This window comes from Arsenicibacter sp. R0_47, assembly GCF_057652235.1.
In genome coordinates this window covers 288,357-346,027 of the sequence record NZ_JBYFCJ010000003.1, presented here as the reverse complement: position 1 = coordinate 346,027, position 57,671 = coordinate 288,357, and the positions used below count along the sequence as shown (strand labels likewise).

Sequence of the window (57,671 nt, the reverse complement as noted above, 5' to 3'; positions counted from 1 at the left end):
GGGAGCCGGAAAATTGGCGGGTTTAGTCCAGGTGTAGGGTGTCGTCTGTACGGGCTTCACCGGATCGGGGCCAGGGTCCTCTCCCCCACCCGGATTACCCGGCTTGCAGGAAACAACAATGTACCCCCAGAACCCAACGGCTGCCATTAAACCGATCCACTGCCAGCGACTCATATCCTGTTAATTTGACTGTAAGTTAACAAAGCGGAACATCTGGCTGTAATTATTGGCAATGATCGCAGAAAAATCGGAGACCATCACGTCCGGATGTTGCGCGATACTAATCTTCGTGGAACCATCAAAAATGGTTACCACATCCGTCCGGAGCTGTACGGCAGGCGTCAGGTTCTGACCAACCACGGCTTTATTAGTATTGAACGATACCCGAACGGTACGGAGGTTATTGAGGGTTTTGGCCTGATAGCCGCCAAACAGTCCGATGTGGTACATAAACGTCCCTGCCGTTTCAACCGCCTGCGGTGAACTGCCCTCCAGTTTCAGAAAAATATAGCCGGAATTCCAGTCCCAGTACATGCCACCGCTGTGTCCGCCTGCCGGATCCAGCACACCGGTACGCTTGCTGACATCCATCGTGTTCCGGAGGCTATCAACACCAACCATAAACTCCATACCAGTATATTCACCGTAGGGGATTTGTCCGACCGAAATGGTCTGGGTTGCCGGCTGGCTTTCACGAATCAGGAAATAGCTGCTGTCCTGCGGAACCGTAAATGAGGTCCCGTCTGCTTTCAGCAGTTTAATATTACTGACGTAGTAATTGAATAACGATACGGAGAAAGTCTCTTTGCTGCCATTGGTATAAGTACCGGAATTTAAGACAAGGTCTTTATCGCCTACCACATTGTCAAACGTAACCCGCATCCGGCCGGTTGGTGCTGTTTCAGGATCGTGCTGACATCCCCACAAAAGCATAGTACTTACTATACCAATCAGTGTATATATTCTCGTCATGGCACTCTTAGTCTTAAAAGGTAAGTTCTGTATGATATAACGCCCTGTATACGGTAAGCGTTGCGCGGCTCCGGCCTTTTATTTTAGCGAATCCGGCAAATTTCATAAATCAGTAATGGCCGGAGCCGGCGATGACAGCCGTTTTGTTTCTTTCTTTACCGTTATGATGAAGCAATCTATCCTCCTCCGGTTTCTCCTCATCTGGAGTATTCTGTCTGTGCATAGCGCCGCCGCGCAACCGGCACAAAATATTGTCCTGATTACACTTGACGGCGTTCGCTGGCAGGAAGTGTTTACCGGTGCCGACTCAACCTTATTGTTTGATCCGGTATTCTCGCCTGATACCGCTACCGCCCGTAAACTGTTCTGGTCTCCTGTAGCTGCCGAACGCCGGCAGAAGTTACTCCCCTTCTGGTGGAATGTCATTGCCGGACAAGGACAACTCTACGGCAACCGGCTAAAAAACAGCAAGGTGAATACGGCTAATCCCTATTGGTTCAGTTATCCGGGCTACAACGAAATTCTGTCGGGTTTTGCCGACGAGCGTATCAGTTCCAACGACAAAAAAGACAACCCGAATACAACCGTACTCGAATTCCTGAATCAGCAACCAGGCTTTAAAGACCGCATTGCCGTGTTTTCGTCATGGAATGTCATTGAGGCTGCTGTTAATGAAAACCGCAGCGGTATCTATGCCAACTCGGCGAATGAACGGATCATTAATCCGCGCACCGGCTCCGACTCACTGCTCAATGACATGATGCGGCTGCTTCCTTCTCAGTTCGGCGACGGCGTCCGGCAGGATTTCCTGACCTACTTCATGGCCAAAAACTACCTGAAGCAAAAACAGCCGCGCGTACTTTTTATTTCCTTCGACGAGACCGATGATCTGGCCCATGCCGGCAAGTACGCCGACCATTTACAGATGCTCCATTCTATCGACGGTATGCTGAATGACCTCTGGCAAACCATGCAGACCATGCCGCAGTATGCCGGTAAAACCACCTTTATGCTTACAACCGATCACGGCCGGGGCCACACGCCGAAAGTCCGCTGGAAAGATCACGGCACCAAAACCGCCGACTCCTACCAAATGTGGTTTGGGGTCGCGGGAGCAGGGGTCGCGCCGACCGGCGAACAGCAGGGCGGACCGGTACTTTTCCAGAATCAGCTGGCCGCTACCATTGCCCGTCTGCTGGGCGTTGACTATAAAGCTGAACATCCGGTCGGGGCGCCTGTCTTATCCGTACTGAAATAAAGCACCGGGTTACAGGTTCGTCACCAGCCGGGAAACAATAACCGGATTACCGCCCGTGGCCTGCTGTTGTTCATAGGCAAGCAACAAGCCGTTTTTGGTAGCCATCACAGCGGGATAGGTCGCATGCTGATTGTCATCGGTCAGGAACGTCAGTGGTTTCACCGAATTGCCCGTCACCAGCTGCATACAAATACGCTGTGTATATTCCGGGAAGCCATCTTCGGATACGTTTCCTTTTTTCGGAAATGCCTCATCCCATACCCATACCAGCTGACCGTGATAACCGGTCAGCTGCGGGTGTCTGGCGCGGTCTGACAGCCGGCTGGCTACCAGAGCAGGGCTTCCCAGCTTAGCCAGACGCAGGCCCACGGCATTTTCCTTACCCGAAAACCAGGTGGCATAGATACCATTGCCGGTCTGCTCCACATCCGGCCCGGCATGGGGACAGGCGTTGACCCGCCAGTCATCTGCGTAAACCGTCGCCGGTTTACTGAACGTCCGGCCACCGTCGGCCGACACCACATGGCTGATGTCCCGCGCACCCGGATTCGTATCTGTCGACTGCTCGTCCATGTCCCGGTACATGAGGTGGATTTGCCCCTGCTGATCAACGAATACATTGGTCCGGCAGCATTGACATGCGTTGGCATCCACAATCAGTTCTCCGGTAAAACCGCCTTCCGGCAGGGTCTGTACAAACCGGACACTGCGCCCCGGCTTACCCGGCATCTTATCATCCAGCCAGACAATGCCGATCTGTCCGTTCGGCAAGCGGGTGAGGTCGCTGAACGAGTGACTTTTGCCGGGCGTCGTATCGCGGTGAAGTGCTTTGGCAGGGGTCCAGGTTTTGCCGCCGTCGGCTGAGGTCGTAAACAGCAAATCACCGGCAAAGCGTGACGCGGCTGCCGGACGCGGCACCTCAAACAGGGCCAGTATCGTGCCGTCGGCTTTAAATCCCAGCTTTGGCATGCCTTCGGCGTGAACCGACACGTCGGCCGGAGCAGCGACCTGCACTTTCGGGCCAAAGGTCTGCCCGCCATCCGTTGACACGGAGAAAAAGAATTTTGCCGATTTTTCATCCACCCGCTCGGCCCAGCTCAGGACCGGATTACCGTGCTGGTCGGTTGAAAAACGGGGTGTCAGGCCGGTAGCGGCCGGATCTGATAAACGTATGCCGGTGGCTGGTTTCGGTACTGGTTTCAGTGCCAGCAGACCAAACAGACAAATCAGGGAAATGAGGACTTTCATAAGGCTAAAGGCCTCCCGAAGTAATACCTTGGGGAGGCCGGTTAGTGACACTAATTTTTACCGGTGAAATTGTATTGAATACCCGCTACAAATGTCCGTGGGGCGGCAGGGGTAAACGTAGTACGGTCCGTGGCGGCATTGCCGCGTGTTGCGTTGGTTGCATACAGCGCATTGGTCAGGTTCAGCACATTGCCGAATACTTCAATACCTTTCCACTGGTAGCCAATCCGGAAATTCATGATGTCGTAGCCTGGATAGGTGATTGTATTTACCTGATTCTGGTACCACGACGATACATGCTGCCACTCCACTGAAGTCCGGAATTTAGGCAGCCAGGCCGGATAGTAGCTCAGCTCCGTGTTCCAGAGCCAGCGCGGCGCCGACGGCATATCCTTGCCATTTACGTCTTTTACAGCATCCGACGACCGCTGACTCAACGTAAAGGCCACAAATCGGTGGATGGCATTTGTACCGCCAAAGCGGAAGAATACCTGTTTCGACGGTTTGCAGGTCAGCCCGAATTCAACGCCGCGGTGCAGGGTTTTCCCGACCGACTGGTAATCGGTTGAGTTGTCCGGTTGCCGGATGTTCAGCAGTTCATTGGTACCGTTCATCTGGTAATAGGCCAGATCAACGTATACCTTATTTTTGAAGAGCGACGCCCAGCCGCCGACTTCCATGTTATTGAACAGCGCCGGCGTGATGTTATAGTAGAACAAATCGCCGTTGGCTGCTGCGGCAGGGCGTTTCCGGAAAATGGCGGTTAACGCCGGCGGCGAGAAGCCTTTCGAATAACTGGCATAGAGCCCTTTGCCCTTGCCCAGATCATAGGTCAAGCCCAGCTTCGGGGTGGCCTGACTATATTCTTTTGTCCCGCCAACGGCCAGACCGGTTGTTTTGTCCAGATCAAGGTTATTCACGTAATCGAACGACATACGGTCGTACCGGACACCAGCCGATAACCGCAGCCGCGACACCGGCTCGAACTCAACCTGTGCATAAAGACCCGTATTAAAAATGTCGGCGTTGTAATTGGCCAGCTGAACGTCCGGACGCTCCTTCGCGATGGTATACTTCTCCACTGATTTTTTGTCGGCCCGCAGCTGTGCATTCAAATCGACCTGATAGGCCCAATACGTGTTCGGCGACAGATCGACCGTAGCGCCGGCAATGACCTTTGCGTTCAGGAACGGGAGCTTCTGGGTATGCTGTGCAATAACACCTTTACTTTTAAAGTCATTGGAGTTGATCTGCCCCGTAGCAGTCGAGGCACCGGAACGCCAGATAATGCTGTACGATGGATTCTGCCCGTGCTTGTTATCCCGCAGAAAAGCCGTTATGAACGACTGAGAGCCGTTTTTCCACTCATGTTCCAGCGTCAGCCGGGTACGCAGCGAGTACGATTTCCGGTACGTAAAATCCGTCGTGCTGACGTACTGGCGGCTATAAAACGCCACACTATCGACGCTGCCGCTGGTCTGCGAGTCGTAGTTATTATAAGATAACGCACCCGTCAGCCGCGTTTTAGGGGTAAAACTGTATTCGACCCGCGCATTAACGGCGGCCTTGTCGTAGTCTGAGCTGGTCATCCAGGCACTACGCTGACGGGCGACAAAACCACCGACATACACACCAAGCTTACCCACGGTAGCACCGGCCCCGTATTGTACCCGTTTGTAGCCCCACTGATCGGCCTGCACACCGATCTTCGCCGTCGGTAACACGGTCGGGCGCTGGGTAATAAAGTTAATTGCCCCGCCAACGGCTTCAGCACCGTAAATAGACGATACAGGGCCTTTTACCACCTCAACCGAACTGATTGCGAACTGGTTGAATTCCAGAATGGAGTTATGGTTGAAGACCCCCATCGGCCGGATCGGGATACCATCTTCCAGATACAGGAAGTAGGCATTGGTGGTCATCGGCTGGCGGATCGCCATCATGTGCTGTTCGTTGTTGAGGTTCACCATCATCACGCCCGGCACCTTATTCACGATTTCGTACAGGGCGGTTGGCTTTGTTTCGTCGATGATCCGGGGCGATAATCGGGAAATGGCAACCGGCGTTTCGGTCCGCAGCGTAGCCTCCCGGTTGCCGGTCACAACAATTGTCTGCAAATCTTCGACACTTGGTTCGAGCGCAATGCCTCTGCCGATCCCGGAGGCCTTTATCTCCTGTGTACCGTACCCTACCGAGGAAATAATCAGGCGGGCATTGTCAGGTACCGGCTTTAGGGCAAAGCGGCCGTTGACATCGGTTGTGGTACCGGCCTGGCCCTGTACCACACGAACGGTAGCGCCAATGACCGGTTCTTTGGTTTGGGCATCAAAAATGCACCCTGTTATGGTTTGGGCAAATGCCTTACTGCTAAGCAGTAAAACTGCCAGGGCAACTATTAATTTAAGTTTCATGAGAATGTCTGTACTGATAAACTAAACGATATGCTTCGTTTGGTGCGGAAGCCAGTCAGTACGACAAAGCGGGCGGACGGAATACACCGGACAGATAGCCGGTCCGTGTGATTGTGCAGGAAAAAGCCGGGAAGCGTTGGTTGATGAACGCGGTCAGGGGGAGCGTTGAGGCCACATACCGAAGCACCGTATCCTGGTAATAAACTGCTTTCAGCAGCCGGTTTACGACCTCCTCGGTCTTCGATTGTTCTTCCCGTTCCTGAGCCGCTCTGAGGCGTTTTGCCAGATAGCATTTTCCGTCGCAGTGCAGCGCAGGCCGGTTTTTATTTTCGCAGAAATTACTGATGATATACGCTTTCCGAACCTCAAAATCCAGTAAAATACACGGCACAATCAGCACTTTGGCGCAAAGTGTGATCAGCAGAAAAAGCGCTATGTATCTCCGGAACAGCAAAGAAAAACGTTGGTTAAGCCGTGTTGTTAATGATTAGTGTTCACACTTTTCCATAACTTCATGGAAGCGGTCATGCAGCGCCGTAATTGCCTTTTTAATGTCAGCCTCCGGCTTTTTCTGCTGTACCAGTTTATCCAGCGCGGCTGATTCTTTTGCCAGCAGATCAATCGACTGTTTGACGCCTTCTTTCCGGTAATCGGCCGGGATGGCTGCTTTCTGTAAGGCAACGGCTTTCGCCACCAGTTCGCCGGAACGGGTCATTACCGGCTTCAGATCACCTTCTTCGGCCGGATGGAATGTCTTCGCCATGACAGAATGGTATTCGTCCAGCTCTTTCCAGGCCTTTTTCTGGCCGAACGACAATAAGCTAACCAGCATAAACAGGCCGGTTACCAGGGCAGTTTGTGTAATTTTCATGGTTTAGTTGTGTTAGTTAATCGTTTTTGTATTCGTCGCGAAGGCGTTTAATGTCGGCGATGAGCTTATTCGTCCCCTCTTCAGTCGTGCCATCATACTGACCACGGACATGCTTTTCCTTATCAATCAGCACAAAGGCACCGCTGTGGATATACCCGCCGGGAGCGGTCGAGTCTGCACCCGCCGTGACGAGATAATGATTTTCGCCGATGTCATAAATTTTCTCCCTGTCGCCCGTGACAAACTGCCACATTGAACCCGACACACCGAGATCGTTCGCATACTGCTTCAGCACCGCCGGCGTATCATGATTCGGGTCAATGGTATGCGACAGAATCCGTATATCATCTGCCCCCTTAAACGCCTCGTACACCTTCAGCATGTTTTTCTTCATGACGGGGCATATCGTCGGGCAGGTAACGAAGAAAAAGTCTGCCACGTAGATTTTACCGTCGAAGTTTTTCTCCGTAACCGGCACACTATCCTGACTGGTAAACTGAAAGGCCGGAATGGCTGGATAAACCAGTTCTTCCACCGGTTTTCCGTCTACCACCTTCTTAATCGTTTCCGGTTCGCCCAGGTAAGGCAGTTTTTCTGCCTCCCACCGGCAACCATGCAAGGCCAGGACGGCCAGCAGGCCCAGCGCTCCGGTAAACAGTGTTCGTTTCATGATCAGGGGTGCACATAGGCTTTAGCGTGACCGATACTTACCTGCATTAGCTGGCTCATATCTTTTACTTTACCGTGCTGATCTCTGAGGTAAGTCATGGCCTGTGCCGGCTGCAGCTTTTTCAGGGTATCACCGTTATATTGGTTCATCCAGCTCATCATGGCCTCATCGGCCTGCTCCAGCTCACTGCTAACCGCCAGTCCTTCTTTCCTGCCTTCTTCGTCTTTAGCCGCTTCAATTTGGGCAGAAACGGCTTTTTTGAGCCGCATCAGCTCACTCATCTGCGGCATGATGCTGTCATGAATGGCCAGAATTTGCTGCTCCAGCCGTCCTACAGAGTCGGTTTCTGCCACGGCCTCCGCAGCATTTCCGTGGTGATGCTGATGCTCTTCCGTTTTTGACTGACAGGCGGTAAAGGCCAGCAGCATGTATAGCAAATGATAGTATTTCATCTCTGTTTCGTTTGTAAAGGCTATAACATTAACGTGATGTGAACCGTCGCCCGGCTGCGGGCTTTCAGCTCGCCGTCGGCCAGTTGCTGCGCCATCGGGTGCTGGTAGGTTGCTCCCACTGAAAACCGCTTTGTATATAGTTCCATGCCCAGATTAGCCATCGTAACATACCCGCCGGTCTGCGTATTGACGACACCATTCCGGTGATCCTGTGCCGCAACTTCAGCATAGACACCTGCATTCGGCATCAGCGTAACCGACGACAGTTCTTTCGCGTAAAAAACAAGACTGTTGGCTGTCAACCGGTTACCGAAGCGGTATTGCTGTGCATTGGTTGTGTTGAGTTTATAGGTAAGATCGGTATTCCAGCCCCACGAACCGGCCCGCATTGAATACAATGCACTGAGCAAGGCATCAATGCTACCCGTCCCCAGCTGAAAATTCGGATTGTTTACCTCACTCAGGTCCGTCTGATCATACCGGAAACGGCCGGTTGGCAGCTTCGCACCGGCGCCCAGCAACAGACTGTGGTTAACGCGGTGTACACGGGTAGAATCCCAGAACGTGTTAAAGATATTGTAGTTGGCCAGCGCCGTAACATCGCCGATGCCTTGCAGCCGGCGAATCGCTCCGGAGCTAACCTCCTCCTGCTGATTGACATAATACGGCGCAAAGGCCATTACCTGTAGCCGCCGGGCCGGATAAAAACGCGCCCACACCTCCGTGGCCCGGAACGTTTCCTTCGTCCGTAAATACTGGCTGTTCAGGTGGGAATCATACGAAGACAGGCGATAGCGTACCCCGACAAACGGCCGGCCAACCTGCGGCATGATCCCGAAATAGGCCCCGCCGTTCGAACACCCGCAAATATCACAGGCAGAACTAACCAGCGGCCACAGTGCCAACGTGAAAATCAATAGTTTTTTCATTTCTGTATGAATTGCGGATTCTTCAGGAACTCCTCGTCCGTAAGCGTTTTGAGAAAAGCAATGATGCTGGCTTTTTCGCCGGCGGTCATCGGAATCCCTAACCGCCCGTTCTGTTTCAGCAGCGGATCGAGGTTCGGGGTTTCGGTAACGCCCTCCGCATAGTGATCCAGTACTGCCTCCAGCGTACGGAAACGGCCGTCGTGCATGTATGGGTATGATACCCCGACATTACGCAGGCTCGGGACTTTAAACGTGTAATTGTCCTGCGGCGCTTCGGTAATCCGGCCCCGGCCTAAATCAGTGCCGAATGCCAGGCTCAGCCCGTTGTTGCGGAACTTATTGTCGGTAAACAACTCGCCGGCGTGGCAGTTCACGCAGCCTTTCTGTACAAACAACTGCTTACCGGCCAGTTCATCGGCGCTCAGGGTGCCGCCTTCATTCCGGACATACTTATCATACCGCGAATTGGCCGAAACCAGCGTCAGCATGTACTGTGACAGCGCCTGAAGAAAACGGGCGGTCGTCACCTCCTCCGTTCCGAATGCCGCTTTGAATTTTTTCGGATACGTACTGTCTTTCCGGAGTTTTTCCAGCACATTATACAGCGTCTCATCCATTTCAAGCGGGTTCTCAATGGGTGCAACCGGCACCAGATCGAGATCAAGTACTCCGCCGTCCCAGAAGAAACTTGTACTCCACGCCAGATTCTGAATCGGCAGCGAATTGCGCGTTCCCACACGGTTGTCGATACCGTGGCTCACATCATGGCCATGATGCGTAAAGGCATTCGGCTGGCTGTGGCACTCGGCGCAGGAGATTGACTTATCACGGGACAATTTAGGGTCGAAAAACAACGTCCGGCCCAATTCGACGCCGGCTGAGGTAATCCGGTTGCGGTCCAGCGCGTAAGCCGGTGCCGGAAAGTTTTTCGGCACGGTAAACGTCGGGGTATCCAGTGAGACCTCAGCTTCTCCGGTGCAACTGCTGATACCGGCCAGCAACGCGCAGACCATCAATCCACGTACTACCTTACCAAGCTTCCCTGTTGTGTGTAGTTTTCCCATACCACATAAAGGGTCCGGAAGACGCCGCGCCTTCCGGACACCTGAGCTGGATTTAGTCGTTATGTACGTGATCGACCACGAACATATTCACGTAATTATCAACAATTGGCTTAGCCAGTGCCGGGCTGTGTACCGTTGGTGTCGCCGCAAAACTAATGGTATTCGTACCGCCCAGTGCTCTGGCGGCATCCACAATCAGATGCACGGTTGGCGTCGTGGTGGTTCGCACCTTAGCGCTTGTGGTGCCCAGCGGCAGCGTAATCTTACGCAGGTTATTTGCCGTTTTGGCGGCCCCCTGAAAACCACCGCCATAACCACCGATATGATACTGGAACGCTTTACTGGAAAGCGTTGACGCGGGCGAGATGCCCTCCAGCTTCATGAAAATATAGCCTGAGTTCCACGACCAGTACATGTTATCCGTCCCGTAGCTACCGGTGTCCAGCCCTCCGGTACGCTCTGTCACCGGTGCCTGGCTTTTCAGGCTGTCAACGCCGACGGTAAAGGCAACTTTTGCATAATTCGCCTGCGGAATACCGGTTAGGGATACATTCAGCGATTTAGGGTCGGCTTCCCGTACCAGATAATAGCTGTTCGGTACTTTCACGACCGTTCCGTCTTCTTTCGTAAGCTCAATATTGCTCACAAAGTAGTTGAAGGTAGTGACCGTAAACGACTCACCGGCCGTGTTTTTATATTGCGCCGTACCGAGGGCCATGTTTGTTCCCCCGACATAGTTGTCGAATTCAAGGGTCAGCCCACCGGTACCGTTCGGGTCAATGCTGTCGACTTCGGTTTTTGAACAGGAAAAAATGGTGACGGCTAATACAGCCGCAACGACAAATGAAAGAATCGATTTCATGGAAATAATTGTCTCCTCCCCTAAGGGGAAATAAAATAAATTACTCATGCTCAGCAGCTAAGCATGAATTATGGATACGTAAAAGGATGATACCGCCGGAATACTGCGGTCATAAAGCACCAAGCAACAGCAGGCTGTTACCGGCTAAACGGGAGACAATTAATAACGGGGAGGCTGAAAGAGATTCAGTAAAGGAGCTGAGTAGCGTTTAAGCAGGTAGAGGACCAGCCAGCTCTTCTGCGTAGTTACGACTGGCGGGGTAAAGGCATCAAACGTAACCGGTGCCTCCCAGAAAAGCTGGAGCCCGGGCAGGTTCTGCACCCGCTCGCTGGTTTCCTTGTCCTGTTTGTCCTGCTGTGCTTTCAGTCGTTTGGCCAGATAGCACTGACCGTTACAATTCATTTGCGGCCGGTCGCGGTTTTCGCACAGCACACGGGCAATGTAGTCCCGGTTTAGCTGAAAACAGGCAATGGTTCCCCACGGACTAACCGTTGGCAGCATAATCGCAAAGAGCAATATGTACACCAGAACCGAACGCACGTTTTTGTAATTTTCCGCAAAGATAATGACTCTTCGCCTTATAGTCTACTAATTTTGATCAGTACAGAGGCATGTTCTTTGCCATAAACCTGGTCTCTGTATGTCAGTGATCATACCGGAAGTATACGTATGCTGCTTTCCGTCATCCAGATTTTGCTTTGTTGTACCCATTTTCATACAACAAACAGATTGTTTACCAAAGTCCCCTCCTCAACGGTTATAGTTACACTTTTTAGACTTTAAACTACTTCTGTAATCCTCTAATAACTTATAGCACAATACCCTAAAACGGTAAAATTTTATATGCATGCTCAGGTATATTGTAAAATAAAATGGCTTATTTAGCTGGAACACTTCTAACAAACTCTGAGTGTATCAATATTTTTGATCAGTTTATGATACGTAAACGTTTACCGTTACTAACGGCCCTTCTGGCCCTTAGCCTGACTATGTCTTCCCGGGCCCAAAACCTGCCTTCGCCCCGGGAGCATTTCGGTTTCAACATCGGCGACGACTATCAGTTAGCCAACTACACGCAAACCGAAGCTTACTTTAAAAAACTTGCTGCTTCAGACCGGTCGAAACTGGTCGACATCGGGATGACCGAAGAAGGTCGCCATCAGTACATGCTCATCGTAACGTCGCCGGAAAACCATAAAAAACTGGACCGTTATAAGGAGATTTCACAGAAACTTGCCCGTGCCGAAGGGATTACCGAAGAACAGGCCCGTGCACTGTCGGCAGAAGGGAAAGCGGTGGTCTGGATCGACGGTGGCCTGCACGCCACTGAAACCGTTGGTACGCATCAGCTGATCGAAACCATGTGGCAGCTGGTCAGCCGTAAAGACCCCGAAACGCTCCGGATTCTCGATAACGTCATTATCCTCTTCGTCCATGCCAATCCGGATGGTCAGGAGCTGGTCAGCAACTGGTACATGCGCGAGTCGGACCCGAAAAAACGGTCACTGGAAAACCTGCCGCGTCTGTACGAAAAATACGCCGGCCACGATAACAACCGCGATTTCTTCATGATGAACCTGAAGGAGTCGCAGAACATGGGGCGTCAGCTCTTTGTTGAGTGGATTCCGCAGATTATGTATAATCACCACCAGCGCGGTCCGGCCGGGTCGGTGCTGGCGGGACCGCCCTACCGCGATCCGTTCAACTACGTCTTCGACCCGATGATGATTACGGGCATCGACGCCGTAGGGGCAGCCATGTATAACCGCCTCAACGCGGAAAATAAGCCGGGCTTTACGCGCCTCAACGGAGCCAGTTTCTCGACCTGGTATAACGGCGGTCTGCGCACAACAACGCACTTCCACAACATGATCGGTCTGTTGACCGAAATCATCGGCGGCCCGACACCGGAAGAAGTACCACTGGTGCCGCAACGCCTCATTCCGAACGGCAATACGCCTTATCCGGTAACACCGCAGAAATGGCACTACAAGCAATCGATTGATTACTCGCTGTCGCTGAACTACTCGGTGCTGGATTATGCCGCCCGTCACCACGACGAGTTGCTGTACAACATTTACCACATGGGTAAAAACTCCATCGACCGTGGCAGCTCCGACTACTGGACCCTGTCGCCGAAACGCGTGGAGGCCATCAATCAGGCCTATCAGGCCGACCAGCGTAAAACGGCGGGGGCTAATGCCGGTGGCGGCAGCGGCGCTGCTGATCCGTTCGGCTGGAGCGGCCGCTCGTCGGGTGTACCGGTGAAGTACTTCGATCAGGTACTGAAAGACCCGGCAACCCGTGATCCGCGCGGATTCATCATCCCTGCCGATCAGGCTGACTTCCCGACAGCCGTGAAGTTTATTAACGCTCTGATCAAAACCGGTATCCAGATTCATCAGGCTACCGGCGAATTTGCGGTAAACGGCAAAAAATATCCGGCAGGCTCGTATGTGGTCAAAACGGCTCAGGCCTTCCGCCCGCACGTTATTGACATGTTTGAACCGCAGGATCACCCGAACGATTTCCAGTATCAGGGTGGCCCGCCGATCCGGCCATACGATGCAGCGGGCTGGACACTGGCCTACCAGATGGGCGTTCAGGTTGACCGCGTGCTGGAAAGCTTCGACGGTCCGTTCAAGGCCCTGCCTTATGGCGAACTGCAGGCACCAAAGGGCACTGTTGACGCATCAGCCAGTGGCGGTTACGTACTGACCAGCCGCTCAAACAACTCGTTTATTGCCGTTAACGACCTGATTGCCTCAGGTATTGAGGTTTACCGGTTACCGAAAGGTGCCGCCGGTCAGGGCAATGTGGAGGCCGGCGCCTTCTTTATACCGGCCGGCAGCAAAGCCAAAGCCGCACTCGATAAGGCCGCCAGCGACCTGGGCGTACATGTGACAGGCCTCAGCAAAAAACCAGCCGGCCTGACGAAAGTCAGCCCGATGCGGATTGCGCTTTGGGACAGCTACGGCGGATCAATGCCGTCGGGTTGGGTGCGCTGGATGATGGAACAGTATCATTTCCCGATGAAGGTGGTTTATGCACAGGATATTGATGCCGGTGACCTGCGGAAGAAATTTGACGTAATCGTTTTCGTAACCCGTGCCATTCCGGCCGTAAGCAGCGGTGCTGCCCGTCCGGCGGGTGGTGACGGCGAGTTTGGCTTTGGCCGTGAGCCGAAAACCGAAGAAATCCCGGCGGAGTTCAGACCATGGATGGGCCGCATTACGGCCGATAAGTCTATTCCGCAGCTGAAGAAGTTCATGGAAGAAGGCGGTAATGTTGTCACAATCGGCAGCAGCACCAACCTGGCGTATCACCTTGGCCTGCCAGTCCGGAATGCGCTTGTCGAAATGACCAACACCGGTCAGGAACGGCCATTACCTGCTGAGAAGTATTACATTCCGGGCAGTATCCTGCGCGTTACACTGGACTCAACGCAGCACGCTACCTGGGGAATGACGACCCAGAGCGACGTTTATTTCGACGCCAGCCCGGTCTTTAACCTGGCACCGGATGCGGTTGCCAAAGGCGACCTGAAACCATTGGCGTGGTTTTCTACCAACAAGCCGCTGCGTAGCGGCTGGGCATGGGGTCAGGCCTATCTGCAGAACGGAGTAACCGCGTTCGAAGCGAAGGTGGGCAACGGCAAACTGCTGGCATTCGGCCCTGAAATCACTTTCCGCGCGCAATCGCATAATACGTTCAAGCTATTGTTCAATCAACTGCTGAACGCAGGAACAGCGCAATAACCAGGACGCTGTAAATGAAAAACGCCCTGACTCTGGTCAGGGCGTTTTTTTTGTGTAGTACAAAAAGACAACGCATCAATCATCATCCTGTTCGCTGACAGGAGGTAGTGCCTGCAAAAATGATGAGTGTGCCACGACAGACATCGCCAGTTCTTTGGCTTCTGTGCTGTCTCCGGCGAAAAGCAGCAGATCAAAATCAGATTTTTGTTTGGGGATCAGGCTGAGGGCTTGTCCGGATTTTAATTTACGGCTACGGTTGTTTTTTTGAGCACTATAGGTATATCGGTTACCAACATACCGAACAATGATCAGATAAAGTTGCATAGAAAATGATCATGATATGCCCGGTTACTCTCCTTTCAGAAAGTAATAGCATAACTAATCCGGGACGCTCCGGAACCGGGTACTCTCCTTACTTGCTTATCTTTTTATGTACAATCCAACCAGGTTTCCCTGCATTTTGGCTGGCTAAAGTTATTTAATGACGTAAAATCACCAACGACAATTGACTAAAAACTTACTGTAAGGCCTCTTCTTGACTATTTGAGTCAAAAGAGTATATATTTGGATACACACTTATCTGAATAGTAACGATGAAACATCCGCTTCTTCCACTCCTTTTTCTTCTTTTTCCTTTTTGTGCGCCGGCCCAGCAACGCTTCCAGCCGTTTGAGGTTGATAAACCCGCTGAACCGCGTGGTGGCCAGGCCATGCTGGATTTATACCTTAAGACCAATCTGCGTATCCCCTTAAAAGCCGAAGCTGATCATGTCAGCGGGCGCGTTTTTTTACAGGCAGTTGTCGAAACCGACGGCCGGCTCTCTGACATTAGTGTGCTGGGAAGTCTTCGCCCCGACTGCGACCGGGAGGCGCTTCGTTTACTGAGCCTTTTCAATGCCTGGCAACCAGCCGAAAAGAACGGCAAACCCGTCAGGCAACAGATCGCCATACCGGTTCTGTTTAAATCGGATCTGCCGGTTTATATCGGGACCGGTGAGCGCATTGATTTTTATGCCAGAGACGGCAGCAGCGTGCCTGAAGATGCCACGCGTGCCATCGTTAAGCGAATTGCGCTTGTCGATAGTCTGGGGTTTCCGACCGGCGATATAACGTTTATGGAGAAGTCCGGCAAACGCTGGAAAAAGATATTGAAAACCCGCTACCGGCAGACTGAGCACGAAGACGGGCCGGCCACCCCTTATGATACGGTTCACGGATTCCGGCAGATAGACTTCATCGGGTATAAGAATAGTATCGACGGCAATAGCTACGGTTTTTATCAGGGTGGAGAACCGGCATTTATGAAGCCTTATGTACGGAATGACTTGCGGGGCGCCCTTTACTATTTTCATCCGAACGGAGTTGTAGCCGAGCGGAGCGTATACAGACCGACCGAAATTGAACAGACCTTCTGGTACCCGAACGGACAGATCCGGGCCGTGGAAACCATGCAGCGGATGGCAAATAAATCCGGAGGACTGAATACAACAGGTCTGGTCAGTCAGTGGGACAGTAATGGCCGGAAACTGGTAACGGATGGTAAGGGTACAGCCGTTTACCACAGCTGGCGGCGTAATCCTGCCACGAAACAGTATACGGTCTTTACCGAAACCGGCAAGGTCGACGATAGCCGCCGGCAGGGCATCTGGAAAGGGACTTCACTGGACGGCTCCTATACCTATCAGGAAACCTACCAGTTCGGGGAAATGATCGACGGCTGGGCCGTTACAGCGGGAGAAGACACGGTCCGCTACACTCAGCTGGAAGTAGATCCCGTCTTTGGTAACGGCCGGAAGGACCTGGCTGAGTTTCTGCTCAAAAATCTCCGCTATCCGGTTAGCGCCATGAGGCCGAATGGCATCAGGGTTATCAATAAAGTTATGGTCAGCTTTTTGGTCAATACCGATGGCAGTATCAGCAATGTAGAAGTAATCGGGCCGGCAGTTTCCGGGCTTGAGGGGGAAATGAGGCGACTGGCGAAACAGACCAGTAAAAAATGGACACCAGGCTATCGGCGGGGCAAACCGGTAACCATGAACTATACATTACCGTTTACCTTCAACTTTCAGGGAGTTCTGGACGACATTCCGCTGGCAGAGCTGCCATTCAGTAAAGCCTCTGAAGAGCTACCATTCAGTAAATCCTCTGAATGGTAGCCTCCAATCCCGTTATGGTTTAAATTCTATGCCGTCTTTTTCATCAGGTGTTACACTAACGTTCAGGACAGTTTGTCCCTGGCTGTTCTTTTTCTGCACGTAGTAATACGTTTTTCCCTGCTGCTTCAGCTCTTCGGCCCGCGCATCACGTTTGAAATTGCTGCCGGGTGTACAGGAGTAGAACCCGCGGTAGTTACCCGATGTCGGGGTGATTGTAAACGTGTGTGCGCTTTCATCAAACTTTACCGAACCCGTAAAGTAGCTGTACGCTTCAGTACGGCAGTTGTAGCTCGTTGTAGCGTTGATAACGTACATGTCAAACTTTCCGTTGGCCTTGAAATCGAAAACCATTCCCTGTTCAAAACCTTTGCCGGCGTAGGTGCCGTTATAATTCCAGAAATCTGTGGCGGAAAACGAGCCGCCATACGTCCATTTTCCCTGCAGACCGGAAGGCGTTGAGCCGCCGCCGCCGTCGGGACCCATCGGGTCAGAAGAGGTTTTACAAGCGACAAACATCATTAATACAGCCAGCAGGCTAAATACTACCTTTTTCATTTTGCGTATTTGTTGGTTTATTTCGACGCAAAGATGGCTGGTCTTTCCGGGCTATGCAGCTGTCCGGTGATTGAACTGCCGGTTTTGAGCACTTAACTGGTATACACCATACATTAACTGCGTTTACCATTGTCCGGATTCTGTCCTTTCGGCCCTACAGACTGGTCTATCCCGGATTTAGTAGTAACTTGCCCCCCATCATTACCCGTTAAACCCACCCCCGACCGGGCAATTTATATTGCTTATTATGATAGGAAATGAGCTCGATTTTTTCCTGAGCATTGGCTATTTCCGTATGAATCAGGATATTTTCACCTGTCAGTATATTCTGGCCGACGATAAAATATGCCCTGTTTACTGGCTGCGTATGCGGCTGGATGACGTTCAGTTCGGTACTAAACAAGCGCGGATTCTGCGGCAAAACAGTATTTTTTCTACAACAGTACGTCCTCTGGTTATTTCAGAAGAGCACGAAGCCCTTTACACCGTTTATCGCAATGCCATCAATTTTGATGCTGCTGCCTCAATCGAAAGCTGTCTCATGAACGGGGCTGAGTCGTCCGTTTTTGATACGTATATCGTTGAAGTACGTGACCGCGGTCAGCTGATTGCCGGCGGTATTTTTGATAACGGAAACGACAGCATTGCCGGAATCATGAATTTTTACCATCCCGATTACCGGAAGTATAGCCTTGGGAAATACCTGATGATGCAGAAAATTCAGTATGCCCGACAGCAACAAAAGGCCTTTTATTACCCGGGTTATATTGCCACAAATTATACGAAGTTTGACTATAAACTATTCCCCTGCGAAGCCGCTACCGAAGTGTTCGATGATAACAGAGACCGGTGGCTACCGTTCTCGTGGGATGCCGTCGCCTGGATTCAGGCAGACCGGTAGTTAGCTTACCGGCAGAATGTCATCCCATTGGGTAGTGTACCGTTTAGAGAGATGCTGCCGGCGATGGTGCCAGCTGGTGTCAAATCCTGCACCGGCCAGCCGCACCCGATCACGTCCGTGGCGGTCATTCAGCTTATCCATCAGCTGCGACAGCGCCATCAGCCGCTCATCCGGCGCATCGGTAAAAAGACTGCCCTGCCGGAACCCGGCCGGTACCAGTCCCGACAGAATTACGCCCACTTTCTGGTAATGATAGCCAAACTGGAAAATGGATTTGAGCGCCGCCTGCGCATAACCGGCGAGCTCCTGCGTACTGGCCGACGGATGCGGCAGCTCAATGGTCCGGCTGTTGTAATACTGTTTCGCAACCTCGCCGGAAGCCGATTTCCGGAAGCGGTTCGTGTGGATAAACACCGTCATAACACCGGCGGCCGACTCCTGCCGGCGCAGCTTTTCGGCCGCGCGGCTCACATGCGTCGTTAAGGCTTCCGACATAGTTGCCAGGTCGGTAATCATGCGTCCGAACGACGGAGCCGAACAAATCGCCTGTTTCGGCGCCGGTTCCGGTTCCATCAGCTTACAGGGCATCCCGCGCAGTTCGTGAGCCAGCCTGAGCCCGTTTACGGTCAGGTGGTGGCTTAGCCATTCATCCGGTGCATTGCGCAGATCCCAGGCCGTTTTGATGTGATTGTGTTTCAGAAATGACGCGTACCGCCGCCCGATTCCCCACAGGTCATCGACCGGAAAATTCCGGAGTACTTCTTCAATCTGCTCTTCTCCGTCGAGCAGGCAGATGCCGCCCGATTGCTTAGCCAGCTTGTTGGCCACTTTAGCCAGTGTTTTAGTAGGTGCGATCCCGATGCCGACAGGCACCCGCTGCCACTGAGCAATCGTCTGCCGGATAGTTCTGGCCAGTTCGGTCAGATCCGGATAGACAGATTCATAGCCGGTCAGGTCCAGAAACGCCTCGTCGATGGAATATACCTCTACATGCTCCACAAAACGGCCGAGGGTTGCCATAATCCGCGCCGACATATCGCCGTAGAGTGTGTAGTTGCTGCTGAATACGGCCACATTATGCTGTTTCAACAACTCCCGGATCTGAAAGTACGGCGCAGCCATTTTGATGCCTAAGTCTTTTACCTCGTCCGAGCGGGCAATGATGTTGCCGTCGTTGTTGCTCAGGACCACCACCGGCTTTCCTTCCAGCGCCGGATTGAAGCTCCGCTCACAACTTACATAAAACGAATTGCAGTCGACTAAAGCGATCATAACGGCGTTAAAGCGGTTTATGGATGACAAAGGTAACGACGCCGAATATTTTGAAATCGTCGCCGGGATGGACGTAAATCGGCTCGTATTTGGTATTTGAGGGCATCAGCACAATCATGTCGCTTTGTGACGGGCCACCAGCAAAGTGGATGCGTTTTACGGTATGCCCGCCATTGTACCAGGCAATGATAATTTTTCCGTCGGCGACTTCCCGTGAGCAATCGACCACCAGCACATCACCGGCTTCGATGCGGTCGCCGGTCATGGAATCAGATGTTACACGGACGAAATAGGTCGATTCGGCGTTGGTTACACAGAGGTCGTTCAGATCGCAGACACGCTCCAGGTAATTATCAGCCGGCGACGGGAAACCAGCCTGTACATACGACGAAAAAAACGGAATCTGAAAGCGGCTTTCAATCGATGCTTTTACGATATCCTCCGCCTCAATGCGGTCGAACTCAGCTAACATAGGCGTAAACTTTGGTACGATGATAACGATTTAGCAGCGGAAGTGCAACCGGACGCCGGCGCATCATTAGAGATCGCGGCCAAATGCCTTATGGCAATAGCTAATCTTATTTTCAGGCCAATCACGTATGTACCGGAGATTTTTTATCGGCATTCTTGCCTGTATCAGTTGGTATAACGCCCAAAGCCAACGGTGTACCGTTGCCAGAGACAGTACTGGTCAGATTACCACCACCTGCCTGGTATCGGGCGACAAAACGCTAAACGAGCAGTATTTTCTCGGCAGTGAATACCGTACCTTTCCCATCTGGCAGCCGGGAACGATGCTACTGGGATCGACCGGCCGCGAAATTCATGGCTCCATATGCTACAACATCTACGCCGGTCAGGTATTTTTCCGGCTGGGTGAAGAAGCGCCGCAACAGGTATTTCCCGACGCATTTACGATAAACGGAGAACTGTATAGTAAGCAGTTGATCAACGGCAGAACCGTTTACTGCCAGCTGCGGTATGCCGGTAAAACAAAACTGATGGAAGCTGTTAGCTGCCGGCTGGAACCGATTACCCCGTCTTTTGACAAAACAGGCGGTATATCGCCCTACAAGGCCTGCTACAAACCACAGACCACGTATTACCTCCAGGCAGGCAACGGCCCTATCAAGCCCGTTTCGCTTACCGGTCCGGCATTACGGGCCGCATTAGCAGAACAGCCGGATGCCGTAGCAGCTCTTGTTCCCGACGATGCTCTCTCACCGGTCAGTGCCGTCAGGATACTGAGCACTTACGACAGCTTACTGACCGCAACGCTGCTTTGTCCGCTGGATGCCAATCCGGATTTTCGACCGATGCTGTACGAGCATATCCGGTACCCTGCCCAACTCTGGAATAAAGGTCTGTGTAGCCGGGTATATATCGGGTTTGACATTAACGCGCAGGGACAAATCAGGCATATCGTGCCGCTAAGCCCCGATAATGTCGGCTACGGGTTTATTCCGGCCGTGACGGGCGCCCTGAAAAAGTTACCGGCGTTTTCGACGGAGTATGCCGGGCGGTATATCCTGCCTGTAGCGTTTACGTACACCAACCTTGCTGTTTCGCAGAGCCGGTCTATTCCGAAACAGCAACTTCCAGCCGGACGCCTCGACAACCGCACTCTGCTTACCGAACTTCAGATACCAATGGTGATCAATAAGCCCGCCCTTGCCGGTGAATTCATGCAGGAGGTTTGGGGCTGGTATAAGTGAGGGACTGAAGGCGGGAAGTTGAGGGAGCCAAGACCGTCCCCAATCTGCTGATTGGATGGCAAACGCCCTGAAGCAACGGGGTGAAAAGCCCGAGAAACAAAAAAGCGAGTCATTGCTGACTCGCTTTTCTTTGTGGGAGTTGAGGGATTCGAACCCCCGACCCTCTGCTTGTAAGGCAGATGCTCTGAACCAACTGAGCTAAACTCCCTTTTTTGTCCCGTCCCGTTGTCGTCGTTCGGGAGTGCAAATATAGGGGGTAAAATTGCCGTTTTGCAAGTCCTGCCTCAAAAAAAATTCAATTATTTTTTCAAAGACAGAACAAATTGCTAATGCTCAGATGGTTATATGAGAAAAAAATTTCTTTTTTTTCTCCGCCTACTCGAAATTGATGTATATCGTGACACCATGTGTCGTTAATCGCCGTATACCCAGAGAGGCCGTATTGTTTGTCGGACGGAACATATTCGGAATACCGTGTGAAAAGCGGATCTCCGGCGAGAATTTGAAATATTCAAAAAACTGCTCAAACCCGATACCATACTCCACCGTAAAATCGGTGGTGTTCGTGCTGAGCCGCGTTGAACCGAATGCTTCTTTCTTCCGGACGTTTGTTTCAATCGCAAATGAACCGCCCGCCAGCAGGTACATCCGCGTGTTGTTGCGGCGCTGTGACTTGTATTTGATCAGCAACGGAATATCCAGCCACGCCGACTCCCGCGTTTCCGAACGGGTTGTCCCGCCGGGGTAGTCGTACTTTACCTCCCGGCTGTAGAGCGAAATCGACGGCGTCGTCCGGATGTCAAATGCATCGGTCATGTAGGCATTTGCCACAAAACCGACCCGGAACGATGTTTTGTTCGGCGAATAAATCCGGCTCGCAGAATCGGCCGTTACAAAGGCATTACTGTACCTTATGTTGAACCGCGTTATGGGAGCCGCGAAGAAAAAACCATAATGAATGATTTTGTCGTCGTAATGCTCCAGATGTTTACGGGTGTACGCGTATCCCTGCGCATGCAGATCTGTAGTCAGCACAAGTGCCAACAGGGCTCCTAAGAGGATTTTTGTCCGATGTAAATAGAGGCAATGCCGAACGTAAGAGGTATCCATTTTGTGTTTGTAAACCCGGCTGCTTTAAAAATGCCCAGAAAATCGGGACCATCAGGAAACGCCTGTACCGATTCCGGCAGATAGCTGTATGCCGATGAATCTTTACTGATCATTCGCCCGATGAGCGGCAGAATCGTATTTGAATAAAAACCGTATAACTGTTTGAACGGAAACGAACGGGGTTTTGAAAATTCCAGCACCACACATACACCACCCGGCCGCGTTACCCGGTGCATATCCGTCAGACCTTTCAACAGGTTTTCGAAATTCCGTACCCCAAAAGAAACGATGACAGCATCAAATACATTGTCTTCAAACAATAATCGTTCGGAATCGCCCATGCGCATCTCGATGATATTGTCGACGCCGCGCTTCTTCATTTTCTCCCGGCCAACCGACAGCATTCCCTCTGAAATGTCAACGCCTACAATTTTTTCGGGTTTCAGCGCCAGCGCTTCCAGCGCAAAATCGCCGGTACCGGTGGCAATGTCCAGGATCTTTTTCGGGGCAAACGGCCGTAAATAGCTGATCGCTTTTTTGCGCCAGTAGATATCGACACCGGCACTCAGTACGTGGTTCAGCAAATCATATTTCGGCGAAATGTTATCAAACATTTCCGCTACCTGCTCCCGCTTCGAAGTAGCTTTATCTTTATAAGGTACAACAGCCATAATACATTGGTGAATCAGCGATTGAGTGATTGTGTGAACAAGTATCCGCACAATCACTCAATCGCACAATCGCTAATTATTAGCAAAGTTACGACGATAACCGTGCGTTTCAGCATAAAGTTTTGGGGTTGCTCCGGGATTGCTTAGATTTCTGTGTCAAAGCCGGACCGCTGTCTTTCAGCTCCTGAAATTCCGGATGTTGTCAACAACTTAACCCGATGCGTCATGAACCCGTTTCTGCTTTCTTCGCTCCTGCTGCTTTCTCTTTCGCCGCCTAAAAAAGTACACAAACTACACCAGCGGATCCTGACACTGGATACACACGCTGATGCACCCATCAACATGATGAAACCGGGCTTCGACGCTGGCAAAGCACATGACGTGAAGACCGATGGTACTCAGATTGATTTTCCGCGGATGAAAACGGGCGGTATGGATGCCATGTTCTTTGCCGTGTATCTGGCGCAGGGACCGCGAACGCCCGAGGGACATGCCAAAGCAAAAGCCGATGCGCTGGCCATATTCGACCGTATCCACAGTGCCCTGAAGCAGTATCCGGAGCTGGCTGAACTGGCCACGACACCCGCCGATGCCTACCGGCTCCAGAAAGCCGGCAAACGGGCGGTGTTCATCGGTATGGAAAATGGTTATCCGGTTGGTCAGGACCTGTCACTGCTGAAAACGTACTACGATCTCGGTTGCCGGTACATTACCCTCTCCCACTTTGCGAACAACGTCATCTGCGACTCTGCTACCGACCCCGATGGTCCGTTACACAACGGCCTGAGTGCCTTCGGCAACGATGTTGTCCGGGAAATGAACCGGCTGGGTATGCTGATCGACGTATCACATATTTCGGATAAATCGTTTTACGACGTACTGGCCCTGTCGAAAGCGCCGGTAATTGCGTCGCACTCCAACGTACGGGCGCTGTGCGACTTTCCCCGTAACATGACCGATGACATGATTAAAGCACTGGCGGCGAAGGGCGGCGTGATCCAGATGAATTTTGTGAGCGATTACCTGCGGAAACCGTCGGAAGCGCACCGGCAGGCACTGACCAAGATCCGGATGGCTAACGTGGGCCGGATTGATGCGCCCAAACTGGAAGCCTGGCAGAAAGCACAGACCGATTCGGTAAAGCAAGTCTATGCCCATGAGCGCGCAACCCTCAAAGACCTCGTCAATCACATCGACTACGTCGTTAAACTGGTGGGCATTGACCATGTCGGCATCGGCAGTGATTTCGACGGCGGCGGCGGCGTGGTCGGCATGGAGGATGTCAGCGAGATCGAAAACCTGACGGCTGAACTGGTCAGCCGCGGGTATTCCGAAAAGGATATTGCTAAAATCTGGGGCGGAAACCTGCTGCGCGTACTAGGGCAGGCAAAGAAAGAATAAGCCATCAGTAACCGCCTCCGGGTTTCCTCTTTTACCATTGAGTCAGACCTTACTTATGAACCGTTCCGAATTCCTGAAAACCTCATTACTGGCCGCCGGGGGCACCCTGGTGGGTAGCGCACTGCCGGCAGCTCCCAGTATTATTACGCCGTTTATCACCCGTCGTCCGCTGGCTAAATTCCGCACGGCGCTGATCGGTACCGGCTGGTGGGGTACTAATATCCTCCGCTGTGCACTCCAGGCCGGCGAATCAACGCTGGTAGCACTCTGCGATGTGGACCAGCGGCAGCTGAAGAAATGCAGCGAAGAAGTCTCTAAACTCACCAGCGACAAGCCAAAGCTATACCGCGATTTCCGTGAGTTACTGAACACCGAAAAACCAGACATTGTCATTGTTGCCACGCCCGACCACTGGCACCCGCTCATTGCGATTGCAGCCATGCAGGCAGGCGCTCACGTATATGTGGAAAAACCCATCGGGCATACCATCAACGAAGGCAAAGCGATGGTGGCTGCGGCGCGGAAATACGGCCGGACGTGTCAGGTAGGCACACACCGCCGTGTTTCGCCCCATAACGTATCGGGTATGGAGTTTTTACGGTCGGGCAAGGCCGGCAAGATTGGGATGGTACGGGCATTTGTTCACTACGGCGGCGGCCCCGGCCAGATAACGCCTGATGAAGAGATTCCGGAAGGACTCGACTGGAACATGTGGTGTGGCCCTGCCCCGCTGCGCAACTACAACCGCACGATTACCCCGCGTGGCTTCCGCAATTACCTCGACTACGCCAACGGTACGCTCGGCGACTGGGGCATTCACTGGATGGACCAGATTCTGTGGTGGACCGAAGAAAAACATCCGCGTAAAATATTCTCGGGCGGTGGCCGCGCCATCCGCCGCGACAATACCGACGCACCGGATCACCAGATTGCTACGTTTGAGTTTGAAAGTTTTACGGCCGTATGGGAGCATCGTCAGTTTGCGGGCAACAATGCCGAAAAAACGCATCCGCAACAGGCCGTCGGCGCCTATTTTTACGGCACCGAAGGTACTTTCCATCAGGGCTGGCTCGACGGCTGGACGTTTTACCCCGTTGATCCGAAAAAGCCGATTATCCATCAGGACGCCAAACTCGACAAACCAGATGATCAGAACATTGCCCTGCTTTGGGCAAACTTTCTGGAATCCATCAAAAGCAGCAAATTACCGGTATCAGACATTGAGACCGGATACCGGTCAACCAATATGGCCTTGTTAGGCATGTTGTCGCTGAAACTCGGACGAAGCATCAACTGGGACGGCAACCAGATTCCGAACGACCCTGAGGCCAATAAACTCCTTAGCCGCGCTTACCGGGGCGAATGGCAGTACCCGACGGTTTAAATTCATGACAGACACAAAAAAGGGAGCCCCGGTCAGGGCTCCCTTTTTTTATCCGGCTACTTGCCGGCCACCGGTACTGTCACCGTCTGCGTGCCGGCTTTCAGGGCAAGGGCTTTGCCTTTCCAGCGCAGCGTTCCGGTTACTCCCTGCGGCAGGCTGACGGTACCTTTCAGGCCACCGGTCGCCGTTTTCTCAAAACGTACGGCAATGTCGCCGGCAGGATGCGGCATTTTCCCTTCTGCAAACTGCAAATTGTTCAGATAGGGCTCAATACGAACCGACCGGAAACCCGGCTCGGCCGGATTGATACCGCATACGGTCGACAAAAACTCGTACAACGGCGAAGCGCTCCACGCGTGGCAATCCGACCGGGTTGGTTCCGGATTCTCGGCAAACGTCGTCAGGCCCATGCCGAGCATGTCGTGCCATGGCTTAAGCTGAGCCAGATACTGGTCGCCCATGCCTGTCTTTTTAATGGCCTGAAACAGGTAGAATTTAAAATAAAACGTGGCTTGAATCAGGCTTTGATCCGTCATCACCTTTTGTAGCAAAGCGGTCTGCTGCGCCACCGGAACCGCATCTGTCAGGATAGCCAGAATATTTGCGTGCTGACTGAAGCTTTTCTTTTCGGGCGTATCGGCCAGCAGACCACGGGCAGCATCCCAGCAGGTTTCGCGAACGGCCTTCTTCATCTGCGCGGCCAACGCCCGATAATGCGCCGCCTTATCATTCTGTCCATAATGACCAAATACGTCAGCTGCCCGCAACAGGGTATAGGCCTGCTGCAAGGTCAGAATGCTGGAACCGCCGGCACGGGCACCCGCCGGTACGCCCCCTGCCGCTTCGCCTTTCGCCTCCCACTTCGACCAGTCAACGAAGTTCCACCACTCAAGCGGGCCGTTCAGGTAGTTTTTGGCTAAACGGTCTTCGTGCCATGCCAGTACGCTGGCCATCCCCGGTAACATGCTTTTAATAAACGCATCGTCCTGACGGTGCATCCAGTAATCATGCACCATACAGACCCAGAACAACGAAAAGGTCGGAATCACCTGAAAGTCAGCGGACGGATAGCGGCTTTGTGTTAAGCCGTCGCTGAACCGGCTGTGGTCGTAATCGGTAATAGCTTTACGCATCAGCCGGTCGTCGCCGGCGACGTAGAGCGAGAGCATAGCCTGAATCCGGGTATCGCCGGTGTATTGCAGTTGTTCATAGTAGGGGCAGTCGTAATAGGTTTCACCGGCACAGAGCCGGGCGGTCCGCCAGCCAACGTTCCAGATATGTTTCAGTGTGGTATCGCTGCTGGCAAATGAGGCTTTTTCTTCGAACGGATAAGCGGTAAAGCGTCCCACCAGATCGTCGAGTACCAGCGGTTCGTCTTTCGTATCAACCGTAATCTGGAGGTAGCGATATGTCCGGAACCAGAGTGGCCGGAACGTGTGCTTACTGCCGCCATCGGCAATAAACTGGTCTTCGAAGCCAATCAGTTTACGCCCCTCAACCTCGTTGCGGTTTCCTTTCTGCCGGTTGTCGTTCATCAGTGCCTCGGCATAGCCCAGTGTAATAGTTGCACCTTTCCCCTTGCTAACCGTCAGTTCCGGATAAGCGTTGGTCAGGTAGCCCTGATCCAGCAGAAACACCGCTTTTGTATTGGCCGGTACGGTAACGGATTCTTTACCCAGCAGAAAATCAACCCGCATGCGGCTGTTTTCGGTCCGCCGAACGGCCGTCAGCCGCTGCGGAACATCCTCCATAACCGGAATCGTACGCGGCATCAGCTGCCAGTTACCGTCGGTTCCCATACCTCTGGGTTTTGCCGTAAACCAAAGCGGTTTAGCCTCGGCCCAGGCCTGGTCATTATAGCCGGGTTGTTCCCAGCCCCACGGGTATTGTTCGCCGGCTACGCGGTCGCCATCACCAGCGACGATATACGTCCGGAGTTTGGCAATATCATTTTTAACCGGCGAATAGGCCATATCCTGAATAACCTTCCAGGACTTATCCGTATTGACTATTTTTTCAGCGTCGGTGTCCCCCTGTAAAATAAACCCGGTCTGAAAACTCATCTGTGCGTACGGAATACCTTCTCCCATATTCCATACCAGAGCCGCCAGCGTGTTCGCCCCTGCTTTCAGAAACGGAGCGAGGTCAATGGTTTCGTAATACCAGTTCTGAAGATCACTACGGGCAGGTCCCATCAGCACAGGATTTCCGTTAACAAACAACCGGTAGCGGTTATCGGCTGACACATGCACTACAAACCGGCCAGGCTTCTGAGGCAGCTCCACCGTTTTCCGGAAGTGATAGACGCCATATGATTTTGCAGGAGCGGTTGGGTGAGTAATCCACTTAGCCGTCCAGTAGTTAGACTGCCAGTAACTATCCGGTATTTTGGTTTGACCAAATGTTACTTGGCAACAAAAATAAATAACAAAAAAAATGTTACGTTTCATATGTCAGACGTATTAATGCATAAATTAGTTGTTACAGTTTTTTCTTAATTCGCATAACTTTAAATATATTTTCCAGCCAATACAGGCTACCAGGTCCCGTAACTAAATAGTAACATTTGATTAAGTAAATATTTGATCTGGTTATCTTATGATCAAACAAAATAGCATGATCATTGATTTACAGGGATGATATACCACTACTCCACACCTCGCCAAAGCACGAAATAAACGGATTCTCCACACTTAATAACTTATGTTACCTTGCTTTTTTCATTAGTAACAGGGAGCTTCTGAGAAAGCATACATGATTTATGAAACATAATTAAACAATGACAAAAGGAGTGCTTGATAATTCTTGCGTTTTTTAATGTCAGTTATAAATCTGATTTACAAGATTTACCGTAAAAACATTTGCAATGGAACCAAACTCAACGCGCATGAAAAACAAGATTCAAATGATTTCAAAAGACAGGGTTAAGCTAACGGTATGTATGACAAAAGTCCCGTTTGATAATTCTTAAATCTTTTGTTGCCGTTTTATCGTTCTTTAGTACAAACGTTTATGTAACAATCCCTAATCACGCACAATTATGAAAAAACTACTAGTCTTCGCGGGCTTGATGGCTACTATTGCCTTTACTACAAGCTGCACACATGAAAATGCACTAAGCCCGATTAGTAATTTCACCCCACAAACAATTGCCGAGAAAGCCTATCCAAATCAGACAGGCGAAGTAAAACAAGCTTTTTTCCGGAATGCTCCGATCAGTTTCCAGCAAATCAACGGAGAATCCGTCTTCCAGAATGACATTATTTTACATGACCATGAGCTGTCTGACGAACCGGTAACAGGCGAAGGGACAGGCAGAACACGTTCTACGGCAAAATGGCCGAACAAAATCGTTTACTACACAATTGACCCTGCCTTACCAAACCCTCAGCGGGTGTATGATGCAATGGCGCATTGGGAGGCTAATACTTCTATCCGGTTTGTAGCCCGTACAACACAACGGGGTTATGTACTGTTCCGGAACAGCAGCGGATGCTCTGCCAACGTGGGCTATTCAGGATCGTTGCAGTATGTTAACCTTGGCAGCGGATGCAGCGTTGGTAACACAATCCATGAAATTGGCCACGCGGTTGGCTTGTGGCACGAGCATACGCGTGTAGACCGTAACAATCATATTACCATCAATTACAGCAATATCGTGACGGGAACCGAGTACAACTTTGACACCTACGCGGCACAGGGATACGACGGTTTCGACTATGGGAATACCCTTGATCTGAACTCGGTGATGATGTACGGTCCATACGATTTCAGCAAAAACGGGCTACCGACCATTACACGGAAAGATGGCTCCTTATTTTCTATCCAGCGAAACGGGTTATCCCCGCTTGACATTGCTACGGTTCAGGCAATGTATCCGTAATTGTTAACGTTAACTGGTTCCCATGCAAATAAAAACGTCTCCGGTCAGTTGACCGGAGACGTTTCTTTTAATACCGGGTAAGTTGCTTAAATCCGATCAATCAGTTCCTTTACTTTATGAATCTCGCGGCCGGCAATATGATCTATAATGGCCTGCGCATGCTCACGACCATTTTCAATAAATACTTTTTCAGTATAGATACCTGCCATAACGGTTCCGCACACATATAAGCCGGGTACCGTTGTTTCAAACGTTGTTTTATCGTAGGCCGGAATCTGCGTCACCGGATCCAGTTCCAGACCGCACCGGCGCAGAAAATCCGCATCTGGTGTATAACCGGTCAGAATCAGGACAAAATCGGCGGGCAGGCCCTGCTCTTCGCCGGTCTGCGTATTACGGACATAGACGTATCCTGCTTCAATACGCGTCAGACAGGCGTTAAAAACCGTATGGATTTTCCCTTCTTTTACCCGGTTTTTCACATCCGGAATAAGCCAGTACTTTACAGTTGGCTTAAAATCTTCACCACGGTGTACGACCGTTACATGCACATCATGCCTATATAACTCCAGAGCTGCCTCAACCGCCGAGTTTGCCGCACCGATAATCACAACATTGGTAAAGGAATATTGGAACGGCTCGTCATAATAATGGGAGACATGGGTCATATCTTCGCCGGGAACGCCAAGCCACCGTGGCCGGTCAAAGTAGCCCGTTGCCAGAATCACTTTCCTTGCCTGATAGACATCACCGCCCACAGTATCAACCGAAAACAGATTTTCGCCGGCTTTCACAACCTGCTGTACTTCCTGAAACAGTTTAACGTTCAGTTTAAAGTAAGCTGCCACTTTCCGGTAATATTGTAGTGCTTCGTTCCGGTTGGCTTTAACGCCGGAAACGGGAAACGGAATCCCGCCGATTTCTATGTTTTCAGCCGTTGAAAAGAAGCGCATCATTTTAGGGTACCGGCGGATTGATTCCGTCAGGCTGCCCTTCTCCAGAATCAGGTGTGAAAGTCCGCTTTTGGCTGCTTCAATACCGGCGGCTAATCCGCACGGGCCACCTCCCACAATCAGTACATCATAAACTTGTGTGCCGTTCAGGTCTGCCATATCGTATAAATCAGGAATATTCTTTACCTCCTAACATACAAAAAGCCTTCGTTAGTTTGCACTAAGAAGGCTTTTTGATGATATAAATCAGCTTAGCGCACCCGCTTGATGACCATCGGTACACAAACCGGTGCCGGACACACACAGTTTGTCGGTGTTAGTACAATGGTATAGTCCTGATAACAATTACCGGAGTTAATTACACGGACATAATACGTCAGCGGACTCACCGGATTATTTAGCTGGCTGGCAACAATTCCGTTTGCCGGTATCGGACTAGCCGCCGCATAGCTGGTAACCAGACCGGATGTCTGCGCCGCAATGCTATACCGGTCTCCGGTACTAAAGCCGCTGATCACAATACTGCCATTTGACAAGGCCATCGGGCCGGAACAAGTCGCTGACCGGGCTGTTACAGATACGCCTGCGCCAATGGCCGGCAGTACGTTTACCTGCATGAAGCCGTATGGGCGGCAACTGATATCTGCCGGCTCCGGATAAACTGTGGTATAAATGTATTTCGTGATCGTACTTGTCCCGTTGTTCACAAAAATTCCGTTTGTCGATGTCAGACTAACCGCACCAAAATCATCCGGCGCTGCTAATGCAATGACAGTTCCTGACGCAGCTCCATAAATCACCGCCGGATCGACCTGAGGCGTATCGAACACCACATACCGTATCTGGCTCCCAAAGCTTACGTTAAACGTATTCGCAGTAATGGCCGTTGCTGAATTACCGGAACATATGGTTTGATCACCACTCATAATCAGCACCGGGCACGGATCATCGATAATTGGTAATACCTCAACTTCAATCTGCTCACTGACGACGTTACAGACGCCGATTTTAGCAGAAGCTACTACCGTATAAAAACCGGCCCGCGTCACTTCCGGTGTATGCAGCGTACTGGTAAAGCTGTTAGGACCACGCCACAACACGCTGGCATCTGCCGGATCAGTAACCACTTCGAGTGTAACCGGACAGGCAATACAAGGTAAGGCTCCGCCGTAGGCTTCCAGAATTACCGGCATTTGCGGTACCGGTGTAGCCACGACCTGCATTTCACCGACGGGCAGACAGGTTGACCCTGCCGAAACACTTCCCGCAGAAGTCACGTAAACATACCAGCGCTGATCTGTGCCTGTCGTTGCCGTCAGGGAGCTTGTTGCTAACGAAACCGCACCATTTGTACCAACTGTTGCAGTGCCTAGGTTCAGCCCCACACCAGCACAGACATCCGTCAGACTCAATGGTATCTTAGACGCCAGGAAACGGACAGCCTGCGGCTGATTACCCGTGGCCAGCGTCAGTGTTACCGGCTGACTGGCACAGATCGTTGCAGTAACCGGCACAAATACCAACCCGGCATCAATGGTACGGTTTGGCCGCGGACTGACCGGATCCAACAGATTGAGGGTCACGATCTGACTGTACCCATTTTCGTCCGCATCGCTGTCCAGCTTATCATCCCCCTGGTTAGCTACCGTCAGGGTACAACCCGAAGGGAAACTAGCTGGCACAAACCGGACCTGATAGTTGCCGTCGCCAAGTTTTGCAAACAAATATTTGCCTTTGCTGTCGGTTAGAGTTGTGCTAATTGGTGTAGCATTGCGCTGACCGTTAGTTACCGTATACAATTCAACCCGCACGTTTGGTACACCCGGCTCTCCGGCATCCTGAATACCATTCTTATTGAAATCCTTCCAGACAAAATCGCCAAGGCCCATCAATGGTCCGGCAATACAGAGAGGTGTCGGATCAGGGTAGAATACGGCGGCTTCGGTTGTCGGGTTGATGCTGATATGCACTACTACCCGTGGCCGCAGCCCGTCGTCTTCCTGAATCCATTCTCCGTTCTCGAAGCGCCAGCCCGGCCAGTCGGTCGGATCACCGTTGCTGTCAACAGCTGCTCCCGGATAAAGGAACGTACCACTCAGCGGCTGATCTTTCATAACCAACACCGTATCACCGCCGATATACTTGGTTACCGTGATGGTAGCCCCGTTGGTTGGCGGCACAAAATGCTGGGCAGCGATGGTATACGAAATATAAGGGGTATCCTTGATACAAATACTCGATGCCGTGACACTGATCATCTTTGTATAGACCGATACCACCGCCCGGGCCTGCGCGACCCCACAGCTATTTGTGATAGAGGCAGTAAGGGTGTAACTTCCTTCACGGTCAACATTCGGATTCAGCTGATTGCTGGTAAAATTGTTTGGCCCGGTCCAGAGTACGGTTGCATTCGATGGCGAAACTACCGCACTCAGGCTTCCTACGCAGGTTGAGCAAGACAATGACGTCCCAAAGGCCTCCACAATAACCGGCGGTACCGGCTGCGGATTTACCAGAATACGCATTTCTGCAGCAGGCAAACACGTCGCTCCCACCGATATGCTTTCGGTCGTCGTTGCATAGACATACCATAGCTGGGCTACGCCGCTGGCTGATTGCAGGGCCGTTGTGGTCAACGAAGCGACACCATTTGTACCCACAGTTGCTGTCCCGAGGTTCAGGCCTGTGCCGGCACAAACCTCTGTCAGGCCTAAAGGTGTTTTTGAGGCGATCATCCTGAGAGAGCGGTTAGCTCCCGGCACGCTCAATAACGTAGGGGCATTCTCGCAGACTGTGACCGCGATAGGCACAAACACCAGCCCGGCATCAATGGTACGGTTTGGCCGCGGACTGACCGGATCAGTCAGGCTTAACGTCACAACTTGACTGTAACCATTTGCATCAGCATCGCTGTCCAGCTTATCATCCCCCTGGTTAGCTACCGTCAGGGTACAACCCGAAGGGAAAGTGACTGGCACAAACCGGACCTGGTAATCGCCGTCGCCGAGGCGGTCGAATAAATACTTGCCTTTGCTGTCGGTTAGGGTTGTGCTTGTTGGTGCTGCACTGCGCTGACCGTTAGTTACTGTGTAGAGTTCAACACGTACGTTCGGTACGCCCGGCTCACCGGCATCCTGAATACCATTCTTATTGAAATCCTTCCAGACAAAATCGCCAAGGCCCATCGGCGGCCCGCTCAAACACAACGGACTTGGGTCGGGGTAGAACACAACCGCTTCGGTTGTCGGATTGATGCTGATATGCACCACTACCCGTGGCCGCAGCCCGTCGTCTTCCTGAATCCATTCTCCGTTTTCGAAACGCCAGCCCGGCCAGTCGGTCGGATCACCATTGTTGTCGACAGCTGCTCCCGGGTAAAGGAACGTACCGCTTAATGGCTGATCTTTCATGACCAGTACCGTATCACCACCCACATACTTCGTCACCGTGATGATGGCTCCGTTGGTCGGCGGCACAAAATGCTGAGCTGCAATGGTATACGAAATATATGGCGTGTCCTTGATACAGATACTGGCAGCCGTGACGCTGATTGTTTTTGTGTAGACGGGCACAACGGCTACGTCCTGTACAATCCGGCACCCGTTCGTATTCGTTGCCAACAGTGTATAACTTCCCTCCCGATCAACGTTTGGGTTAAGCTGATTGCTGGTAAAGTTGTTTGGACCAGTCCAGCGTACAGTTGCATTCGATGGTGAAACGACCGCACTTAAGCTACCTACACACGTTGAGCAGGATAATGAAGTTCCATAGGCTTCAACAATACTGACGCTCACCGGTGGCTCCGGAATGCGATTGACCACGACTGTCGAAAAATTCTGGCCAGGGAATGCATTACAGATACCGGTTGATACGGCCACCGTATACGTCCCTTCTGTCGTTACGACCGGATTTGCGCTGGTAGATGTAAATCCGTTCGGACCGGCCCAGTAATAGGTTCCGTTTGTAACAGGCGCACCGTTCGCGTAAGCCAGCGACACCGAAAGCTGTGCCGTTGCTGCCGAACAGGATAGTGTTCCTGCCGTAATTGTGGCAATCGGCTTAGGCTTAATAACAGCTACCATCGATGTATATGGGCGACAATTCGGGTCCGGAATCGGCGGGTGAATGATCGCATAAATATAATACACCTTATCACCGGCGACAGCAGCGGGCAAATTCGGGTTGTTAACGATGACCTGACCATTAACCGGCTTATAGGTTCCCAACAGGGTTCCGCCGGTCCCATACATGGCAGTGCCGGACTGAGGTGTATCAAAGTAAACGATCCGGACAGAATCATCCCGTGCAAAATTTCTTCCGTTGATCACCAGACTGCTTACCGTTGTACCGGCACAGGCAACTACCGTATCATTCCCAACCGACAGGTTCGGACAGGCATAAACTGATAAGTCAAGTTGGTGGTTGCTTTCCCCCACATCTGTTGTTGTAATGTCAATGACAAAGTAATCGTCATACACAACCCCCTTCGAGTTAATCTGGTTAGAACCGCTTACCGGGTCGATCTGATTAGCCGAAGACAGGTAAAAACTCTGACTAGCCAATGCTGCCGCCCGACGTCCTGAAGCAGGTGTAAAAGCCGCCAGTTGCTGTGGATTCAGCCGAACCTGATACCGGTGGTTGGGCAATAGCTTAGGGATTACGTTGCTATTGTTAAAATAATACTCACCCGTTGAACTGGTTGTGGTCTGACCAACCTGCACCCCACCGTTTTCCATATCGTGCAGGGTCAGCATCAGGTTCGGTATCCCCTTTTCGTATGGATCCTGAATACCGTTCCGGTTGTCGTCAAACCAGATAAAGTTACCGATCTCAAATGGTGAAACACCACAGACGACACCTAAGTCGCCCAGACCTGATGCTTTACCAAATGTACCGGGCTCATCAGCATACAGCACATAACCACGATTGGTCCGCCCGTTCCGGTTAAAGACGGCACGGATACCACCCGACTGATACACATCCGTTAGCGGGTCATAGGCCGTTGTCAGTACCTCGCCTTTGCCGGGCACCATCACCAGGCCACCATTGAAGATTTCATCATGTCCGACAAACAAATTACCGTTTGACGAAATCAGCCAATAATCATCGCCATAGAATTCTCCACCGCCGGGGCCTTGACCGCTGTTCGCTCCACTGCCCAGCAACGGCCCCGCCAGACCGTTACGCTCCAACTGATAGGTTCCGTTGTTATTATAGGCACGGAGCATATCACCGCTTGAGAAACCATCGTATAGTTTTCCGTTATCGTTTTGGGTAGGCGCAAAGTTGTGCCGGCCCGACAAAAAGCCAAACCGGTCAAGCATCCCGATAGCCATAGACCCATCGACATCAAAGACAATGTCAGAAAGCATCGGCTGCGGCCACATCACGTGTTTGTTGTTGTTACAACTTTTCGGGAACAAGTCCGACCATGGCAGCCAGTATTTGAAGTTAGCACAGCTGTCTGTGCCATCGGCATAGCCGCGCGTATAGGAAAGCGGGAAGGATAACACCTCCGTTAATGGTGCATTACGCCCCTGAGCCGGATTAAACTTATAAATAACACCGCGCAATGCGCTAGTGTCAGCATAAGGATGTGCAGGATCGCCGCTTTCGGCTGAGCAAACCCCGCCAACGTAAATATTGCCCCGATAATACTGAATTGCCCATGGACGGAACTTGCCATTTACGCAGCCAGAATCAGGAATTTTCCAGGAAATTGTATCCGCCGCTGTAGGGGTAATCGGCGAACCGATAAAATTGCGGGCCGGTACATTAAGTGTAATTCCGTAGACCTTCTTGTCATATAGGTTTACAAAATACAGGACTTTATCATCGTCAGAAATAGTAAGCCCCCCGATGCCGACGCGCCCGACGGCGTTCATGGCAACGGAGTCATAGTTAGCCATCAACTTGTCGCCAAGTAACCCGCTGTGCGGATTAGCGCCCGTGTTAATGCCAAGCGTCTGGACATCCAGATATGGTCTTGTCAGGTAAGTGGTCATATCTGTCTGATAAATACCACCCGTCCCTAAAGGCCCTAAACCAGTATGTCGTTTGATAACGGCAGCCGACAATAGCGTATTTGAGCGACGCTGGTAGGCAACACCCCACAGTGCACCGGTTTCGGCGCCAAATGCAAGGTGAGTTGGCATAATGCCATCTTTACCGGCTACACCGGTTGCCGTATAGGGATATGCCACCAACACATCCCCGGTTGCGGTCTGCTGGCTTTGCGGGATCGGCGTACCATCGTTGTACGTTGTCTTAAGCGGATCACCATTGACATAACAAGGTGTAACCAACATCGGAATACTTTCGCAGTAATCCGCCGGATGGTTAATTGCTACGCTCATACCGGTTGCCGGCGCTACACCGATCTGAACCGTTGTGCGGTTGTCAGCACCATGTGGTGTAGCAAAGAATCCTGTCGGCAGATTGACAAACTCAAGACGGAACACACTGCCAGAAGGCACTTGTGCGGCCGAAAAGGAATACCTCCCATCGGAACCGGTCGTCGTACTAATTGGTTGTGTGGCTCGGTCAAGAAAAAGTCTTACGGTGATGTTGGCCATACCCAGCTCAATCGGCAGGGTATCTGTCCGGACACCGTCGGCATTAAAATCGCGATACACAAAACCACTAACCTGGGCATGTGTCGGTAAAACGACAAACCACCCAAGCCATATCATAATACCGACCAGGCAACTTCTGGAAAGCATTATTGAATAGAGTTTTCTCATATACATTAAGAGGCTGTTTTAAACGTATAAAATCTCTATCACATAGTGGGTAAATGTATAAGCTGTCATATTAATCGTGCTGAATACCGGAAACCAAAGAACTCGCTACGATCAAACATGAAATCACAGGGTCTGTAAGCAAACTTCTTGCCAGGAATTCAGACGCCTTTAGCTATCTTTACTTCCTGTGTCGTATTCAGCACAAACCTAAGTAGTACATTGCTAGAATTAACATACTATCATTCCAACGAAGAAGAATTGACTTTCTTCGCAGAACTGATTCTGCCAATACCAGTTCCGAAGCTGTTTACTTACCGGGTACCTCGTGAACTAGTAGATATGATCAAAATTGGTGCCAGAGTTATTGTCCCTTTCGGTAAAAAGCAGGGAAAAGTCTTTACAGCGGTGGTAGCAGGGCTCCATAACACGCCACCAAGCCAGTATCAGGCCCGTTATATCCTTGAATTACTGGATGAATACCCGCTTGTAACCGGCTATCAGCTTGAATTATTTCGCTGGATATCAGACTATTACATGTGCTATATCGGCGAAGTCATGAACATTGCGCTACCGTCGGGATTAAAGATATCGAGCCAGTCTAAAGTGCAGTATAACCCTGATTTTGATCATAAAGATTTATTAACGAGCTCAGAAGAAGAGTTACTTGAAGAACTAAAAAAGCATCCAGCATTATCTTATGATGAACTGGGAAGGCTAGTTGGTGACATCAACGTACCAACCGTAATCAAGTCACTGGTCGGTAAAAAGGCGGTAATCATTTTCGAGGAAGTACGCGAGAAGTATACCCCGAAAATGATCCGAAAAATCCGGTTACACACTGATTATGAGGAGCAGGCTCAGCTGATGATGCTCATCCACCGGCTCGAAAAGCTGCCGAAACAGCAGGAGGTCGTCATGCGCTACCTGAGCCATATTCCCGTGCTGCGTAACCCTGAGCTCAACCGGAAAGGACTTGACAAGGGCATTCTGAATCAGGATGACGAACTTTCACAGTCGTCGCTGCAAACCCTGATTAAAAACCAGGTTTTTGAAACCTTCGAAGTCATACAGCCTCGGTTCAGCGAGATTCAGGCATCGCAGGCGGAGATAAAACTGACCGATGCCCAGCAAGCTGCCGCCAGTCAGATCATGAGTCAGTTTGAGCAGCAGAATGTCGTGTTGCTGCATGGCATTACGGGCAGCGGCAAAACCGAAGTCTATATTCACCTGATTCAGCAGGCGCTCGACGGTGGTTCCCAGGCCCTCTACCTGTTGCCCGAAATCGCGCTGACCACCCAGATTGTGGTACGCCTGCAAAAAGTATTCGGTGATAAGATGGGGATCTACCACTCTAAATTTTCCGATAACGAGCGGGTTGAGGTCTGGAAAGGCGTCTTGTCAGGCAAATACCAGTTTGTGGTCGGTGTCCGGTCGGCCGTTTTTCTGCCGTTCGATAACCTGGGCCTGATCATCGTCGACGAAGAACACGAGACATCCTATAAACAGCATGACCCTGCTCCGCGCTACCACGCCCGCGACGTTTCGATCATGATTGCACACTGGCAGCAGGCCAAAGTACTGCTCGGTTCAGCAACACCGTCGATCGAAACCTACTATCTCGCGCAGCAGGGCCGGTACGGGCTCGTCGAACTGTTTAAACGGTACGGTGAAGCTACCCTGCCCGAAATCGTGCTGGTTGACACCAAACAGGAGAAAAAGCAGAAAACGATGAAAAACGAATTTTCATCGGCCCTGCTCCTGGCGCTGGAACAAAACATGGAGCGTAAGGAACAGAGTATCCTGTTTCAGAACCGGCGCGGGTATTCTCCCTATCTGCAATGCGAAGACTGCGACTGGACCTCGGAATGTCCCAACTGCGCCGTCAGCCTGACGTATCACCAGCGGGCAGCCGAACTCCGGTGCCATTACTGCGGCCACAAGGAAGAAGTACCGCGTCTCTGCCCGACCTGTGGCAGCACCAAAGTGCGTACTATGGGCTATGGTACTGAAAAGCTCGAAGACCAGCTACAGATTATTTTCCCGAATGCAAAAACACTGCGCATGGACCTGGACACAACCCGTGCGAAAAACGCATACCAGCAGATTATCCAGGAATTTGAACAGGGAGAAATTGATATGCTTGTCGGAACCCAGATGATCACCAAGGGCCTCGATTTTGATAAGGTCTCGCTCGTGGGGATTTTCGATGCCGACCGGCTGATTCATTTCCCGGAATTCAGAGCTACCGAGCGGGCCTTTCAGATGATTACACAGGTGAGCGGGCGGGCAGGCCGCCGTGGTGGGCGCCAGGGCAAGGTACTTATCCAGACCAGTAATCCGCAACAAGGCATTTTGCAGAAAGTAATTACCGGCGACTATAAAGGATTATATACCGAAGAGCTTCTCGAACGCGAACAATACAGCTACCCGCCGTTTACGCGGCTGATCAAGCTGACGGTCCGGCACTTTGAGCAGGCAATCTGCCGGCAGGCCGCCGAACGGCTGGCGGCAGAACTCACCGACCGGCTCGGGAGCACCCGCGTACTGGGCCCGGAAGAACCGCTGGTCGAGCGCATCCGCAACCAGTTCCTGTACGATATTATGATTAAGATTGAACGCGGTCCGGTAAATATGAAAGCCGTCAAGGCCTTTATTCAGGAGCGCATCAACGATATCCTGACGGATAAAGGGCTCAGACAGGTGTCCATCGTTGCCGATGTGGATTGCATGTAAACGAGAAAAGCGAGGCGAGCCTCGCTTTTACGGTTAGTTCAACCCCATTGAGTTATTCAGAATCAACTCGTCGTGTACATAGCTTCTGGTATGCCACGAGTAGGGCAAATGCGCAAAGGCTTCCTCAGCCTGACGGGCAACCGGCTCAGGTTGCTCCAGGAGCGGCAGTTGTGTCCGCCAGCGCGCTAAATAGTATTCGTATCGTTGCTGATAATGCGCCAGCAGCCGATGATGTTTGTGTACCAATCCGGCGGGTAATACAGCCGGCACCTGCTGATCACGGATAATGGTTTCGAATGTGTTTATATTCTCAACCAGCGCCTGGTAATCAGACCGCAGCTGCCCCTCAGAACGGTCTTTAATTTCTTCAAGGTAAAAGTCGTATGCCGTCTGGTTCACGGCCAGGCCTTTGGCTACCCACTCTCCTTCGAGTGCTTCTCCTTCATAGCGGAAAAACTCACCGGTAAACAGGCTCTCAAGCTGTCCCGGCGTTGATTCGGAGTAAAAGAGATAGTTGTGCGCAGGCTCAACCCGTAACTGGTACGTGGACAGCCCCTGAATGCTGATCCATTCCTGAAGCCGCAGCGGGCGTTCAGCATCAATAAAATAATCATAGACCAGCTCGCCTGCGAGCGGATCCTCAACCAGCGTTGCCACATGATATCCCCACGAAATCATCCCGTCGGTGGTGATACCGTTGGGGTCGGGTAAACAAATGGCTTCATAAGCCCCTGTTTTATACCGGCATGGCGAGAAAAGCCAGACTTTCCGGTTCGGTATCCCTTGCTTGCTGAGTACCAGGGATGCCACATGGGCTACGTTATGGCAATTGCCCTGCGGATACAGGTAAGTACCATGTAGGTGCTTTCTTACCTCTCTGAAAAGAGCGGTCATTTCGTCCGGGAAAGCATAAGCGGATGTGCTACATAAGCCTAAGTCGTTTGATGGCGTAAACAAGGGAGAAAAAGGCAGTTAAATTGCTTCTCAAAGTTCCAAAAAATCTCTCTTTAAGAACAGTTTTTTTACATAAATAATTTTTCAGAAACCTGTTTTCACGCGAACCGACCTTCTGTACCATAAATCTTTGCCGGAAAAATGCTTTCCACTAATTTTCAGACCGGTACAAAACGCTTTTCCGGCTTCTCCACACCGGCTCCGGCAGGGAATTAATTACGCTTACGGGACTTTAGAGCGATACGCACGCAGTGGCTGCCGGCGGGTACTTGCGCAAATTCTTTTTTGCCCCGTGCAACGTCGGCGCGGAAAACATCATCTTTACCCCAAACGCTCATTTTTTGCCTATAGAGAACAGATTTACGAAACAACAAATACAAACGAACAAATTGATTGACCACTGTATCAACCCGACTGCTATGGCCAGCCCGTTGACCAATTATTCCGTAGAAATGGAAGAGAGTGGACTATCCGGATGGGTGAACTATCGTGAACCCTTCATTTCGCTACGCTTTGCGTACGAGCATTTCTTTAAAAGTGTTGTCATCTTTGTCCCCGGCAATGATCAGTGGGCGTTTTATTGCCGGGGCGCCAAGTCGAGACAGGCGAGTGACCGGCGCACCGAAATTATGGCCCGCATTGCCGATGAAGTCCGCCGGCAACATGCTCCGGAAGCGGCGGTCAGGATCAGTGATTTTGGCATTGAGCTTACGTATTAACGTCACCTTTTTCGTTTTTTTTCTAAACTTTCTTGCCGGTATGGCGTTTTATCTATAGTACTCAACAACAATAGACAAAATGGACAAAGCAAAGAAATTCGAATTAATGAACAAAATTGTTCGTGAGTTAGAGGATTTGCAGAACAGCCAAACGGCCCTGATCGCAAAAATTACTAAGATTGAGGCCGACAACATGAACCTGAATGATTCGTATCTGGAGAAAACTCTGGGAGATATGCATTCAAAAATTGCTGAGAATCTGGATACTATCGCCGGAATCTTTGATCACTTCGAAGGCCAGCGCGATGAGTTTGCCAAAGCCAATAACCTGAGCGTTGACGAACCGGAACCAGAAACAGAAGAAACGATTTAACGTTTGAGTGATAAGTAAGCAAGCCCGCTGCGGAATCTGTTCTGTAGCGGGCTTGCTGTTTTACAGCCTGACGCAGAACGGATTCCGCAGCAGAAAAGAACCTCAAAAAGCGCTTAAAGTTTAGTAAAATCAGGCATTCGCAAAAAAATTACATACAAATCCCGGGAAGCCCGTTATTTTTGCCCCTGTTTTTGGTACGTCTTGCCAATTTTCTCTTGCCTCCATGAATAAAAAAACCAAGATTGTTGCCACCGTAGGCCCGGCTTCCGAAGGGAAAGATCAACTGCTGGCACTGCACAAGGCCGGCGTGAACGTTTACCGGCTTAATTTTTCACACGGTACTCACGAAGAGCACCTTTCACGCATTCAGCGAATCCGTGAACTGAACGATGAGCACGGATTGAACCTCTGCATCCTGCAGGATTTACAAGGTCCTAAGATCCGGATTGGTAAGGTTGAAAAAGATGAGGGCGTCACATTGCTGCCCGGCAATAAGCTAGTCTTTACCAATGAAGAAGTAATCGGAACAGCCGATCGTGTAAGTACACCGTACAAGGGTATGTACCAGGACGTTAAGCATGGCGAACGCATTCTGCTTGACGACGGTAAACTGGAAGTTAAAGTAATTGGTGTTGATGGAACCGATGTGATCACGGAAGTGGTCTATGGCGGCCCGCTGAAATCGAAAAAAGGGGTTAACCTGCCTAACACGCGGGTCTCGATGCCATCTGTAACTGAAAAGGATTACGCTGACCTTGATTTCGGCCTGGAGAACAACGTGGAGTGGATCGCTCTTTCGTTTGTTCGTGAAGCGTCGGAAATCATTGAAATCAAAGAATATATCAAGGCGAAGGGTAAAAAGAGCCGCGTTGTCGCGAAAATCGAGAAGCCTGAAGCCATCGACAACATCGACGAAATCATTGCCGCTACAGACGGAATCATGGTTGCCCGTGGTGACCTCGGCGTTGAAATGCCGGCCGAAGTAGTACCAATGATCCAGAAAATGATCGTTGAAAAGTGTAACCGTGCGGCTAAACCGGTTATCGTAGCCACGCAGATGCTCGAAAGCATGATCGACGCCCCGCGCCCGACGCGTGCTGAGATCAACGATATCGCAAACTCCGTACTGGATGGCGCCGACGCGGTTATGCTCAGCGCCGAAACGGCTTCCGGCAAATACCCGATTCTGGCCGTTGAAAATATGTCACGGACGATTGCCGAGGTGGAAGACAAGGCTGCGCAGCTGTATTTCCGCTACCACGCACACGTCAACGAAGAGCCGTCAGCGACAGTCCTGAACGACAATGTTGTTATGAGCGCCTGCCGTCTGGCCCGTGATACAAAAGCAAAAGCCATCATCGGTATTACAACATCGGGCTACACAGCCATTCGTTTATCGCATCACCGCCCGAAAGCCGGTCTGTATGTGTGTACAACAAACCGCCAGCTGATGAACACCCTCGGTCTGTACTGGGGCGTTCAGGTATTGCCGTTCCAGCCAAAAGAAGAAAGCACTGTTGATCAGACCGTTGATCAGATCAAGGCGCTTCTGGTAGAGCAGGGCGTACTGGCTTCCGGCGATATTTTTGTGAATACACTGAGCATGCCGCTGTCGCAGCACCGCAAAACCAACACGGTGAAGCTGAGTGTAGTTGACTAACACAACCTGAACCGCATAGAAAAAGCCGCGAAGCCAAATGGCCAATCGCGGCTTTTTATTTTCACTGAAAAATGGAAATCGTTATGCGTTTTCGCCGGCTTCGGTTTCTTCGCCCTCAGTTGCTTCACCTTCAGCAGCTTTCTCTTCGAACAGCTCAGGGGCATACTGGCGCAGAATTGAATACCAGGAAACCAGCTTTTTAATATCTGATACGCGGACACGCTCGCGGTCGTAGTCTGGAACGGCAGCCGACATAAAGTCAGCCAGCTCGGCATTTGACCCTTTGGCGTCTGTCGGTAATTCGTCGCCGAATTTCTCTGCAACAGCCATCAATACCTCAGCCAGTGGCACTGACTGGTCGGCCGTGTCAACATAAATGGAAATATCATGCAGTACCGACACCCGTGCGGTCGGTCCCATCATAGTTTTTTCTTTCTTAGCATCCAGCGATTCAACAATCACACCGGCCCGGCTGGGCTTCAAAATCCGATACAAGCCGCTGTAACCGGCGATGTTGGCAATCTGTCGTAGACCTTCCATGTGTTATGACTCTAATCCTATAACGTCTATATATCAGACGTATTGTTTTATAGTTGGCTAAATAAAGGCGCAAAGATACGCTACTTTGCGCTTGGTTGCGCTAACGCACCTTGATTACAATGATTTAAACTCCTCGTTCAGGGGGTTAATGAACGACAGAATTTCTTTCCTGCCCAGGTTTGCGGTTGCCGATGTGACGAAAATTTCGGGAATATCATCCCAGCCCATTTCCTGCATTTTCTCCTTATACCGGTCTTTCGCATTCTGCAAGGCGCCCGATTTCAGCTTCTCGGTTTTGGTAAAGACAATCACAAACGGAATGCCCCGGTCACCGAGGTTATACATAAAATCAAGGTCAAGTTTCTGGGGCTCGATCCGTGAATCTACCAGTACAAACGTGCAAAGCAGGTTCGGCCGGCCGGTCAGGTACGAGTCGATCATGACGGCGAATTTCTCACGGTCGGTTTTACTGACCTGCGCATAGCCATAGCCCGGTAAATCGACCAGATACCATGTCTTGTCAATCAGGAAGTGGTTAATCACCTGGGTCTTGCCCGGCTTACCGGAAATTTTTGCCAGCGAATGCCGTCCCGTCAGCATGTTGATCAGCGATGACTTCCCGACGTTTGACCGGCCGATAAACGCGTACTCAGGTTTATCCGGCTTCGGGCATTTCGTAATATCTGTGTTGCTGATGATAAATTCAGCGTTTTTTATTTCCATATGCTTGACAGGCAACTACATAAATGAGACGTCGTGAGCGACGTCTGTATGCCTTTCCGGTACAAAGGTCGCAAAGATTACGGACAAACAAGAAAAGAGGTTGCGGCACGGCGCCACAACCTGCCTGAGTTCCGGATGGAATTACCGGTCGAACAGCACGCGCTGCCCCGCCCGCGTGGCCAGAAACTGACCGTTTTCGTAAACCAGTTCGCCCGATACGATGGTGTGTGTAACGGCGGCTTTCAGCGTCTGCCCTTCGAGCGGCGACCAGCCACACTGGAACAGCACATTGTCTTTGGTTACGGTTGTGGTCTGATCGGGGTCAACCAGCACCAGATCGGCCCAATAGCCTTCGCGCACGTACCCGCGCCGGTCAATCTGAAAGCAGTCGGCAGGGGCATGACTCATCTTACGGACAACGGTCTCGATCGGCAGCTTACCCTGCTGCACGAAGTCGAGCATCATCAGCAAGGAATGCTGCACCAGCGGCAGGCCTGAAGGCGCCTGCCAGTAAGGTTGTTGTTTTTCGGCCCAAGTGTGGGGGGCATGGTCAGTAGCGATGATGTCGAGCCGGTCGTCCAGCAACGCCTTCAGCAGCTCTTCCTTGTGGTGCGCCGCCTTAATCGCCGGATTACATTTTATCTGGTTTCCTAACCGCTCATAGTCGCCGGCATCGAACCACAAATGGTGCACGCATACTTCGGATGTGATCCGCTTCTGGCTTAACGGCAGCGTATTCTCAAACAGACTCAGCTCGTCGGCCGTTGAAATATGCAGGATATGCAGCCGGGTATTGTATTTTTTTGCCAGCGCAATGGCCATCGACGATGACTTGTAACACGCTTCTTCATTCCGGATAACCGGGTGAATGCGGGCCGGAGCCTCTTCGCCGTATTCGTCGCGGTAGCGGGCTGCATTAGCCCGGATAGTGGCTTCGTCTTCGCAGTGGGTTGCAATCAGCATGGGGCTCTGTGAAAACAAACCGCTCAGCGTACCTTCGTTATCGACCAGCATATTGCCGGTTGATGATCCCATAAATACCTTAATCCCGCACACGGTACGCGGGTCAGTCCGCAAAACCTCGTCCAGATTGTCGTTCGAAGCTCCCATAAAAAAGGAGTAGTTGGTAAACGCCGTCCGAGCCGCAATCTGGTATTTGTCTTCAAGCAGCTGTTGGGTCAGTGCATTGGGCACGGTATTCGGCATTTCCATGAAGGTGGTAGTTCCACCCGCAACGGCAGCCCGTGATTCTGACCTGATCGTCGCTTTATGGGTAAGCCCCGGCTCCCGGAAATGCACCTGATCATCGATGACACCCGGCAACAGATACTTACCGTTGGCATCAATAACACGGTCGGCCTGACGGCCGGAAAGATCCGGAGCGATCTGCGCGATCAGTCCGTTTTCAATAAGTACGTCTGTTTCTGTGATCCTGCCTTCGTTAACGAGGCAGGTATTAAGCAATAGAATAGTCATAGCAGCACGAAAGAAGGCGTTTCGGCCGCAAAGATAGGAGGCTTCCCGCGAAGTCGCTCGCTTAGCCATTAATTCGGTGTCACTTAGCCGGCCGACAATCCGGCTCAGGTAGCCAGAACATCAATAATCCGGCGCGGATCATTCAGCTCGGCCAACCGGATCAGCTTCAGGGTAGCGTCCTGCAAAAACGACGGGTTTTCCACCTTACGCCCCAGCGTTGCAATCCGGTTGTCAAGACTTACGATATAGGGCTTCTGCTGTGCTTCGGTCATAAATGCCAGATCCGTGGCAACGCGCCAGGCTTCTGCACGGGCAACCCCAATGCTGAAATTAATCAGATCATCGTCGGCATTACCCGTGATGCGGTCGAGCAGCCGCATCGGAAACCAGATTTGGGTCAGTTCATCCTGAACGGTCCGCGTCAGTGAAGCAATGACTCCGTTAATCATGTTAAAGTCTTTTTCCAGATCATGAATCGCTTCGCCGGGACTGGTAAGGGCGGCCGCAATGCCCAGGTCAAGGTTTATGTGCGCGTTGATACCTAATAACAGGTGTTGGATTACTGTAATTTCATTCCGCCGGCAAGCCTCAAACGCTACCTGCCACGCCTGCGTCGTGGGTTTCTTCTGCCGGAACTGATCGTACGCCGTCAGATAGCGGTCAGCAAACAGCACATCCAGCCTGGTCATCCGGTCAGCATTCTGAAACTTGCTGGTCCGGATTCCTTCCAGCACGGCTGCCGTCATGCGCCGGTACAGGCAGGCAAAATAGCCCATCGGCGAACGCTCCTGTCTGGTTTGCAGGATGATCCGGTCGAGTGATTTAAGGACATCATCAATAGTAGCAGGGAGTGTCATAGCAGGATTGTGGTGATTAGCACCGGACAAAAGCAGTTAGATAGTATCGTCTAAAAAAGAACTATGTTGCAGCAAAATACTGAAAACCAGTCAATATGACTTCCAAAAAGCAGTTACTCTATTTTTTTTGAATCAGATTGAACATTTTTTTTAATTTAAATGTATCTACATTAAATGTATTTACATTATATTTACAGAAACAATTCGAAACACTTAACACGTTAAGACATATGGAAACGCTCATCACAGGACTTCACCATGTCACAACCATCGCTGGCGACGCGCAGCGGAACGTTGACTTTTACACCGAGATTCTTGGCCTTCGGTTAGTAAAGAAGACCATTAATTTTGATGCACCGGATGTCTATCACCTATATTACGGCGACGAAACCGGTTCACCGGGTACGATCATGACCTTTTTCCCGTATGGTCGTTTACCACGCGGACGAAAAGGTACAGGTCAGTTAACCTATACCGCGTTTACGATCCCGACGGCGTCACTGAGTTTCTGGGTTAACCGGCTTACTGAATTCCATATTCCGATTGCCGGACCATACCGCCGGTTCAACGAAACATATATCCGCTTCGAAGATTTCGACGGCATGGGCGTTGAACTTGTGACTGATGATAATGATTTACGCAAAGGCTGGGCAACACCGGCGATTACGGCCGGAAACGCAATACGCGGTTTTCATACCGTCACGCTGAATGAAGCCAAAGTCGATAAAACCATCGAACTGTTGACGGGTGCCATGAACCATATTCTGGTGGCTGAAGAAAGCGGCCGTTTCCGGTTCAAGGCTACCGCTAATGGTGGAGCCGGTACCTACGTTGATGTACAGCATTCGCCAAACGAACTGCGGGGTGCTCAGGGTGCCGGTACGGTTCACCACGTGGCGTTCGCTACCGAAACTGATGAGTCACAGATCGCGATTCAGGAGAAGTTAACCGAGGCCGGTTTTCAGCCGACACAGGTTCTTGACCGGAACTACTTCCATAGCATTTACTTCCGCGAACCAGGTGGTATTCTGTTCGAAGTAGCGACAAACCCTCCAGGCTTCTCGGTCGACGAACCGGTCGATTCGCTGGGAACCACGCTGAAATTACCGGAATGGTATGAACCACGCCGGGCCAAAATTGAAGCGGCGCTCCCTCCTATTCAAGTCAAATAATTTAACCGGACGGGTTGCCTGACAACAGGTAACCCGTCCTTAATGCTATGATTCACAACCCTGACAATATTCTGACAGCAGGCAAACCGCTGGAAGAAGCCACCAAAGTAATGGTGATGGTGCACGGCCGGGGCGGCTCGGCCAGAGACATCCTTTCGCTGTCGAACTACATCGACGACAAGGAGTTTGCCTTTGTTGCGCCGGAAGCCAGCCAGCACACCTGGTATCCGTACTCTTTTTTGCAGCCGCTGCAACAAAATGAGCCGTACCTTTCATCGGCGCTCACCGTACTGGAAATGCTGCGGGCCCGTTTGCAGTCGGACTTTAACCTGAAGCCGTCGCAGATTTACTGGCTGGGCTTTTCACAGGGAGCCTGTCTGACGCTGGAATTTCTGGCCCGCAACCCGATGCGCTATGGCGGTATTTTCGGCCTGAGCGGCGGCCTGATCGGGCCTGACGGAACATCCCGTGACTACACAGGCAGTTTTGATCAGACTCCCGTATTCCTGGGCTGTAGCGATACTGATGCGCATATTCCGAAAGGACGCGTACTGGAAACCGAAAAAGTTTATCAGCGGATGGGTGCTGACGTAACGGCGAAGTTGTACCCGAATTTCCCGCACACGATCAACGACGATGAACTGAAAATCGTCAATGCGCTGATAAATGGTCAATAACTGACCGGTATTGGGGTAATGGCCGGGCAAATCGAACGTTATGTAAAAACTACCGGTTATATAGCAGGGACATTTACCTCAATCACTATGAGCCAATACATGATTGAATTTGAACTTCCGGCCAGCATGGGTGCGGAGTTCATCCAGCGAATACCCGCACAGCGACTGAAAATTAATGAACTGATGGAAAGCGGTAAGATTCTGTCGTATTCTCTTTCGGCCGACCGTCAGAAGCTATGGTGTATCCTGAAGGCAGAATCTGAGGTGGAGGCGATGGAAACCATTGCCGAATTTCCGCTGATTGAATACATGGATCCAACCGTGACCGAACTTATGTTCCATAACATGGTGGCAGCGCGGATTCCTCTCTTTTCGTTGAATTAGAGTTTTAATAAGGCCACGAAGGCACTAAGGCGATAAGAAGCACAACGTTTGTGTTTTTTATTGGCTCAGTGCCTTTTTGCTTGTCGCGCAGACAAGGGTTTTCTTCGTGTATCTTCTTACCTTCGTATCCTCGTGGTTAATTCTTTGTCTATGTCTTTACTACTACGCCGATGCTGGCGAATCTGGTTTCTGCTGGCGTATTTACTGATTGGCAGCAGCTGCCATACCTCAACCAGCTACGACAACAATCCGCCGGCTAATCAGGAGCAGAAGAGCCACCGGAAACATAAAAAGCACCGAAACAATGACCGGGACCGGCAACAGCAACAGGCCGGACAGCGGGAGTCGGGTAATCAGGTACGGTCGGGAACCGTCCCCCGGAAGGCATATGATGTTCTGGCTTACGTGAAAAAAAGCGGACGGGCAATGGATGGCTATGTCGGCGGGCGGCGCTTCGGTAATTTCGAAGGACACCTGCCCCGTCAGGATTTGTCGGGCAGGCGCATCGACTATCAGGAGTGGGATGTTAACCCCAAAGTACAGGGCAAAAACCGTGGTACCGAACGGCTGGTCACCGGCTCCGATGGCCGCAGCTGGTACACCAATGATCATTATAATACCTTTATCGAAGTAAAATGACACCGAATATACTTATCAGCCAGTCGGAAGCCGAACTGGAAAAATACTTTGGCAACGATTTTATTGCCCACATCGACGGACAGAAAGCAAGCACCCTGCGGCTCTTTTACGAACAAATTGCCGATGTACTCGAATTTCCGGTTTTCGGCTTCAACCTCGACGCCCTCAACGATTCACTCAATGACCTGCAATGGCTGGAAGACATCCGGATTGTGCTTTATTTCACCAATACCGGCGATCTGATCAGCAAGGAACGTGACCCGGCCAAAATGGGCAGCGTCCTGAATATTCTCGATGCTACGGCCGAAGACTGGAAATGGGCCGAAGACGATGAATTGCTGGAGAAAAAGGAGCTGATTATCGTTTTCGAAGACAGCCCGCGTATCCGGAAGTTTCTGACTGACGAAAATATAGACTACAAGCTACTGGCCGAGCTGGGCTAATCCGATGCGCGCCCTGATACGCTATATCCGCAACCACATACAAGCCGATTTCAGACCAGGGCTTTATGGCCTCACCGCCCTGTTTGCTGCGTTACTGATCGGGCTGAACTACACCTTCAGAATTGAACGGGGGTTTATCGACTCGTTCCGCGGCAGCTGGCTGCGGCCGGTGCTGTATTTCCTCCTGTATGCAACAGCCTATTATGGCACGGCGCTGCTCTGGAACCGCTTTCATCCGGAGAAACGGATTCTGCAACAGCGCCGGTTCTGGCAGCATAGTCTGTTCGGGCTCGGCGTGTATGCCTTTTATGCCGGCTTCTACGCCTATAATGACTGGAGCCGGCAACTGCTTGACGGGCAGATTTATTACTATGCCTATAAATGCCTGAGCAATATCCATTCGGTCTTTACGCTGGTTTTGCCACTCTACCTTTACTACCGGATCCGGGATCGGGACCAACCTGACTTTTACGGCCTTACGCCGAAACGGGATGGCCTGTGGCTGTATGCGACCATGCTCCTGATCATGATTCCCCTCGTAACGATCGCTTCCTTTCAGGCCGACTTTCTGAGTTATTATCCAAGCTACAAAGACTCCGGCGCCGACGAAGTACTCGGGGTGCCGCAGTGGGTCACAGCTGTTGTTTATGAACTTTGTTATGGCTGGGACTTTGTACCGACCGAACTGTTGTTCAGAGGCTTTCTGGTGATCGGCCTGCAACGCATTATGGGAACAGGCGTGGTCTTGCCGATGGTTGTAACCTATGCGTGCATCCACTTCGGTAAGCCAATGGGCGAAACCATTTCGTCCTTGTTTGGCGGGTACTTGCTTGGTATTCTGGCCCTGTATACGCGCAGCATCTGGGGCGGTTTATTGATTCACTTAGGCATTGCGTGGCTGATGGACGGTGCTGCTTTTTTGCAGAAAGCGCTGTAACTTGCCATATATTCAGAACTGTAATCGAATGCGTACTCTTTTTCTTTCCTTAGCCTTCTCAACAAGTCTAATCGGACCAGCTGCCCTGGCACAAGGCAAAAAATCAGGCCAGCTGCTGCCGGAACAAAGCATTACCCGGGCCGAAGTCGAAGCCCAGACCCGTTTTCTGGCTTCTGACGAGCTACAGGGCCGTCGCACCGGCGATCCCGGCAACTGGGTAGCCGCCCGGTATATTGCCGAGCAGTTCCGCCAGCTGGGCCTGAAACCAGCCCCCGGCCAGGCCGACTATTTCCAGCGGATTCCGTTTGAGCGCGTCAAAGCGGCCAGCTCCGGTATTCTGGTTACGGATAAAGATACACTCCGGCTCGGTAAAGATTTGTTGGTAATGGCTGGCGGGGCCACCGACCTGAGCGGTCAGGTAGTTTATGCCGGCTACGGGCTTACCGACGGCGAAGACGGCTACAAAGGCCGTGACGTAAAAGGCAAAATTGTGGTGGTGCAGGGCGGATCACCGGAAGCCAAAAGCCCCGGCGAAATCTTCCGTGCCTCGAACAGCAAACGTAAATTAGCGACCGAAAAAGGCGTTGCGGCCCTCATCGAACTATACAGTGAGTCGGTCTCGTGGGGTTTAGTGGCCCAGAACTTTAACCGCGAACAGATTTCGCTGGCGATGGCCGCCAACGGTCCGGCCGTAACCCATGTCTGGATCAATAATCAGAATAACAAATACGGTCGTCTGAAAGACCCGAATGCCTCTGTCACGCTCCGGACCTCCGGCCGGATAAAGGTACCCGCCGCATCCGCGAACGTGGCCGGTGTGATTGAAGGGTCTGACCCTAAACTCAAAAACGAATACGTAGTACTGTCGGCCCACTTCGATCATGTCGGGGTTGGCAAGCAGGGCGGTGGCAGCTATACGCCCGAAGACAGTATTTTCAACGGTGCCCGCGACAATGCGATGGGTGCGGTATCCTTGTTGACGGCGGCCAAAGCGTTCAGCATCAAACCTGCCAAACGGTCGATTCTGATTTTGGCCCTGACCGGTGAAGAAATCGGACTGCAAGGTAGCCGGTACTATTCCGAAAACCCGCTGATTCCGCTCAAACAAACCATTTTCGATCTGAACTCCGACGGGGCGGGCTATAACGATACGACGATTGTGTCGGTCATTGGCCTGGAACGTACCGGAGCCAAAGCAGAAATTGAAACCGCAGCTAAGCAATTCGGACTCGGCGTATTTGCCGAACCAGCACCGGAACAAGGCCTGTTCGACCGCTCTGACAACGTTAGCTTCGCGGCAAAAGGCGTTCCGGCACCTACGTATTCAGCTGGTTTCAAGTCGTTTGATGCGGCGATCGGCAAGTATTACCATCAGGCCATCGACAATCCGGAATCACTCGATTTTGGCTATGTACACCGGTTCTGTCAGTCATTTGCCTATGCAGGGCGCTTAATTGCGGACCGGCAAACAGCACCGAAATGGATTGCCGGCGATAAATACGAAGCGGCCGGTAAATCGCTTTACGGTAACTAATCCCCTTCCCGATTGCTCCGGAACATTCCTGAGTAGTCGGGAATCTTTTTATAAAATTCAATGTATATACATTAAATACATAAACACGAATACTATGAAAACGCCACGTACGATCAACCAGGTATTACCGGCACCAATGATGCATATGGGTAAATTACACGTACGGCAACCCCTGCCCTCTAACCGTTTACCGTATCTTGATCCGTTTGTGCTGTTGCACCATGCCCATACCATTGCTGACCCTGACGAACAGCTTCAGAAAGCCGGTGTTGATCCGCATCCGCACCGGGGATTTTCGCCGGTAACGTTTGTGTTTAAAGGTGGTGTACGGCATCGGGACAGCCGCCAGAATGATGGAACGGTGTATGAAGGCGGCACTCAGTGGATGAACGCCGGTATGGGTATCATTCACAGTGAACGCCCGTTAACGGCAGAGCAGGAAATTATTCAGATGTGGGTGAATACGCCGGCAGCGAATAAAATGGATCAGCCGTCGTACTACCCGTTGACGAAAGAACAGACGCCGACAAGCGCCAGTACCGACGGGAAAGTAGTGGTAAATGTGGTAACCGGTAACTTATTGGGGCTGCAAGGCCCGATTCCGACCTTTACGCCGATCAACTCCGGCACGATACACATGCAGGCGGGCGGCACTATTGATATACCGGTTCCGGCCAGTCATAACCTGTTTGTTTACCTTCTCGACGGATACGCCAAAGTCAACGGCGACCGCCTCGTCACCGGCAAGAACATGGTTACCTTCAGCAGCGACGGCGATTACATTACGCTCGAAGCACTTGAAGACACCCGCGCGCTGCTGATGTCGGGCGAGCCTATTGGTGAGCAGATTGTGGCGCAGGGGCCGTTTGTCATGAACAACGATGTTCAGATCATGGAAGCCTACCGCGACTTCCGGAAAGGGAAAATGGGTATTCTGATTGAAGATTAGTCAGAGCGGAATGCTATTCCGCTCTCTTATTCATACACAACCTACAATTAAGCTGTAGCACGGAATGATATTCCGTGCTACAGCTTTTTGAATAGCCGCTTCGCGATGATATTTGACGTAATGGTTGACAGCAAAATAACGGTCAGCGAAGTAGCCGGCATCAGAATGGCAGCCACAACCGGTGCCATATGCCCCTGCACAGCCACGGAAATGCCGACAAAGTTATAGAGCAGGGAGATTCCGAAACAGAATTTCAGGACCCACATGCCCGCACGGGCCAGCTTGATGTATTGCGGTAAACGAACCAGCTGATCGCCCTGGACGATGGCATCACAGGCGGGTGAAAACGTCGTGAGGTCATCACTGACGGCAATACCCAACTCGCTTTGCTGAAGCGCACCGGCATCATTCAACCCGTCACCTACCATCAGCACCTGAGCCCCTTTTTGCTGGAGCCCCTGAATAACCCGCAGCTTGTCGTCCGGTTTTTGCAGGAAATGCAGATGATCGGCTTTACCAAACAAGCGGGTCAGGTAGGTCCGGTCGGCATCACGGTCGCCGGAAAGTACGAACTGCGCTATGTTTTCCTGATCCAGTTGCTGAACCAACCCCTCAACGCCATTGCGATACGGATTCCGGATGCTGAAATAGCCCAATACATACTGATCAACAGCCAGAAAGGTATGACTACCGGCGGTATCCGGTACGGTGCGGTCATAACCCACAAAGCCGGCCGAGCCAAGCCGGATCCGTTGTCCGTCGACCATCGCTTCGATACCCGCCCCGGCTACTTCGCGGAAGTTCTTCAGAGGCACACGCCGTTGCCAGGCATCCAGCCAACCGGCAATCCGGCGGCTATACGGGTGCACCGAATGGCCGGTCAGTGCCCGAACGATACTTTTCAGCTCATCGGCTAACTCATTATCGTCTTCAGTCCCCTCAGCTAGACCCACCCAATGCACTGTTGATGCGTTTGTCTGGGTCAGCGTCCCGGTTTTGTCGAACACAACCGCTGTGATACCGGTTAGTTTCTCGATCACACCCGCCTGCCGGAGGTACAAACCGTACCGGCCAAAAATACCGACCAGATTACTATCCGTGAATGTATGCGCCAGGAGCAAAATACACGGACAGACCACAATTAGTACTGCGGTAGCGGCATTTAACCCCAGGAGCACCTGACCCTGTAATGTCCAGAACAGAAAACTGCTCAATGAAATGGTAAACACCGCCGGTGTAAAATAGCGGTTGATTTTATCCGGCAACGACGACCGGAGTCGTTTGGCTTCGGCATCAGCATCCTGATTCCGGAACGCATCGTGATTCCAGAGCTGCGTCAGGTAGCTTTGCGAAACGGGTTTAACGACATCCATTTCGGCCGCCTGACCAACCAGTCGCCCACCGGCATAGAGCAACTCACCGACCTGCCGGCTTACCGGCTCCGATTCACCGGTTACGAAGCTGTAGTCGATCATCGCTTCCGGGCTCAGCAACCGTGCATCGGCCGGAATCAGTTCCTGGTTCCGGATGTAGAGCCGGTCACCCGTCTGGAGCTCGGTCACCGGTACCCGCCGCTCGGCAGGTCCCTGCTTCACAGTGGCTGCCAGGGGAAAGTACGAGGTATAATCCCGCTCAAACGACAAACGGGCATAGGTTCTGTCCTGTAAGTATCGGCCAATCAGCAGAAAGAACACAATACCCGTCATCGAATCGAAATAGCCCGGGCCCGTGTGTGTTGCCACTTCATATAGACTCCGGCTGAAGGTAATAAGTATAGACAGGACAATGGGGGCATCAATATTCAGGTAGCGGCCCCGCAGTGCCTGCCACGCAGATGTAAAAAAGTCCTGCGCACTGAACAGCAGCACCGGCAGGGATAACAACAGATTCAGGTAGACAAACAGGTCGCCCAGCGATTTCTCTTTCGACCACTCCCCGACCGCAAAATACTCCGGAAAGCTCATCATCATGATGTTCCCGAAGGCAAAGCCGGCTACCCCGATCTGCGCCAGTCTACGTCGCCGTTGCCGCCGTTGCTGCTTCCCGTCCAGATCATGCAGGCTGATGTACGGCTCATAGCCAATGCGGGTCAGCAGATCGGCCAGCCCACTCAACGATAGTGTAGCCTCCTGAAACAGAATCCGTACTTTCCGCTCCGGAAAATTCACGACGGCCGAAAGTACACCCGGATGGAGCCGGTGCAGGTTTTCGAGCAGGTAAATGCAGGAGCTACAGTGCATACCCGGCGTATAGAACGTTACTGAAGTGCGGTTTTCATCGGCAAAGTCAATGAGTTTTTCCCGCACCTGCGGTAAGTCTACATAAGCGAATTTACCTGCATAATATTCCTTATCCGGTGATACACCAGGATGTTGATCAAGGCGGTAATACTGGCATAATTCACTATCATTCAATAGCGTATAAACCGTTTTACAGCCATCGCAGCAAAACGGTTTATCATCCGCAATCAGTAAGGTTTCAGGACAGTCAGCACCGCAGTGATAGCATTTTACGGCTTCTGCGGTTTTCGGTTCAGTCGGCGAGGCAATCATGGTTACAGGTTATCAGGCAACTTCGGCCGCTTGCGTCACGGATTCAGTTGCGGTTAGTGTCGGATCGTACAGCGCTATGAGCGGAATCGTGATATGATGCACAATCTGCCGGGTTACGCTCCGGCCCAGAATGGCATCGGCCCACGAGCGATGACGTGGTACGGTTACGAGCAAATCGGCCGTCGGGTTATTGGTCAGGTAGTTTTCGATACCCTCCGCCGCGCTTTCATTCTCCACAAATTCGGTCACCAGCGATACTTCGCCAAAGAATGATCGCAGGCGGAATTGTGCCTCAGCGGATGGTGGCGCTACTTTTTCGCCCGGTTTCAGCACGCACAGCAAGGTAAGATGTGCCTGATTATTAGCCGCCAGCAGCCGGATTGGCTCAAACACGTCCGGTGACGTTATACTTTCGTAATCCGTTGCGATAACAATATGTTGCAGCGGCCGGATGATCGCGGTGGCCGGTACAACCATCAGGTTTGTTTTAGCTTCCCGCAGCAGGTTAGACGAGGTGCTACCCAGCCACGGATTCAGGCCACGACCACTCGCCCCTACGACAATCCAGTCAAACCGCTCCTGGCCACTGGCATGCTGAATAGCCGACAAGGAGCTGCCTGGATAGGTTTCCGGCGCAAAGCGGTGCCAGCGATAATTCCGCTCGGCCTTAAGCTGCCGCCCGAGCGAACCAAGCATTTCCAGTGAACGCTGTTGTACAATCTCAGCTTCGTAAAAAGGTGCATGTGCCGTTTCGACCTGAATCGGAAACGCATGCAGAAGCGTGCAATCGCACGGAACATAGCCAAGTACATTTAATGCATACCGGAAAGCATGTTCAGAGGCATCAGAAAAGTCGGAGGCGAGCAAAATACGTTTCATAGCGGGGCGCTGATTAGTAGTGAAATGACGGAGACAAAGCTACTCCTTAACATGCACCGGTCACATGACTGCTAACCCCTCAATACCTGATTGTAAGCATCTCTCCAGACAGCAAATTATGACTTTGGTCATATACACTTTTAGGAATTACGGCTCTATTTGTAGTTAATTTGTAACAAATAAAGGTTACGTGCTAACTGCTTTATCGACGTCATGCAAACGTTACTACTT

The 57,671-nt window shown here is 51.5% G+C and carries 49 protein-coding genes and 1 tRNA gene (2 of these 50 cut by a window edge); 21 read left to right on the top strand and 29 right to left on the bottom strand.

What is annotated here, in order from left to right:
- Both AC23NW_RS07465 and AC23NW_RS07460 read right to left on the bottom strand, forming a co-directional pair.
- Window positions 1-174, bottom strand: partial view of a cytochrome-c peroxidase gene (locus tag AC23NW_RS07465; protein ID WP_487448675.1) — the 5' portion only. The gene continues 924 nt to the left of window position 1, outside the view; 174 of the gene's 1,098 nt are visible here — the first part of the coding sequence; the start codon lies at window positions 172-174; the stop codon falls past the left edge of the window.
- Between the two features lie 6 nt (window positions 175-180).
- Window positions 181-972 (bottom strand): MbnP family protein, encoded by a 792-nt coding sequence (locus tag AC23NW_RS07460; protein WP_487448673.1) that lies wholly within the window; start codon window positions 970-972, stop codon window positions 181-183.
- A 163-nt stretch (window positions 973-1,135) separates the two neighbouring features.
- Here AC23NW_RS07460 and AC23NW_RS07455 point away from each other — a divergent pair, with 163 nt between their 5' ends.
- Complete coding sequence (locus tag AC23NW_RS07455; RefSeq protein WP_487448671.1) at window positions 1,136-2,230, top strand: phosphoglyceromutase; 1,095 nt, start codon at window positions 1,136-1,138, stop codon at window positions 2,228-2,230.
- A 9-nt stretch (window positions 2,231-2,239) separates the two neighbouring features.
- Here AC23NW_RS07455 and AC23NW_RS07450 read toward each other — a convergent pair whose 3' ends face one another.
- The 10 genes from AC23NW_RS07450 to AC23NW_RS07405 all read right to left on the bottom strand — a co-directional run bounded on the left by AC23NW_RS07450 (window position 2,240) and on the right by AC23NW_RS07405 (window position 11,277).
- Window positions 2,240-3,478 (bottom strand): sialidase family protein, encoded by a 1,239-nt coding sequence (locus AC23NW_RS07450; protein WP_487448669.1) that lies wholly within the window; start codon window positions 3,476-3,478, stop codon window positions 2,240-2,242.
- Between the two features lie 50 nt (window positions 3,479-3,528).
- Window positions 3,529-5,889, bottom strand: a complete 2,361-nt coding sequence (locus AC23NW_RS07445) for a TonB-dependent receptor (protein WP_487448667.1) — start codon at window positions 5,887-5,889, stop codon at window positions 3,529-3,531.
- Window positions 5,890-5,944: 55 nt separating this feature from the next.
- Window positions 5,945-6,343: a hypothetical protein gene (locus tag AC23NW_RS07440; protein ID WP_487448665.1), complete on the bottom strand. Its 399-nt coding sequence runs from the start codon at window positions 6,341-6,343 to the stop codon at window positions 5,945-5,947.
- 33 nt (window positions 6,344-6,376) lie between these two features.
- Window positions 6,377-6,760 (bottom strand): hypothetical protein, encoded by a 384-nt coding sequence (locus AC23NW_RS07435; protein WP_487448663.1) that lies wholly within the window; start codon window positions 6,758-6,760, stop codon window positions 6,377-6,379.
- A 16-nt stretch (window positions 6,761-6,776) separates the two neighbouring features.
- The gene (locus tag AC23NW_RS07430; protein ID WP_487448661.1) at window positions 6,777-7,430 is read right to left on the bottom strand and encodes an SCO family protein; all 654 of its coding nucleotides are present in this window, start codon (window positions 7,428-7,430) and stop codon (window positions 6,777-6,779) included.
- Between the two features lie 2 nt (window positions 7,431-7,432).
- Entirely contained in the window at window positions 7,433-7,882 is a 450-nt protein-coding gene (locus tag AC23NW_RS07425; RefSeq protein ID WP_487448660.1) for a hypothetical protein, read from the bottom strand.
- A 20-nt stretch (window positions 7,883-7,902) separates the two neighbouring features.
- Window positions 7,903-8,811, bottom strand: coding sequence for a transporter family protein (locus tag AC23NW_RS07420; protein ID WP_487448659.1), 909 nt, complete (start codon window positions 8,809-8,811; stop codon window positions 7,903-7,905).
- The gene (locus AC23NW_RS07415; RefSeq protein WP_487448657.1) at window positions 8,808-9,875 is read right to left on the bottom strand and encodes a cytochrome-c peroxidase; all 1,068 of its coding nucleotides are present in this window, start codon (window positions 9,873-9,875) and stop codon (window positions 8,808-8,810) included. Before AC23NW_RS07415 ends, AC23NW_RS07420 begins: the two co-directional genes overlap by 4 nt.
- Window positions 9,876-9,927: 52 nt before the next feature.
- The gene (locus AC23NW_RS07410) at window positions 9,928-10,737 is read right to left on the bottom strand and encodes an MbnP family protein (protein ID WP_293838281.1); all 810 of its coding nucleotides are present in this window, start codon (window positions 10,735-10,737) and stop codon (window positions 9,928-9,930) included.
- A 159-nt stretch (window positions 10,738-10,896) separates the two neighbouring features.
- Complete coding sequence (locus AC23NW_RS07405; protein ID WP_487448656.1) at window positions 10,897-11,277, bottom strand: hypothetical protein; 381 nt, start codon at window positions 11,275-11,277, stop codon at window positions 10,897-10,899.
- Window positions 11,278-11,672: 395 nt separating this feature from the next.
- Here AC23NW_RS07405 and AC23NW_RS07400 point away from each other — a divergent pair, with 395 nt between their 5' ends.
- A complete protein-coding gene (locus AC23NW_RS07400) occupies window positions 11,673-14,495 on the top strand; it encodes a M14 family metallopeptidase (RefSeq protein ID WP_487448654.1) in 2,823 nt (940 codons plus the stop codon).
- A gap of 75 nt (window positions 14,496-14,570) precedes the next feature.
- On the opposite strand, the gene AC23NW_RS07395 is transcribed toward AC23NW_RS07400, so the two are convergent.
- A complete protein-coding gene (locus AC23NW_RS07395; RefSeq protein ID WP_293843005.1) occupies window positions 14,571-14,819 on the bottom strand; it encodes a hypothetical protein in 249 nt (82 codons plus the stop codon).
- Between the two features lie 269 nt (window positions 14,820-15,088).
- On the opposite strand from AC23NW_RS07395, the gene AC23NW_RS07390 reads away from it, so the two are divergent.
- Window positions 15,089-16,651, top strand: coding sequence for a TonB family protein (locus AC23NW_RS07390; protein WP_487448653.1), 1,563 nt, complete (start codon window positions 15,089-15,091; stop codon window positions 16,649-16,651).
- 12 nt (window positions 16,652-16,663) lie between these two features.
- Here AC23NW_RS07390 and AC23NW_RS07385 read toward each other — a convergent pair whose 3' ends face one another.
- Window positions 16,664-17,206: a hypothetical protein gene (locus tag AC23NW_RS07385; protein WP_293843001.1), complete on the bottom strand. Its 543-nt coding sequence runs from the start codon at window positions 17,204-17,206 to the stop codon at window positions 16,664-16,666.
- A 247-nt stretch (window positions 17,207-17,453) separates the two neighbouring features.
- On the opposite strand from AC23NW_RS07385, the gene AC23NW_RS07380 reads away from it, so the two are divergent.
- The gene (locus AC23NW_RS07380) at window positions 17,454-18,107 is read left to right on the top strand and encodes a GNAT family N-acetyltransferase (protein ID WP_487448652.1); all 654 of its coding nucleotides are present in this window, start codon (window positions 17,454-17,456) and stop codon (window positions 18,105-18,107) included.
- On the opposite strand, the gene AC23NW_RS07375 is transcribed toward AC23NW_RS07380, so the two are convergent.
- Entirely contained in the window at window positions 18,108-19,379 is a 1,272-nt protein-coding gene (locus tag AC23NW_RS07375; protein ID WP_487448650.1) for a Y-family DNA polymerase, read from the bottom strand.
- A gap of 7 nt (window positions 19,380-19,386) precedes the next feature.
- Entirely contained in the window at window positions 19,387-19,851 is a 465-nt protein-coding gene (locus AC23NW_RS07370) for a LexA family protein (RefSeq protein WP_487448649.1), read from the bottom strand.
- Window positions 19,852-19,978: 127 nt separating this feature from the next.
- On the opposite strand from AC23NW_RS07370, the gene AC23NW_RS07365 reads away from it, so the two are divergent.
- Window positions 19,979-21,094, top strand: a complete 1,116-nt coding sequence (locus tag AC23NW_RS07365) for a hypothetical protein (RefSeq protein ID WP_487448648.1) — start codon at window positions 19,979-19,981, stop codon at window positions 21,092-21,094.
- A 133-nt stretch (window positions 21,095-21,227) separates the two neighbouring features.
- Here AC23NW_RS07365 and AC23NW_RS07360 read toward each other — a convergent pair.
- From AC23NW_RS07360 to ubiE, 3 genes are all read right to left on the bottom strand, one after another.
- Window positions 21,228-21,302, bottom strand: a tRNA-Val gene (locus AC23NW_RS07360).
- 167 nt (window positions 21,303-21,469) lie between these two features.
- Complete coding sequence (gene porT / locus AC23NW_RS07355; protein ID WP_487448647.1) at window positions 21,470-22,129, bottom strand: type IX secretion/gliding motility protein PorT/SprT; 660 nt, start codon at window positions 22,127-22,129, stop codon at window positions 21,470-21,472.
- Between the two features lie 17 nt (window positions 22,130-22,146).
- Window positions 22,147-22,875, bottom strand: a complete 729-nt coding sequence (gene ubiE, locus AC23NW_RS07350) for a bifunctional demethylmenaquinone methyltransferase/2-methoxy-6-polyprenyl-1,4-benzoquinol methylase UbiE (protein WP_487448645.1) — start codon at window positions 22,873-22,875, stop codon at window positions 22,147-22,149.
- A 225-nt stretch (window positions 22,876-23,100) separates the two neighbouring features.
- On the opposite strand from ubiE, the gene AC23NW_RS07345 reads away from it, so the two are divergent.
- Together AC23NW_RS07345 and AC23NW_RS07340 are read left to right on the top strand one after the other, a co-directional pair.
- Window positions 23,101-24,276 carry a dipeptidase gene (locus tag AC23NW_RS07345; protein ID WP_487448644.1) on the top strand — a complete coding sequence of 392 codons (1,176 nt, stop codon included), beginning with the start codon at window positions 23,101-23,103 and terminating at the stop codon, window positions 24,274-24,276.
- Window positions 24,277-24,331: 55 nt separating this feature from the next.
- Window positions 24,332-25,660, top strand: coding sequence for a Gfo/Idh/MocA family protein (locus AC23NW_RS07340; protein ID WP_487448642.1), 1,329 nt, complete (start codon window positions 24,332-24,334; stop codon window positions 25,658-25,660).
- A 56-nt stretch (window positions 25,661-25,716) separates the two neighbouring features.
- On the opposite strand, the gene AC23NW_RS07335 is transcribed toward AC23NW_RS07340, so the two are convergent.
- Window positions 25,717-28,110 (bottom strand): family 78 glycoside hydrolase catalytic domain, encoded by a 2,394-nt coding sequence (locus AC23NW_RS07335; RefSeq protein WP_487448641.1) that lies wholly within the window; start codon window positions 28,108-28,110, stop codon window positions 25,717-25,719.
- A gap of 590 nt (window positions 28,111-28,700) precedes the next feature.
- Here AC23NW_RS07335 and AC23NW_RS07330 point away from each other — a divergent pair.
- Entirely contained in the window at window positions 28,701-29,543 is an 843-nt protein-coding gene (locus AC23NW_RS07330) for a M12 family metallopeptidase (RefSeq protein WP_487448640.1), read from the top strand.
- An 86-nt stretch (window positions 29,544-29,629) separates the two neighbouring features.
- On the opposite strand, the gene AC23NW_RS07325 is transcribed toward AC23NW_RS07330, so the two are convergent.
- Together AC23NW_RS07325 and AC23NW_RS07320 are read right to left on the bottom strand one after the other, a co-directional pair.
- The gene (locus AC23NW_RS07325; protein WP_487448638.1) at window positions 29,630-30,655 is read right to left on the bottom strand and encodes a YpdA family putative bacillithiol disulfide reductase; all 1,026 of its coding nucleotides are present in this window, start codon (window positions 30,653-30,655) and stop codon (window positions 29,630-29,632) included.
- 92 nt (window positions 30,656-30,747) lie between these two features.
- Window positions 30,748-37,218: an SdrD B-like domain-containing protein gene (locus AC23NW_RS07320; protein WP_487448637.1), complete on the bottom strand. Its 6,471-nt coding sequence runs from the start codon at window positions 37,216-37,218 to the stop codon at window positions 30,748-30,750.
- 240 nt (window positions 37,219-37,458) lie between these two features.
- Between AC23NW_RS07320 and priA the strand changes: the two genes are divergently transcribed.
- Complete coding sequence (gene priA, locus AC23NW_RS07315) at window positions 37,459-39,972, top strand: replication restart helicase PriA (RefSeq protein ID WP_487448636.1); 2,514 nt, start codon at window positions 37,459-37,461, stop codon at window positions 39,970-39,972.
- A 33-nt stretch (window positions 39,973-40,005) separates the two neighbouring features.
- Here the strand turns inward: priA and AC23NW_RS07310 are convergent, their stop codons facing one another.
- On the bottom strand, window positions 40,006-40,929 hold the full coding sequence (locus AC23NW_RS07310) for a protein-glutamine glutaminase family protein (protein WP_487448635.1): 924 nt from the start codon (window positions 40,927-40,929) through the stop codon (window positions 40,006-40,008).
- Window positions 40,930-41,345: 416 nt separating this feature from the next.
- Between AC23NW_RS07310 and AC23NW_RS07305 the strand changes: the two genes are divergently transcribed.
- The 3 genes from AC23NW_RS07305 to pyk all read left to right on the top strand — a co-directional run bounded on the left by AC23NW_RS07305 (window position 41,346) and on the right by pyk (window position 43,678).
- Complete coding sequence (locus tag AC23NW_RS07305) at window positions 41,346-41,645, top strand: hypothetical protein (protein ID WP_487448634.1); 300 nt, start codon at window positions 41,346-41,348, stop codon at window positions 41,643-41,645.
- 79 nt (window positions 41,646-41,724) lie between these two features.
- Window positions 41,725-42,018 (top strand): hypothetical protein, encoded by a 294-nt coding sequence (locus AC23NW_RS07300; RefSeq protein WP_487448633.1) that lies wholly within the window; start codon window positions 41,725-41,727, stop codon window positions 42,016-42,018.
- Window positions 42,019-42,241: 223 nt separating this feature from the next.
- Entirely contained in the window at window positions 42,242-43,678 is a 1,437-nt protein-coding gene (gene pyk / locus AC23NW_RS07295) for a pyruvate kinase (protein ID WP_487448631.1), read from the top strand.
- Window positions 43,679-43,759: 81 nt separating this feature from the next.
- On the opposite strand, the gene AC23NW_RS07290 is transcribed toward pyk, so the two are convergent.
- The 4 genes from AC23NW_RS07290 to AC23NW_RS07275 form a co-directional block, all read right to left on the bottom strand.
- A complete protein-coding gene (locus tag AC23NW_RS07290; protein ID WP_487448630.1) occupies window positions 43,760-44,218 on the bottom strand; it encodes a DUF5606 family protein in 459 nt (152 codons plus the stop codon).
- Window positions 44,219-44,332: 114 nt separating this feature from the next.
- Window positions 44,333-44,941 (bottom strand): ribosome biogenesis GTP-binding protein YihA/YsxC, encoded by a 609-nt coding sequence (gene yihA, locus AC23NW_RS07285; protein WP_487448628.1) that lies wholly within the window; start codon window positions 44,939-44,941, stop codon window positions 44,333-44,335.
- Window positions 44,942-45,082: 141 nt separating this feature from the next.
- Window positions 45,083-46,417, bottom strand: coding sequence for a dihydroorotase (locus AC23NW_RS07280; RefSeq protein ID WP_487448626.1), 1,335 nt, complete (start codon window positions 46,415-46,417; stop codon window positions 45,083-45,085).
- A gap of 104 nt (window positions 46,418-46,521) precedes the next feature.
- On the bottom strand, window positions 46,522-47,274 hold the full coding sequence (locus AC23NW_RS07275) for a DUF5995 family protein (RefSeq protein ID WP_487448625.1): 753 nt from the start codon (window positions 47,272-47,274) through the stop codon (window positions 46,522-46,524).
- A 230-nt stretch (window positions 47,275-47,504) separates the two neighbouring features.
- Between AC23NW_RS07275 and AC23NW_RS07270 the strand changes: the two genes are divergently transcribed.
- The 8 genes from AC23NW_RS07270 (at window position 47,505) to AC23NW_RS07235 (ending at window position 54,009) form a co-directional block, all read left to right on the top strand.
- Entirely contained in the window at window positions 47,505-48,446 is a 942-nt protein-coding gene (locus tag AC23NW_RS07270) for a ring-cleaving dioxygenase (protein ID WP_487448623.1), read from the top strand.
- 47 nt (window positions 48,447-48,493) lie between these two features.
- On the top strand, window positions 48,494-49,123 hold the full coding sequence (locus tag AC23NW_RS07265) for an alpha/beta hydrolase (RefSeq protein ID WP_487448622.1): 630 nt from the start codon (window positions 48,494-48,496) through the stop codon (window positions 49,121-49,123).
- 87 nt (window positions 49,124-49,210) lie between these two features.
- On the top strand, window positions 49,211-49,507 hold the full coding sequence (locus tag AC23NW_RS07260; protein ID WP_487448620.1) for a muconolactone Delta-isomerase family protein: 297 nt from the start codon (window positions 49,211-49,213) through the stop codon (window positions 49,505-49,507).
- Window positions 49,508-49,657: 150 nt separating this feature from the next.
- A complete protein-coding gene (locus tag AC23NW_RS07255; RefSeq protein WP_487448618.1) occupies window positions 49,658-50,146 on the top strand; it encodes a guanyl-specific ribonuclease in 489 nt (162 codons plus the stop codon).
- Window positions 50,143-50,589 carry a barstar family protein gene (locus tag AC23NW_RS07250; RefSeq protein ID WP_487448616.1) on the top strand — a complete coding sequence of 149 codons (447 nt, stop codon included), beginning with the start codon at window positions 50,143-50,145 and terminating at the stop codon, window positions 50,587-50,589. The genes AC23NW_RS07255 and AC23NW_RS07250 overlap by 4 nt, the downstream gene beginning before the upstream one ends.
- A 4-nt stretch (window positions 50,590-50,593) precedes the next feature.
- Complete coding sequence (locus AC23NW_RS07245) at window positions 50,594-51,526, top strand: CPBP family intramembrane glutamic endopeptidase (RefSeq protein ID WP_487448615.1); 933 nt, start codon at window positions 50,594-50,596, stop codon at window positions 51,524-51,526.
- 28 nt (window positions 51,527-51,554) lie between these two features.
- Window positions 51,555-53,060: a M28 family peptidase gene (locus AC23NW_RS07240; RefSeq protein WP_487448613.1), complete on the top strand. Its 1,506-nt coding sequence runs from the start codon at window positions 51,555-51,557 to the stop codon at window positions 53,058-53,060.
- Between the two features lie 94 nt (window positions 53,061-53,154).
- Window positions 53,155-54,009, top strand: coding sequence for a pirin family protein (locus tag AC23NW_RS07235; protein ID WP_487448611.1), 855 nt, complete (start codon window positions 53,155-53,157; stop codon window positions 54,007-54,009).
- 77 nt (window positions 54,010-54,086) lie between these two features.
- On the opposite strand, the gene AC23NW_RS07230 is transcribed toward AC23NW_RS07235, so the two are convergent.
- Together AC23NW_RS07230 and AC23NW_RS07225 are read right to left on the bottom strand one after the other, a co-directional pair.
- The gene (locus AC23NW_RS07230) at window positions 54,087-56,561 is read right to left on the bottom strand and encodes a heavy metal translocating P-type ATPase (protein WP_487448609.1); all 2,475 of its coding nucleotides are present in this window, start codon (window positions 56,559-56,561) and stop codon (window positions 54,087-54,089) included.
- A 12-nt stretch (window positions 56,562-56,573) separates the two neighbouring features.
- Window positions 56,574-57,440, bottom strand: coding sequence for a universal stress protein (locus AC23NW_RS07225; RefSeq protein WP_487448608.1), 867 nt, complete (start codon window positions 57,438-57,440; stop codon window positions 56,574-56,576).
- Between the two features lie 213 nt (window positions 57,441-57,653).
- On the opposite strand from AC23NW_RS07225, the gene AC23NW_RS07220 reads away from it, so the two are divergent.
- Window positions 57,654-57,671 carry the start of a response regulator gene (locus AC23NW_RS07220; RefSeq protein WP_487448606.1) on the top strand. Its footprint extends 1,041 nt past the window's final position, so the window shows 18 of its 1,059 coding nt (coding positions 1-18); the start codon lies at window positions 57,654-57,656; its stop codon lies beyond the right edge, outside the window.

What these genes read in the sequence shown, in the direction of transcription:
- AC23NW_RS07380 (WP_487448652.1), top strand. Translation starts at nt 17,454, where the DNA reads ATGATAGGAAATGAGCTCGATTTTTTCCTGAGCATTGGCTATTTCCGT.
- AC23NW_RS07365 (WP_487448648.1), top strand. Translation starts at nt 19,979, where the DNA reads ATGTACCGGAGATTTTTTATCGGCATTCTTGCCTGTATCAGTTGGTAT.
- AC23NW_RS07235 (WP_487448611.1), top strand. Translation starts at nt 53,155, where the DNA reads ATGAAAACGCCACGTACGATCAACCAGGTATTACCGGCACCAATGATG.
- AC23NW_RS07250 (WP_487448616.1), top strand. Translation starts at nt 50,143, where the DNA reads ATGACACCGAATATACTTATCAGCCAGTCGGAAGCCGAACTGGAAAAA.
- AC23NW_RS07445 (WP_487448667.1), bottom strand. Translation starts at nt 5,889, where the DNA reads ATGAAACTTAAATTAATAGTTGCCCTGGCAGTTTTACTGCTTAGCAGT.
- AC23NW_RS07450 (WP_487448669.1), bottom strand. Translation starts at nt 3,478, where the DNA reads ATGAAAGTCCTCATTTCCCTGATTTGTCTGTTTGGTCTGCTGGCACTG.
- AC23NW_RS07370 (WP_487448649.1), bottom strand. Translation starts at nt 19,851, where the DNA reads ATGTTAGCTGAGTTCGACCGCATTGAGGCGGAGGATATCGTAAAAGCA.
- AC23NW_RS07260 (WP_487448620.1), top strand. Translation starts at nt 49,211, where the DNA reads ATGAGCCAATACATGATTGAATTTGAACTTCCGGCCAGCATGGGTGCG.
- AC23NW_RS07275 (WP_487448625.1), bottom strand. Translation starts at nt 47,274, where the DNA reads ATGACACTCCCTGCTACTATTGATGATGTCCTTAAATCACTCGACCGG.
- AC23NW_RS07395 (WP_293843005.1), bottom strand. Translation starts at nt 14,819, where the DNA reads ATGCAACTTTATCTGATCATTGTTCGGTATGTTGGTAACCGATATACC.
- AC23NW_RS07290 (WP_487448630.1), bottom strand. Translation starts at nt 44,218, where the DNA reads ATGGAAGGTCTACGACAGATTGCCAACATCGCCGGTTACAGCGGCTTG.
- AC23NW_RS07415 (WP_487448657.1), bottom strand. Translation starts at nt 9,875, where the DNA reads ATGGGAAAACTACACACAACAGGGAAGCTTGGTAAGGTAGTACGTGGA.
- AC23NW_RS07420 (WP_487448659.1), bottom strand. Translation starts at nt 8,811, where the DNA reads ATGAAAAAACTATTGATTTTCACGTTGGCACTGTGGCCGCTGGTTAGT.
- pyk (WP_487448631.1), top strand. Translation starts at nt 42,242, where the DNA reads ATGAATAAAAAAACCAAGATTGTTGCCACCGTAGGCCCGGCTTCCGAA.
- ubiE (WP_487448645.1), bottom strand. Translation starts at nt 22,875, where the DNA reads ATGGCTGTTGTACCTTATAAAGATAAAGCTACTTCGAAGCGGGAGCAG.
- AC23NW_RS07455 (WP_487448671.1), top strand. Translation starts at nt 1,136, where the DNA reads ATGATGAAGCAATCTATCCTCCTCCGGTTTCTCCTCATCTGGAGTATT.
- AC23NW_RS07340 (WP_487448642.1), top strand. Translation starts at nt 24,332, where the DNA reads ATGAACCGTTCCGAATTCCTGAAAACCTCATTACTGGCCGCCGGGGGC.
- AC23NW_RS07320 (WP_487448637.1), bottom strand. Translation starts at nt 37,218, where the DNA reads ATGCTTTCCAGAAGTTGCCTGGTCGGTATTATGATATGGCTTGGGTGG.
- yihA (WP_487448628.1), bottom strand. Translation starts at nt 44,941, where the DNA reads ATGGAAATAAAAAACGCTGAATTTATCATCAGCAACACAGATATTACG.
- AC23NW_RS07425 (WP_487448660.1), bottom strand. Translation starts at nt 7,882, where the DNA reads ATGAAATACTATCATTTGCTATACATGCTGCTGGCCTTTACCGCCTGT.
- AC23NW_RS07410 (WP_293838281.1), bottom strand. Translation starts at nt 10,737, where the DNA reads ATGAAATCGATTCTTTCATTTGTCGTTGCGGCTGTATTAGCCGTCACC.
- AC23NW_RS07230 (WP_487448609.1), bottom strand. Translation starts at nt 56,561, where the DNA reads ATGATTGCCTCGCCGACTGAACCGAAAACCGCAGAAGCCGTAAAATGC.
- AC23NW_RS07305 (WP_487448634.1), top strand. Translation starts at nt 41,346, where the DNA reads ATGGCCAGCCCGTTGACCAATTATTCCGTAGAAATGGAAGAGAGTGGA.
- AC23NW_RS07390 (WP_487448653.1), top strand. Translation starts at nt 15,089, where the DNA reads ATGAAACATCCGCTTCTTCCACTCCTTTTTCTTCTTTTTCCTTTTTGT.
- AC23NW_RS07255 (WP_487448618.1), top strand. Translation starts at nt 49,658, where the DNA reads ATGTCTTTACTACTACGCCGATGCTGGCGAATCTGGTTTCTGCTGGCG.
- AC23NW_RS07335 (WP_487448641.1), bottom strand. Translation starts at nt 28,110, where the DNA reads ATGAAACGTAACATTTTTTTTGTTATTTATTTTTGTTGCCAAGTAACA.
- AC23NW_RS07280 (WP_487448626.1), bottom strand. Translation starts at nt 46,417, where the DNA reads ATGACTATTCTATTGCTTAATACCTGCCTCGTTAACGAAGGCAGGATC.
- AC23NW_RS07330 (WP_487448640.1), top strand. Translation starts at nt 28,701, where the DNA reads ATGAAAAAACTACTAGTCTTCGCGGGCTTGATGGCTACTATTGCCTTT.
- AC23NW_RS07300 (WP_487448633.1), top strand. Translation starts at nt 41,725, where the DNA reads ATGGACAAAGCAAAGAAATTCGAATTAATGAACAAAATTGTTCGTGAG.
- AC23NW_RS07385 (WP_293843001.1), bottom strand. Translation starts at nt 17,206, where the DNA reads ATGAAAAAGGTAGTATTTAGCCTGCTGGCTGTATTAATGATGTTTGTC.
- AC23NW_RS07240 (WP_487448613.1), top strand. Translation starts at nt 51,555, where the DNA reads ATGCGTACTCTTTTTCTTTCCTTAGCCTTCTCAACAAGTCTAATCGGA.
- AC23NW_RS07345 (WP_487448644.1), top strand. Translation starts at nt 23,101, where the DNA reads ATGAACCCGTTTCTGCTTTCTTCGCTCCTGCTGCTTTCTCTTTCGCCG.
- AC23NW_RS07225 (WP_487448608.1), bottom strand. Translation starts at nt 57,440, where the DNA reads ATGAAACGTATTTTGCTCGCCTCCGACTTTTCTGATGCCTCTGAACAT.
- AC23NW_RS07430 (WP_487448661.1), bottom strand. Translation starts at nt 7,430, where the DNA reads ATGAAACGAACACTGTTTACCGGAGCGCTGGGCCTGCTGGCCGTCCTG.
- AC23NW_RS07325 (WP_487448638.1), bottom strand. Translation starts at nt 30,655, where the DNA reads ATGGCAGACCTGAACGGCACACAAGTTTATGATGTACTGATTGTGGGA.
- AC23NW_RS07435 (WP_487448663.1), bottom strand. Translation starts at nt 6,760, where the DNA reads ATGAAAATTACACAAACTGCCCTGGTAACCGGCCTGTTTATGCTGGTT.
- AC23NW_RS07270 (WP_487448623.1), top strand. Translation starts at nt 47,505, where the DNA reads ATGGAAACGCTCATCACAGGACTTCACCATGTCACAACCATCGCTGGC.
- AC23NW_RS07460 (WP_487448673.1), bottom strand. Translation starts at nt 972, where the DNA reads ATGACGAGAATATATACACTGATTGGTATAGTAAGTACTATGCTTTTG.
- AC23NW_RS07375 (WP_487448650.1), bottom strand. Translation starts at nt 19,379, where the DNA reads ATGATCGCTTTAGTCGACTGCAATTCGTTTTATGTAAGTTGTGAGCGG.
- AC23NW_RS07400 (WP_487448654.1), top strand. Translation starts at nt 11,673, where the DNA reads ATGATACGTAAACGTTTACCGTTACTAACGGCCCTTCTGGCCCTTAGC.
- AC23NW_RS07265 (WP_487448622.1), top strand. Translation starts at nt 48,494, where the DNA reads ATGATTCACAACCCTGACAATATTCTGACAGCAGGCAAACCGCTGGAA.
- AC23NW_RS07245 (WP_487448615.1), top strand. Translation starts at nt 50,594, where the DNA reads ATGCGCGCCCTGATACGCTATATCCGCAACCACATACAAGCCGATTTC.